Source organism: Pseudomonas sp. GD03842 (assembly GCF_029841165.1).
Classification (GTDB): Bacteria; Pseudomonadota; Gammaproteobacteria; order Pseudomonadales; family Pseudomonadaceae; genus Aquipseudomonas.
In genome coordinates this window covers 1-57671 of the sequence record NZ_JAOCEA010000016.1, presented here as the reverse complement: position 1 = coordinate 57671, position 57671 = coordinate 1, and the positions used below count along the sequence as shown (strand labels likewise).

Below are 57671 nucleotides of genomic sequence, written 5' to 3'. Positions count from 1 at the left end.
AGAGCGACTTGGGGTGCGCCAGTGGGTAGGTGTTGGCACGGCATTCACCGGAATCGCGATCACGTTTCTGGCGGGGAGCCATGAAAGTGCCGACGAGCCGGCACTGGCTCACCGACTGCTGGGGGATACGCTGGGATTGTGCGCGGGTGCCGCTTGGGGATTCACGACCGTGGCGGTGCGTTCAAGCAAGCTGAGCGATGCACCCGCCAGCCAGACGCTCTATTACCAGCTCATGGGGGCGGCGTGGGTCCTCTTACTCTTGGCTTTGCTCGCCGGGAAAACCCGACTGCCTGCATTCGACGCCATGGTTTGGGGGAGCTTGCTCTTTCAAACCCTGGCCGTCTCGTTCGCCAGCTACCTGATCTGGTTCTGGATGCTCAAACGCTACCTGGCGGCCCGGCTGAGCACCTTGGCCTTCATGACTCCGCTCTTTGGCGTACTGCTGGGCGTCTGGCTGCTGGACGAGACCGTCTCTAAAGGCTTCATCGCTGGCGCCCTTCTGTCTCTCGCCGGCCTGTTGATGGTGAACGTCCAGCGCAGAGCCGATCGCCCGCTGCCCACCCCCCAGTTGGCTGGCTCAGCGGAGAAATCACGATGATCAACGTTACGGGGGGAGCAAACCGTCCGGGGCGCGACGTCCCCCCAGAACGGCTTACTCATTCGATGTGAACGGCCTCTTGTACATCCCGGCAGTGGGTGCGAACGCTTCACGCCGAGAGCACGCTCGCATCGCTGCGACAACCTCAGCCTCCAGCCAGATCAAACGGTCAACTGGGCAGACCTGTAATCAGCACGTTCTTATCGGCCTCTTGGTACCGCCTTTCGATTTCGTGGGCCAGGCTGGACTTGGCTTGAGCCTCGCCGTGCACCAGACGGATCTCTTTCGGCCACTCTTTCATCCGTAAGACGAAATCGAGGAGATCGGCCTGATCGGCATGGGCCGAATAGCCGCCCACGCTTTCAATCCCCGCTTTGATGTCGATGCGCTCACCGTCGAGGACCACAAACCCGCCTTCCGGCCCATGGGTCTGGATGTCCCTGCCGGGGGTGCCTTTGCCCTGATAACCGACGAACACGACGTTGTGCCGGGCATCGCCCAATAACGCCTTGAGGTAATTGACGATACGGCCCCCCGAGCACATGCCATTGCCGGCGATCACGATGGCGGGTCGTGCGGTGTCATTCAGGTGTTCGACGATCCGCATGTGTTCGTCATGGCTGTCTACCGTGATCAATTGCTTGAAGGACAGCGGTTTGCGCCCTGCTTTGAGTCGCTCCAGCGCGTCCTCGTCCCAATACCCCTGCAGTGCCTTGTAGGTGTCGGTGAAGCGGCTGGCCAGCGGAGAATCGAGAATGATCGGCAGCTGCGGCCAATCCACATCCGGCCGATCATGGGCCGTTGACGTTGGCTCCTCGCGCTCTGGCGCCACCGCCCTTTGCATCTGCTCGTGGATGATGTCTTCCAGTTCGTACAGCAACTCCTGAGTGCGACCGATGCTGAACGATGGGATAAGCACAGCCCCGCCGTCCGCTAGCGCCCGCTCGATGGCCGCGCGCAAGCGTTCCTCACGGTGCGTTCGATCCTCGTGCAATCGATCACCGTACGTGCTTTCCAGGATCAACAGGTCGGCGCGTTCCGGCGGCACCAGATCGGGCAGAATCGGCGAATGCGCCGCACCCAGATCGCCGCTGAACACGATGCGCCTGCTTTCCAGGTTCGCCTGGCCCAGCTCCAATTCGACGTAGGCCGCCCCCAGCACATGCCCTGCCGATTGCAGGCGGACCTGACAGGTTGTAGCGCCGTCGTCGTGGAGGGTGAACCAGTGGTTGTACGGCAGCGCGATAAGCCGTTGCTCGACGATGGACAGATAGCGCTCCAACTCATGTGCGTCATCGCCTATCGCAAGGTGAAACGCGTCTTCGAGCACGATGGGCAACAGCTTCGCGGAGGGTTCACTGCACAGGATCGGCCCGTCGAACCCCGCCGCCAACAGGTTCGGAATGCGCCCGACATGGTCGATGTGCACGTGGGTGACCACCAGCGCTTTGATACCGGTGATCGAGAAGTCCAGCCCCAGGCGATCACCCACCTCATCGGCTTCCTGCCCTTGAAACTGGCCGCAATCGATCAACACACTCGTCTCGTCGTCCATCCAGAATTGGTGGCATGACCCCGTTACGCCCTGGCCCGCGCCATGATGGACGATTTTTGGAGGGTTCATCGGTGCTCCTTGGCCTGGGACACAGGCGTGAGTTCAGACTGGGCAGCGAAAGCGCGCTGCAGATGGCATCGTTAACGGATTCGGGGTCGGTTACGGACGCGAGGCGATTTCATCCAGATGATCGAGCAAATCCAACGCATCTTCGTACACCCTTAGTGCCCCTGCCCGCTCCAGCTCACTGATGTCATAGCCCCCCGACAGCAGGCCGACGCCGGTGGCCTTGCAGCGACGGGCCGCGAGCATGTCCCAGATGGCGTCGCCGATGACCAGGCACTCCTCGATCGGCACCTTCAGGCGCCGAGCGGCCGCGATGAACAGATCGGGATCGGGTTTGCCGTATTTGACGTCATCACGGTTGATCAGCAAGACATCTTCCAGCTTGAGCCCCAGCGCCTTGAGGTTGATGGTCGCGGTCTCGCTTCCGCCACTGGTTGCGATGCACCACTTTGTCCCATTTCGTGTGAGCGTTTCCAGCAACTCATTGGCACCCGGCAACGGTGTGATCTGGCCCTGAAGATCGCGGTACGCCTGAGCGTGAAGATCGCTCAGTCGCTCGGCCTGTTCGGCGGGAATCTCCAGGCCCGTTTCCCGCGCCAGCGACTTGAGCATCAACCCGCCGCTCATGCCGATCTTCCGGTGTATACGCCACATGGCGAGCGGGATGCCCTCGGCGTCCAGCGCTTGTTTCCACGCTGCAACGTTCTGGTAAACACTGTCGGTCAGCGTGCCATCCAGGTCGAATATGAAAGAAGTCGTCGGGCTCATGGTCTTGCTCCAGTACAGTGGCAGGCATACGCATTCGAGAACCGAAGTGGCGAAGCGTTCCGCGTTTCGCTCGGGAACGGTAGGCCTTCTGGAGACCCTGGTGAGATCAGGGAGCAACCGGCGCGGGAAACGTCGCCGCCGCCCAGCGCTAACGAGGCTGAAAAGGCCCGTGATCGATCGGTGAGGATGCACCGGTCATCTGTGCAGCGAGCAACTTGGCGCTGCCCAGTGCCAGCGTGAAACCCAGCGCCCCCTGCCCGACGTTCAACCAAAGATTGCCCATGCCCTGCGCGCGACCAATCAGGGGTTTGCTATGCGCCGTGCTGGGCCGCAAGCCCGCCCATGCCTGGGCCCGCCCAAGGTCCAGATCAGGGAAGGTTTCAGCCACCTGCTGTTTGAGCAGGCTGATGCGTGCAGGGTCGACATCGGCTCGGCTCACCCCCATGTCGACCATCGCGGCAATCCGCAACTGCCCACCCAAGGGCGCATAGACAATCTTGCGCGCGGCGTCGGTGATGCTCAGGTGCGGCACTTGGATGGCGGCATCCAGCGGCACGCTCAGGCTGTAGCCCCTGAGGCCATAAAGCGGCAACGTGATACCCAGGGGCTTAAGCAACGGCACGCTGAACATCCCTGCCGCCACCACCACCGCGTCAGCGGGCAGATCGCCTTGATCGGTTCGCACTGCGACCACTCGCTGCCGCTCACCTACCAGTGCGCGCACTTCCCGGCCCAGTGCCAAGGTGACGTTGGGCAGTTGCGTCAGCAACCTCTTCAACGCCTGACAGAACCGATAGCAATCCCCGGTCGCCTCCCCTGGCGTGTAGATTCCGCCCGCCAGCTGCCCAGCCACGGATTGCAGCGAAGGCTCCAAGTCGACGCAGGCAGGACCATCGAGCACGCGCTGGTCGGCGCCCAGTCCCCGCTGCCAGTCAACCAAGGGAACGGCTGAGGCCAGCGCGGCGGCGTCGCGGTACACCACCAGCTTGCCCGTGCGGATCAGGTCGAAGTCCAATGGATGGGCGGCCAGTAACTCATCGAGCGCATCGCGGCTGAGGTAGGACAGGCTGAGCATTTCACCGATGGTGCGGCGGACCTGCGCGTCGTTGCAGGCGCGCAGGAAGTGCAGGCACCAGCGCCATTGCAGCGGGTCGAGGCGCGGTCTGAAGCGCAGCGGAGAATCGGCACGCAAGAGCCATTGCGGGAGCTTGGCGATCACACCCGGATCGGCAAGCGGTGCCACATAGCTGTAGCTCAACTGGCCGCCGTTGGCAAAACTGGTTTCCTGGGCGACGTCGGTGTGACGGTCGACCAGGGTGACGTTCAAGCCTTTTTGCGCCAGATACCAGGCGCTGGTCAGCCCGACCACCCCTGCTCCTATCACCACTACCTGCACAGGTCATTCCTCATTCGTTACGTGTTGCGAAGGCGGCTAGAAATCATGCTGACGCTGCCCTCGACGCCTAATCCACGATAGGGGCACGCTGGCGCCTGAGCATGCGCCCGTGCCGCCGTTGCACCTTGCCGTCCTCGTAACTGACCACGCCATTGACCACCACCAGGTCAATGCCGGGTGCCTGTCGGCAAGGGTCGCTGTAAGTCGCCACGTCTTCGATACGCGCCATGTCCACTAGGGTGAGGTCGGCGAACGCGCCCTCGCGTACGACGCCGCGGTCCTGGAGGCGAAAACGCGCAGCCGAGAGGCCGGTCATCTTGCGAACCGCTTCAGCCAGGTCGAACAATTTCAGGTCTCGGCAGTAGTGCGCCAGCACCCGAGGAAAAGTGCCCCACAATCGCGGGTGCGGATTCGGGTCGTTGGGCAGGCCATCCGAGCCGACCATGGACAACGGATGCGCGAGGATCCGACGCACGTCGTCTTCACTCATCATGTGGTAGATCGCCCCGGCAGGCCTCAGCCGCTCGGTCGCTTCCACCTGCGACACGCCCCACTGCGCGGCGATGTCCTTGAGTGTCTGTTTCGCCATCTCCGGGTGCGGGTCCGACCAGGTGATGTAGATCTCCATCTGACCATCCACCCGCCAGGCATCCAGCGTGGTGGAGCTCGCCGAATAAGGGTAGCAATCGCAATGACAGGGCTGTTCGCTGGCGGCTTTTTCAAGGGCGGCGAGGGCCAGCGGTGCGCGCCCCCAGTTGCCCGCGCCGGCGCATTTGAGATGGGAGATCACTAGGTCTGCACCGGCATGACGCGCCGTGGCGAACGACTCCTGCAAGGAGTCCAGCAGACCGTCGTGTTCATTGCGCATGTGGGTGGTGTACAACGCGCCATGGGCCCCGACGATGTCCACGAGGCGCTGCACCTCGGCCATCGGCGCCTGTTTGGCATTGGTGTACGCGAGTCCCGAACTGAGCCCGATGGCGCCAGCGTGCAAGGCGTCGTCCAGTGTTTGGCACATCGCGTCCAGCTCGACCTCGAGGGCAGGACGATCGAACCGCGGCATGACATTCGCACGCAGCGCGGTATGGCCGACCAGCGCGGCCACATTGACGCTCGGCACCGCCTGCTCGACGGCCGCAGCGTAGGCGTCGAACGTCGGGTAGACGAAAGCCTCCTGCCTGCCCAGCAGGTTCATCGGGTCTGGAGGAGGGCCTGGGAGCGTGACGGGTGATGCACTGATGCCGCAGTTGCCGACGATGACCGTGGTCACGCCTTGAGCAATTTTCGCCAACATCTCAGGGGTGCGGATGACATGGGTGTCGTCGTGGGTATGCACATCGATGAAACCGGGCATCAGGCAGCGACCATTGCCCTCGATGACCCGCTGGGCCTGAGCGCCGACGAGATCGCCAATGGCGACGACCCTGTCGTCGCGGGTCGCCACATCGGCGAGGTACGGCTCGGCCCCCGTACCGTCTACCACCGTGACGCCTCGGAACAGCAAATCGAACGTCATGCCTGGCTCCTTTGCCCTGTCGCGAAATCCCAGCCCTTGCCCGACACCGCATCCATCAATTGCCGGGTATAGGGCTGTCGAGGGGCAGCCAGTACCTGGGCTGCCGGCCCGTATTCAATGACCTGGCCGCGCTGCATCACCAGCACGTCGTCGCACAATTGCGCGGCCACCCGCAGGTCATGGGTGATGAACAGAATCGCCACACCCATGCGCTGCTGAATGTCGTCGAGCAGTTGCAGTACCTGCGCTTGAATCGACACGTCGAGCGCCGAGACGGCCTCATCGGCGACGATCACATCCGGCTCCATCGCCAGCGCGCGGGCGATGGCGATGCGCTGTCGCTGCCCTCCGGAAAACTGATGGGGATAGCGCTCGATGGCATCGGCGGGCAGCCCGACCAGCTCCAGCAACTCTTGAGCCCGCGCCCATGCCTGGGCCAACGGCATGCCGTGGTTCATCGGCCCCTCGATCAGACTTCTGCCGATGCTGATGCGCGGATTGAGCGACCGGTTAGGGTCCTGGAAGATCATTTGAATGCGCTTGCGGTGAGGCTTGAGGCCCGCTGGCGAGAGCTCGGAGATGTCCTTGCCGGTGACCCTCACCGCCCCCTGGGTCGGCGCCAGCAAGCGCATCACACAGCGGGCCACCGTGGATTTGCCCGATCCACTCTCGCCGACGATGCCCAGCGTACGGCCGCGTCTGAGGGTGAAGGAAACCTCATCCACCGCCCGCGTGCCTTGACGGGCCTTGCCGAACCACCGCCAAGTGCCGCCCGCAGGTGGATACACCTTGACCAATTCACTGACATCAAGCACGACCTGGGCGCTCTTGGCCTCTGCGCGCGCAGCGCGGGGCTTGAGGCTCGGAACAGCCGCGAGCAGGGACTGGGTGTAATCCTCACGAGGCCGAGCCAATACCTCGTCTACCGCACCCGACTCGACCATCTGCCCCTGGCACATCACGCAGACCCGGTCGGCAATGTCCACCACCACACCCATGTCGTGGGTGATGAACAGCACTGCGGTTCCGTGCTTGCGTTGCAGCTCGCGGATCAGCTTGAGAATCTGCTGCTGCGTGGTCACATCGAGCGCGGTGGTCGGCTCGTCGGCGATCAGCAGCCGGGGTTCGAGCACCAGCGCCATGGCGATCATGATGCGCTGCCGCTGCCCTCCGCTCAGTTGATGGGGATAGGCGTGGTAGACCCGCTCGATGTCGGGAAGATGCACCTGCGCCAGCGCGTTCATGACCTGCTCACGACGTTGCGTCGCACCCATGGTGGTATGCGTCTGCAGCACTTCGTCAATCTGCCTGCCCACGGTGAGCACCGGGTTGAGCGCAGTCATCGGCTCCTGGAAGATCATCGCCATCCGACTGCCCCTCAGGGCCTTGCGCCGACTCTCGCTGACCTGGAGAACATCTTCCCCTTCCAGCAGGATTCGGCCGCTGGTCGCACTCAATACCCCTTTTGGCAGCAAACCGAGGGTGGCCAGCGAAGTCACCGATTTGCCGGAGCCGCTCTCCCCCACCAGGCACACGGTCTCGCCCGGGCGAATGTCGAAACTGATGTCCCGCAGGATCGGCTTGCCCTCTGCCGTGTTCACGCACAGGTGCTCGACCCGCAGAATGTCCTTTGGCTGCTCGTTCATGCCGCGTTCCTTTTGCTCATGCGCGGGTCCAGCGCGTCACGTACCGCGTCGCCCAGCAGGTTGATCGACAGGATGCACAGCGACAGCGCCAGGCCGGCCCATAGCACCAGCGAAGGCTTGAGTTGGAAATACACCCGGCCTTCGGAAATGATGTTGCCCCACGTCGGGATTTCGGTACCGATACCGGCCCCGAGGAAGGACAGAATCGCTTCGGTGAGGATCGCCGACGCGCAGATATAGGTGCCTTGTACGATCAGCGGGGCAAGGGTATTGGGCATCAGATGCCGGGTAAGGATTTTCAAGGTGGAAGTGCCCATCAGCACCGCCGCCTCGACGTAGGGTTCTTCACGTGTCGATAACACGCGTGAACGCACCAGGCGCACCACTTGGGGAATTTCCGGGACCATGATCGCAATCATCACGGTCCAGATGCCGGCGCTGCTCAGTGACACGATGGCGATGGCGAGCAAGATGCCGGGAATCGCCATCAGCCCATCCATCACCCGCATCAGCAAGGCGTCCAGGCCCCGGAAGTAGCCTGCCATCAGCCCCAAGGGCAGGCCGATCAGGATGCTCAACACCGTGACGCCGACGCCAACGGTGAGCGAGACGCGTGCGCCGTAGACGATGCGCGAAAACAGGTCGCGGCCGTAGGCGTCAGTGCCGAGCCAGAATTCGGCGCTCGGTGGCTTCAGGCGAAAAGCGGGCGCCAGCGCCACCGGATCGTGAGTGGCAATCCACGGAGCGAAGATCGCCATGCCGACGATCAATGCCAGCACCACCAGTGCCACCGCAGAGGTGAACGGCATCCGCGGCACACGGATGAATCGGCGGCGCGGCGCAGGCAGGCTCAGGGAAACGGGTTTGCTCATGGCCTTGCCCTCAGTAACGGATGCGTGGGTCGCTGATCGCGTACGACAAATCGATCAGCAGGTTGATGACGACGTACACACCGCTGGTCAGCAAGATCATGCCTTGAATCACCGGGTAGTCGCGGGCCAGTACCGCATCGACGATCAGCCGCCCGAGCCCCGGAATGTTGAACACGCTTTCGGTGACCACCACACCGGAAATCATCAACGCGAAGCCAGTACCGATGACGGTCAGGATCGGAATCATTGCGTTGCGCAGGGCGTGACGGAACAGCACCCGGATTTCGGCCACGCCTTTGGCCCGGGCGGTGCGGATGTAATCCTCGCCCAGTACGTCGAGCATGCTGGCGCGGGTCATGCGCGCCACCAGCGCCACATAGACCGAAGACAGCGTCAGCGCCGGCAGCACGATCCTTTGGGCGAACGGGCCGAGACCGTCGCTGATACTGCGAAAGCCCTGCACCGGCAACCACTTCAGTTCCAACGCGAATACCGTGATCAGTACGTAGCCGATCACGAACACCGGGATCGAAAAGCCCAGCACAGACGTCGCCATCACCAGGTTGTCGATCCAACTCCCGTGCTTCCATGCCGCCAGGACCCCCAACGGCACCGAGATCAGGATGGTGAACACGATGGCCACCAGCGCCAGACTCAGCGTCGGTTCCAGGCGCTGGCCGATCATGCTCAGCACCGGGGTATGGGCCATCAGCGAGGTGCTGAAGTCCCCCTGCAGCAGTTGCCAGATCCAGACGAAGAACTGGCGGTACAGCGGCTGGTTCAGGCCCAGGCTTTCACGAATCGCCGCCAGTTGTTCGGGGCTGGCCATGTCCCCGGCAATGATCGCCGCAGGATCGCCCGGTGACAGGCGCAGCAGCAGGAAGACGAACAGGGCGACCACCAGCATCACCGGAATCGCCGCCAGCACACGGCGCAGAAAATAACCCAACATCGAAGCCTCCGAGGGCAGGAATCATGGCGCCGCGATCAATCGGCTTTTTCGACATTCCAGAACACCGTGGACGGCCCCGTCATCAAGTGGCTGATGCGGCTGTTCCAGGCTGCGACGTCGAAGTACTGGCCCAGCGGGATGTAAGCGACCTGGTCCATGGCGCGCTTCTGGATTTCCACCGCAATTGCCTTCTGCTTTGCAGGTTCGGTGGCGGTGGCGAAATCCACTCGCAGCTGGTTCATCTGCGGATCGGTTGGCCAGCCGAACCAGGCACCTTTCTGCCCGCTGCCGTCGAGCATCGGATTGACCACCGGGTTCCAGATGGTTTCTGCGTTCCAGTAGGTGAAGAACAGGTTCCAGCCCCCTTGGGCGGGCGGATTCTGATTGGCCCGCCGTGAGACCAGGGTCTGCCAGTCCATGGGCTGCAGATCGACGTTGAAACCGGCCTTGCGCAGCGCTTGCGCGGCAACGACCGGTTGCGGTGCCTGGCTAGGGACGTCGGTCGGTTGCATGATCACCACCGGGGTGCCGTCATAGCCGGCCTTTTTCAGCAGCGCCCTGGCAGCCTCCAGATTACCGCCGCTGGTCAGGGACTCGCCGCCCGCCTCGGTCTCAAGGGTGGTGCCGCAGCCGAATACCGACGCACATTGCTTATAGAACTCAGGATTGCCCACCAGCGCTTCGAGCACATCTTTCTGGTTCATCGCCAGCAAGGCCGCACGACGGATGTCAGGGTTGTCGAACGGCGGATAAAGGAAGTTCATCCGCCCGCCGGTCATTGAACCGAGTTTGCTCAACACGCCCGACTTGAGGTGATCGTCGGCTTGCACCATGGGCAGCAAGTCGATGGGCAATTGCTCGATGAAATCGATATCGCCGGACGCCAGCGCGTTGATTGCCGTCATGCGGTCAGGCATGTTGATCCACTCGACGCGATCCACCTTGACCACCTTGCCCCCAGCGGTGCCGCTGGCCGGCTCCTTGCGCGGTACATACTGTTTGAATTTTTCGTAGACCACGCGGTTGCCAGGGTCGAATTCCTTGGCCACGAATACATAGGGACCGGACCCGGTGTAGTCGGTAATGGTCTTGCCGTCGGGAATGCTGGCGACCCGCTCAGGCATCATGAACGCCGCGACCGAAGACGGCTTGGCCAGCAGTTGCAGGACATACCCGAAGGGTTTGGCCAGCGTCAGAGTGATGGTCTTGTCGTCGCTGGCGACAATGCTGGCGGTGTATTTCATCATCAGTTGACCACCGACATCGAAGCGCGCCCAGCGCTTGAGCGAGGCCACGCAGTCGGTGGCGGTCACCGGTTTTCCATCGTGCCAGAGCAGGCCATCGCGCAGCGTGAAGGTGTAGGTCAGGCCGTCCGGCGACACGGTCCAGTCAGCCATTTGCGGCTGGGGCACGAAATGCTCGTCCATGCCGATCAAGGTGTCATAGATCATATACGCGTGATTGCGCGTGATCTGCGCCGTGGTGGCGATGGGATCGAGTACTCGCAACGACGAGGACATCACTGCGTGCAGCGTCTTTTCGGCGGCCTGGGCGTACGGTGCACTCAGCGCGGCAACCAGGCCGACAGGCAGCAACAGGCGGGCGATCAGGGCGCGGGATGGACGTAATTTCATGCTCAACATTCCTTACAGATGGCTACGTTCGGTGTCGGCAGTCTTCCTGTTGGGTGCTAAAGGCTGTGATAGACCCGGCGCGTCTGCGCACGCCTGGGCCGTGAGGTGCAGCGGCTAGACCAGCACCGCCAGGGCGTGGTCGATATACAGCTGGCGCAGGCGCTGGGTCAGCTTGCCGGGCTTGCCGTCGGCCACAGGCTGACCGTCGATGCTCACCACGGGGTAGATGAACGAGGTGGACGAGGTAATGAATGCTTCTGCCGCATTGGCCGCTTCTTCAAGTGTGTAGGCCCGTTCCTCGAACCGCAGGTCGTGCTCCTTGACGAGCTCGATCAAGGCGGCACGTGTAGTACCGGGCAATAGTGCGCGCGACAATTCGCGAGTCACCACCGCCCCGTCGCGGGTGATGATGAAGGCATTGTTCGAGGTGCCTTCGGTCACCCAGCCGTCCTTGACCAGCCACGCATCGTCGGCACCTTGGGCTCGGGCCTGCTCCTTGGCCATGCAGGCGTACAGCAATTGGGTCGTTTTGATATCGCTGCGTCCCCAACGCAGGTCGGGCAAACCGATGATGTGCATGCCACGTTTGGCCAGCGGGCTGTCCAGCACCGTTTTGGCCTGGGTATAGAGCACCACGGTCAACGGGCTTCCTGCGGGCGGATAGAAAAAATTGCGGTCTTCGACGCCCCGCGTCACCTGCATGTACACCAGCCCTTCGGTTAACTGGTTACGCTCAATCAGCTCACGATGAATCGCGAGCAACTGCGCAGCGTCCAAGGGCAATTCAAGGGACATTTCCCGCAACGACCGCGCCAGGCGCGCCGTATGCAAATCGAAGTCCACCAGCTTGCCCTGCAGCACGGCCGTCACTTCGTAAATGCCGTCGGCGAACATGAAACCGCGGTCGAAGATTGAAATGCTCGCCTCGTTTTCAGCCACGAAGGCGCCATTGAGGTAAACGCTGCGCATGGGTCGCTTCTCCCGTTCGAAGACAGATCAGGGGCGCTGGACGCCGGTCTGACGCGTAATGATGCCGTAGTGTTCGATGCGCCGATGACGGGCGAAATCAAAGATCGTGGTCTTGCCGAAATTGCACAGGTCCATGTCGCAGGCATGCACGATCAATTCGTCGCCCTGCCCTTCGGCCTTGGCCACCACGAACCCGTTGGGATCGACGATCACGCTGCCACCCATCAAGGGGAAACCATCCTCGATACCGGCCTTGGCCACACCCACGACCCACGTCGCGTTCTGGTAGGCACCGGCCTGCATGCACAACTGAGAATGAAACAAGCGATGCTCCTCGCCCTCACTCTGGCGCTGAGAGTTGATGGAGGGCGTGTTGTAGCCCAACAGCACCAGCTCGACGCCTTGCAGGCCCATCACGCGATAGGTCTCCGGCCAGCGACGGTCGTTGCAGATGCACATGCCCATGACGGTGTCCTGGGTCTCCCAGGTTGGAAAGCCCAGGTCGCCCGGTTCGAAATAGCGTTTTTCCAAATGCTGGAAATCACGTTCGGTGTCGAATTCGACATGGCCTGGCAAATGCACTTTGCGGTATTTGCCAATGATTTGGCCTTGGCGATCCGTGAGGATCGACGTGTTGTAGTGGTGACCTTCAGGTGTCAATTCGGCGTATCCGAATGAAATCGCGATGCCGTGTTCCCGGGAAAAATCGAACAGGGGGCGAGTGACATCACTGGGCATTTCACGTTCGAACCAGGTGTCGACCTCGTCTTGGTCCTCCATGTACCAGCGAGGGAAGAAGGTGGTCAGCGCCAGTTCCGGAAATACCACCAGTTCACAGCCCTGCTCCCGAGCCTGTTCCAGTAACGCCAGCATGCGCTGGACCACCTTGGCCCTGGACTCACTTTTCTGGATGGCCCCCAACTGGCCACCGCCGATGATGATTTCGCGCATGTCGCCATTCCTCCACGAGACCGGCTTGGTGCCGGCAGACCTGTTGCACTGCGTGGGGTCATTGTGTGGGCGCTGGAACGGGTTGTCGCATGCCAATACATCGACCGTCATTAACCGGTTGTTAATCCATGCCAAAGAGTTCGAAACCGCTCGATGAGAGCGTCTGGCGCAGGTGCTCGACGAAACTTTGAGCGAACTGCGCCAGCGGCTCACGGCGCAGGTGCACGAGACTGACCGTCAGGCGCTCGTCCGCCAGCAGCGGCAATACGGCCATTTGTTCGCTCCCTGACGCGCGCCAGGAAATCTCGTCGACGACGGAAAAACCGACCCCGTTTTTCACCAGGGCACACGCGTGGTGAGGCGAGTCGACATCGATATCCGGCCGGTAAGCCCAGCCCCTGCGCTCGAATGCCGGCTTCACGAAACTGAAAAACGGAGTATCGGCCGGATAGCCCACGAAGGCCGATTCGGACAGCGCGTGCGACAGCTCGGCGGCAGGCACACGGGTCAATTCGTGATCGGCCGGGCAAACCACCAGTACACGTACCTCGCTCAGAGGGACCGCACGCAGATTGGGGTGATCGATGGGAAACAATGAAATACCCAGATCGGCCTGTTGATCCAGCAGGCGGTCGCGCAACAAGACATGGCGCAGGCACTCCAGACTGACGCGGATATCGGTGCTGCCCCGCCTGAAGCTGGCGACCGCATCCGGCACGAGCTGATGACCCAGGCTTGGGCTGCTGGCAATCCGTAGCACGCCGTGACGTTGCTGGACCAGATCGTGCAGCGTCGTGTTGACCCTCTGTATGTCGCGGTAGACCGACTCGACGTCGGCAAACAGGCGGCGGGCCTCGGGCGACGGGTAGAGTCGACCCTTCACCCGCTCGAACAACTGAAAGCCGATGCGCGCCTCGGTGTGCGACAGCATGCGGCTGATCGCAGGCTGAGACACCAAGAGCAATTGCGCGGCACCGCTGATCGACCCGGTGATCATCACGGCGCGAAACACTTCGATCTGCCGCAGATTGAGCGACTGCATGTGGGCGCACTCCTCGCTGATGTGCAGAGATCCTGGGCGGGAAGTCCTTAACAGGACGTTATGGGGTATTAGCAATTAGTGTGCCAAAAATAAAATAACGTAGAGATTTTCGCTGACAAGCCGCGAAAGACTTGGCAATAATGCGCCCACTTCTTCAGAGACCTGCGCCGTGCCCGTCCCGCAAACGATCCTGCCTATCTTTTTATTGATCATTCTCGGCTACCTGTTGGGCCATCGCGGGGCACTGGATGCGCACACCAACAAAGCGTTGGGCGGCCTGGCGTTCAAGCTGTTCATGCCAATGGTGTTGTTCACGGGAATGGTCGACGCGCCGCTCCATGACGGGCTGAATGGGAAGGTCTTGCTGGCGTACTTCGTGCCAGCCCTCATCGTTTTCACGGTGGTCAACTTCATCGCTCATGCCTTCCTGAAACACCCTGCACCCTTTGGCTTGACGGCAGCGTTCGGCAACAATGCGTTGATCGGCATTCCCATGGTGGCCGGCCTGTTCGGCAGCAGCGGCCTGGTACTCGTCTTCACGGTGCTGGCGGTGCACAGCCTTCTGTTGTTCAGCTTCCAGAGCCTTTATGACAGCCTCGCCAGCAACGAGCCGTTCAAGACGGCAACGCTGATTGCAAGCCTGGCCAATCCCATGATCGTGGGCCTGATGTTGGGGGTAGCGGTCAATCTCTCAGGCCTCGCACTGCCGACTTGGAGCCTGCAACTGGCCCACTGGCTGGCGCATGCGGCGCTGCCATGCGCGTTGATCGTTCTAGGTGCAAACCTCTCGGGCTATCGCCTCCGCCCAGGGGCATATGCGATCGGGATCACCCTGGCCAAGCTGATCCTCTTGCCCCTATTGGTGCTGCTGGCCTGCATGGCGATGGGCATTGCAGGCACCCCCCGCGGCGTGCTGGTGCTGATGGCGGCCAATCCATGCGGGGTCAACGTGCTGGGTTTCGCACGCTCGCTGGAAGACAGCCAAAAAACCAGTTCGGCCATTTGCCTGTCGACCATTCTTTCGGCGCTGACCCTCCCCCTGTGGATGTGGATCAACAGCGAGCTGTGAGGGGATCGCAGGAACGCTCGCACGTGGAAACCTTCGCGACGCTGCCAAATCATCGCGGGATTCGACGGGTCAGCGATTTCCCTCGGTGACCTGCCTCTGAGCCTTCACGCTTATACTGCCGGACATCAATCCCCCATTTTTTCAGCCGAGACGCCAACGTCGTGGGCTTCAAACCCAGCAGTTCGGCAGCACCGCCCTCCCCTGACACCCTGCCTCCAGTGCGCATGACATGGCCGTTCTGTACTTTTTGATGACGGTCCGACCCGCCGTGTCAGGAAATGAGATGGGGAGCCATCAGCTCTTCGAACCACTCGGTAAAGGCAAGGAGTCGCTGCGTTCTCTGGCGGCGGTGAGGATAGAGCAAAGAGACCGGCATCGGCTCGGCAAGGAATTCAGGCATCACTTCGATCAGTTCTCCACTCTCCAGCAGGTGCTTCACGTCGAAGCGGGGTACCTGAATCATCCCAAGCCCGGCACGGCAGCAGGCGATGTAGCTCTCCGCATCATTGACGACCACCCGGCTCGGCACAGGCATCGTCTGCCGCCTGCCGTCAACCGAGCAGTATTCCCAAAGCAGCTCCCGTCCGGTGGTGGGCGAAGCGTAGCCAATCGCCCAATGTCCGGAGGCAAGGTCTTTCGGTTGCTGCGGTGTGCCGTGTTGATGCAGATAGGCTTTGCTGGCGCAATTGATCAACGTGATCGCCCCCAGAGGGCGCGCAGCCAGGCTGCTGTCCTGCAAGGCACCCACCCGTATCGCGCAGTCGACGCCTTCGCGCACCAGGTCGATTGCACGATCGTTGGAGCCGAGTATCAAATTCAGTTGCGGATGGCGCCGCAGCAAGCCAGGCAAGGCGGGCGCGATGAGACGCCGAGCGATCCGGCTCGGCGCATCGACCCGGAGTTGGCCTGCCACTTGGCGCTGGGGACAATGAAAGAGTTGCGCGACGGTCTCCGCATCCGCGAGCAGTGATCGCAAGCGTTCGAGCAATTGTGCGCCATCGGCTGTGAGATGGACCTGGCGTGTCGTGCGGTTCAACAGGCGCACGCCGACGTTCTCCTCCAGTTGCTGGACGGCCGCCGACACACTGGCGCGAGGCAGTGCCAATGCATGGGCAGCCTTGATGAAGCTGCCCATTTCGGCGACCCGTACGAATACGCGGTATTGATCGAGTTTATCCATACATGCACAGTCCGAGACGCTGATCACGGGGGTCCGGCACGGCGCGGCCTTGGCCAGAACCCCATTGCGCCGGACAATCTGTTGGCTCGGTTAGCTTACTTGGTCGTGTAGCCGCCGTTGATCAGAATGGTCTGGCCGGTGATCCACCAACCGTCGCTCACCAGGTGGCGAATGAAGGGCACCACATCCTCGATGTCCGTAAGGCCGGTTTTGCTCGACGGCGAAAGCGCAGCGGCGGTCTTGTGGTACGCCACGGCGTCGGGGCCTTCTGCCGGGTAGAAAAAAGGCGTATCCATTGGCCCGGGGCCGACGGCAGTCACCGAGATGCCGCGCGCGCCGAACTCCTTGGAGGCCGCGCGGGTGTAATGCTCAACGGGCGCTTTGGTTCCGGCATAAGCGGCGTAAAACGGGGTGAACGCACCGAGCAGTGACGTCACAACGGTGCAAATCTTGCCGTTGTCGTTCAGATGCTTGCCGGCTTCCTTCAGGAAAAAGAAGGCGGTTTTGGCGTTGACGGCGGTCATCTCATCGTATTCCGCCTCACTGACCTCGGCCATGGGCTTCTTGAGGACCTTGCCAACCGTGTTGATCGCAATGTCTGGCCTGCCTACCGCGGCGATAACATCGGCGAACAGCTTCTCGACAGCGCCCGCGGTCCTCAGATCAGCCTGAAACGACACGGCGTGCGCACCGCTGGCCTGTATGGCCGCCACGGTGGCCTCGGCGTCGGGCTTTGTCGACGCGCTGTTGTAATGAATTGCGATTGCCTTGGCCCCTTGCGCCGCCAGGTCCCGAGCGATCAGGCCGCCCAGGTTTTTGGCGCCGCCGGCGATGACGACGACCTTGCCTTTGATGGAGTGGTCTGCCATGGAAAATCTCCTGCACGGGTGTGAGAAGCCTGAGCATAGCTATCCCCATACGTTGGATAAATCGGGCTTCACTGGATGGATTATCCATAAAAGCCGTCCAATCCTGAGGCTTACTGGCGCTCGTCGGATTCCGCTTCTTCAGCACGGCGATGACCGATGGTCCGAATCTCGAGTTCCATGGCCAGATCATGCAGTGAACCACTGTTGCGCCGGAAACTTCCGCCGATAGACAGGTAAGCGTGTGCGATTCACGCCCGTACTCGAACCTGCTATGTGGACCTCCCCGGCAATGACCAGATCACTGAAATTCAGCCATAAGATTCTCCTCGCCGCCTCCCTCGTCGTTATTGCTGCTTTTACGCTGTTCACACTCTACAACGATTACCTGCAACGAAATGCCATCGCCAATCAGCTGAAGGAAAGCCTGGGTGAAACCAGCGCAGGCACGGCTGGCAACATCCAGAGCTGGCTGTCAGGGAGGATTTTGCTGGTGGAAAGCCTGGCCGAGAGTCTGGGCAGCGCCTCAACGGCGGATGCTCAAAATCTCGCGCTGAAACAGAAAACCTTGCTCGCCACCTTCATGAACGTCTATGAAGGCCAGGGAGACGGCGCGTTCATCATGCAGCCGCCGGATGAAATGCCTGCTGGCTACGATCCACGCACTCGGCCTTGGTACAAAGATGCCGTCAGCGCAGGGAAGACGACGCTGACCGAACCCTATCTGGACGCCGTCACCAAGGGCCTGATCATCACCATTGCCACGCCGGTCAAGACTGCCAGCGGCCAGCAAGGCGTGGCTGGCGGCGATCTGAGCCTGGAAACCCTGGTAAAGATGATCAGTTCGCTGCGTGTGCAAGGTGATGGCTACGCGTTTCTGGTGGATGCCACTGGACGCATCCTGGTGCACCCGGACACGTCCCTGGTCATGAAAACTCTGGCGGAGGTATACCCCACCGACACCCCGAAACTCTCATCGGAGATCAGCGAAAGCGTGCTGGCCGGCAAAACCCAGATTCTTTCGTTCGCACGGGTCAATGGCTTGCCTTCGGTCACTTGGTATGTCGGCGTAGCGGTCGACAAGACCCATGCGTACGGCATGCTCAAGGAGTTTCGCAACTCCGCTATCGTCGCCACCCTGATTGCCGTGCTGCTGATCATTTCGCTGCTCAGCATGCTCCTGAGCGTCCTCATGCGCCCTCTGAATCTGATGGGCAAGGCCATGCACGACATCGCCGCAGGAGAAGGCGACCTGACCAAGCGCCTGGAGGTTCAGAGCCAGGACGAATTCGGCTACCTGGGCAATGGCTTCAACCTCTTCGTCGAGCGCATCCATCAGTCGATGCGGGACGTGGCCGCTTCTACCGTGCAGCTCAATGAAGTCGCCCTCAGGGTGGTGAGCGCTTCGAACTCATCGATGGTCAACTCCGACCAACAGGCCAACCGGACCAACAGCGTGGCCGCAGCGATCAATCAGTTGGGCGCCGCAGCCCAGGAAATTGCTCAGAACGCTGCACGGGCATCGGGCCATTCCAGCGACGCGCGGAACCTTGCCCGCGATGGTCAGGAAGTGGTGGGTCAGAACATCCAGGCGATGAATCGTCTGTCGACACGGATCAGCGGCGCTAGCGAGCAGATCGAACAGCTGAACACCAAAACGGCCAACATCGGCCAGATTCTCGAAGTCATCACCGGCATTTCTCAACAAACCAACCTGCTGGCCCTGAACGCTGCGATCGAAGCCGCACGGGCGGGTGAAGCCGGGCGGGGTTTTGCCGTGGTGGCCGATGAAGTGCGCAGCCTGGCTCATCGCACGCAGGAGTCGTCGAGCCAGGTTCAACGCATGATCGAGGAGCTGCAGTTGGGCGCCCGTGAAGCCGTAGAGATCATGAACGAGAGTCAGCGGGAAAGCCGCGAAAGCGTGAGCATCGCCAACAGCGCTGGCGGCAGCCTGGAGAGTGTCACTGTGCGGATCAGCGAAATCGACGGTATGAACCAGTCAGTCGCTACGGCGACCGAGGAGCAGACCGCGGTGGTCGAGGCCATCAACGTCGATATCACGGAGATCAACACGCTCAACCAAGAGGGCGTGGAAAACCTCCAGGCGACGCTGCGCGCCTGTACCGACCTGGAGCAGCAGTCGGCACGTCTGAAACAGCTTGTAGGAAGTTTCCGCATCTAAGCCTTGAAAAGCCCCCTGAAAGAGGTCGCCAAGTGCGGCCTCTTTTCTTAGCTCCGTTACCGCCTGGACCGGGCATCTCCAGGGGTGCGCTACCCAGCCCCTCCCCTCGCCCCGCCGGTGTTGACTGCCCGCAGGCCATTCCAATCGAGGTCAGGGTTCATAGGGTGATCTCCAGGCTGGCAACCAGATCGAGCTCCAGGCCCAACAGGAAGTTGAAATCGATCGAGCCACCAGCACGGGCCACTGCCGTCGAAGCAGCGGCCACCACTGAAGGTCTTGGGCCTATCGCCATCGACTAAGGCTTTGGCAGGACGCCTTTCTCTGCAAGACGCTTCAGCGCATTCACCATGATTTCTTCGTTATTCACGACCTCCGTGAAACCAGCGCGGCGGATTTTGTTCATGTCCGAGATCATGTCGAATTCAGTGTTGAAGACGAAATCTCCGAACGGCCACCCCACCAGGTTTTCATAGGGCAGCGTGCTCAGCTCATGCTCGGATGCCAGTCGCTCCCAGTCCTTCGCTTTGCCGGGCATGTGCCTGGCGAGGGAAAACGGCTGGGGCCCAGCGACTTGCATGTCGAGCGCTTCGGCGACCTTGGCCCAGAGACGCTCCCAGCGAAACGGCTCGCCGACCAGGTTGAAGGCCTCATTGCGCGCACTGGGGGCCAAAGCTGCCCACATGCTCGCACGGGCCAGCCAATGGGCGTCGGTCACTTGGGCGACGACCTCCCGATACGTGCGCATGGAGCCGGGGAACCGCAGGGGCAAACCCGCCTGCTTGCTCAGCGCTGCAAACACGCCTATCACCATCGCGATGTTCATCGGGTTGCCAGCGATATCCCCTACCACCACATCAGGCCTGAGAATGGTCCAGTCCAGGCCGTCGCTCACCTGCCTCTCTTTGAGAAGATCCTCTTGGGCGTAATAGAAGTTGGCAGCCAGATGACGTGGGTCATCTTCGTAGAACGGTGCAACGCTGGCTCCCAAGTGAACGCCGTAGACCTTGGCCCCCTGATAATGCACAACCCGCTGCAGCGCAGCCCCGTTGGCCTTCAGACCGTCAAGCACGTTTTCAAGCATCACGGCGTTGATTTCGGATTCGCGCGCCAGATCAGCGTCGGCTCGAAGCGCCGCGTAGAACAGGTGTGTGGTGTCCGATGCGGCCTCCAGCGCCTTGCGGGTCGCTGCAGCATCGGTCAGGTCGCAATCGATGGCCTGCACATCCGGCACGCTCGTCTTGCGCAGGGCCCGTACATGCCATTCAGGCGCACCGGCGAGCGTTTCGACCAGCGCGCTGCCGATGATCCCGCTGGAGCCCACGACTAGTGCTACATGTTGATCTCTCATTGCAAAATCCTCGGTCATGTCGAAAGACTGGTATCTCGCTGTACGACCATTACCCTCGGCAGGGCGCACAATGGTTTTTTCGCACGGCCGATGAAACAACTCACTCGATAGGGGAAGCAGGATGTCAGCACAAGATGAGCCGTTGCCGATCCTGGCGTCAGACGCGCCTTTCAGGAACAGGCCGAGCAATTACCCTGAACCCTTCGCTTCTATGATGAAGAGCCGATCGAAGCAGCCGCTGGGCGATGTCTTCGGGCTGAGGAATTTCGGCGTCAACCTTATTCGCCTCGCACCCGGCGGGATATCCGCCCTGCACCACCGTCACACTCGACAGGATGAGTTCACCTATGTTCTCGAAGGCACTCCCACGCTGCACCGAGGCGATAAGACGCACGCGCTTGGGCCCGGAATGATAGTCGGGTTTCCCAGCGCAGGCTTGGCTCATCACCTGGAAAACCGCTCGAACACCGACTGCGTGGTCCTTGAAGTGGGTGATCGCAGCGCGGGCGACAGCGTCGAGTACCCTCATGATGACCTGAAAGCAGGGACCGGGCCGGAGGGCAACTGGCTGTTCGTGCACAAGGATGGCACTCCCTATCAATGAGCGCGCCGATGATTTTTCGACACACCCATGGATAATGAACGCCAGTCGGATGAACGTCAGAACCAGATAGGACGTGATCGTCAGCCGCAATCCGGCTGCGCGCGTGGCCAAGGCGAGCACCAGGGCCCTTATGGAGCTGATCTTGTCGATCCAACGCCCGGCGAACGGCGCGCGGCCGTGGGCAACGATTATGCGCAACGCTTCCAATCCTACCTGAAGAAGCGCCAGGCCCTGGTGGTGTCAGCCTGAGCCAAACTTGGACGGTAACCATCCGGGTCCAGGACGTTGGCAAAAGCGCATCCGTTTCTGCTCGAAAGCTGCCCGTTTCTGCTTTTTGCTTGCCGAGCGGATCCTCTGGCGTCAGCATGCTCGACATGAACGCTCAACTGAACGAACTCAGATTGCTCGCCGCCAAGGCTGAAAATCGGCGGACCGAAACCGGCATTCCTCGCGTAGCCATGGTCAAGGGCAGCATCCCTGAGCACCTGCTCTCGGCGGTCTACGACCCGATGATCAATGTGATCCTGCAAGGCAGCAAAAGCATGACGGTGGGCGATCGCACGTTACGGTACGACCCCGCGACCTACTTCGTGATGTCCATCGACTTGCCCGCCCTAGGCTCGGTGCACCCTGCCGAATCCGGAGAGCCTTACCTTGCCGTCAGCTTGACGCTCGATCCAATCGTGCTATCGACGCTGTTCGCCGACCTGCCCAAACCTGCGCGCCGAGACGAAACCCCACCCGGGTTTTCCGTTGCCTCGATGACCGACGATTTGATGGACGCCTGGGTCCGAATGCTCAGGCTCATGGGAGACCCGGCTGGCATCGCGGCGCTGGCACCGGTCTACGAGCGAGAGATCATTTTCCGTGTCCTTCAGGGGCCACTTGGCTGGATGCTGCGCGAGATCGCAGCACCTGACAGCGCGATGGCCCGGGTCAGCCTGGCAGTGCAGTGGATCCGCCGCGACTTCGCCCAACCCATCGGCGTCGAACGCCTGGCCGAGCGGGCGTCGATGAGCGTCTCGGCGTTCCATCGCCACTTCAAGGCCGTCACCAACCTCAGCCCGTTGCAGTACCAGAAGCGGGTGCGTCTGCTTCAGGCCAGAACGCTGATGACGGCAAATGCAAAGAGCGTCATGGCGGCGGCGTTCGAGGTCGGCTACGAAAGCGCAACTCAGTTCAGCCGGGACTATGCGAAAGCCTTTGGCCTTCCTCCCTCCAAGGATGCGAGCAGACTGATAGGCCAGGCCAAGGCAATGGCAGGCGATGGAATGTGAAGCGAGCCGCTGCTGGCGAGGACGTCTCGCACGAGAGGTCGTTTTCGGCCCATCGAAACAGAGCCTGAACACACAGGCCAACAGATCCAGGAATAAAGAGGTGATGCGTTGAGTACCGAACCCCAATCGCGGCTCTTTTTCGCTATCGGTTGCTCCACGCCGTTGAAAAAGGAGATTTCGAGGTGGCGCACCTCGCTTTCATTGCGCGTTGGCCGACCAGTGCCCACGGCCAACTTTCACCTGACGCTGCTATTTTTGGGGAGTGTCGATAAGGCCAAGATCGCGGACCTCTGTACAGCGGCGTCCAACGTCAAGGTGCCGGAAAGAAAGCTCACTGTACTTCTGAATCGCCTTGAGGTTTGGCGCAAATCGGGCGCTTTGGTGCTGACGCCCGAAAACCCTCCGCAAGAGGTCATGCGGCTGGCGTATGCGTTGGAACAATCCATGCTGCCATTCGGCAACGACCAAGAGCAGAAAGAATTCCGACCTCACCTGACCCTGGCGAGGGACTATCGCCTCCCCGTTCCCGAGGCACCCGATGAGCCGGCATTCATGCTTCGCGCCGACCGCTTCGGGCTGTATCAATCCAGCAAAGGGGAATACCGGCTCATTGCAGAATGGCCCCTTGTTTCAACTGGTGGAGAGGCGTGAAGACAATTGTCGAGAGAGCTGAGCGTGGCAGTGTGCGCAAAACCAGCGGAAAGCAATCATGAACCCTACCACCCCTGATGGCCGGTATGTGGTCGTCAAAGGACGGCTGTGGCGTTGCTCGAATCCTGCGCTCGACGAGCGTGAGCGACAGCTTCTGGTGGATGAGCTGATGAACGCCAGACGGGCAGTGAAAGCCGCGAAGGCGTCGGGTGATCCGAGCGAGATGCGCGCTGCGCGTAACCGCGTTCAGGCTGCCAAAGTGAAACTCGGGGAACGCGGCCCTGTCTGGTGGGATGACGGAGCGCCAGACCTGAATCGGCGTATGGCTAAAAACACGCACTACGCCGATTGGTATCAATCGTTGACTGTCGAACGCTCGGAGTAGTCAGAACGGACTTTTCTGTCGCGCGGGCATCCAACGCTCAGAAGGCCTGACGGCCCTACCCTACCCACGCCCGCAGAGGACAGTAAATGACGTTCTATATCTTTCTCATCGCGTGCTGCGCTGCGGCCAGCACCGGCATCCTCTTCAAACCGGGAAGCTGGTATGCAGCCCTTCAAAAACCAGGCTTCACCCCACCGAATTGGGTTTTTCCCATCGCGTGGACAACGATTTACCTCCTCATCGCTTGGGCGGGGTATCGGCTCACCCTGCTGCCAGGCAGCGAGGTGGCGCTGGCGCTGTGGGCCGCCCAGATCGCGTTGAACACCTTGTGGACGCCGGTCTTCTTTGGGGCGAACCGTATCGTCGCAGGCATGGTCATCCTTACGGCCCTTTGGCTGGTGGTCGCGGCCATGACGCTGCTCGCGTTGCAGCTGGACGTCATCACCGGCCTGATCTTGTTCCCTTATCTGGGCTGGCTTTCAGTCGCCGCGGCACTGAATTTTTCGATCCTGCGGCTCAACCGATAATGATGAGTCGCTGCATTGCTCTAACCTTGCCGGCGAAGTGCCCACTCGGGTCAGGACGCCTGCGATGCGACGCGCTCCCTATCTTTGAGTGGCTTCACTCGCGCCGCTTGGTGATCGCATCAGCAGCGACGGTGCTGTTTGTGGTGCCGAAACGTTGGAGGATATAGGTGCTCACCGCAGCCAGTTCCTCGTCGTTGTAGGCCTTGGCGAACGCGGGCATTCGTTGCTCGACCCGGGTCGCAGGATGCCCCTGCAGGATCACGCCTATGAGGTTGTGAGCCCCAGGGTCGTTCACCGTTTTCAGCCCCAAGAGCGTGGCCACAGGCGTCTGATTACCGTGCCCGTCCGGCCGATGACAGGCCGCGCAGGCATCGGCGAACACTTTCTGGCCCAGGGAGGGTTGGACGCTGGGCTCAACCCGCACTGCGGGGTCAGGCCTGGTCACACCCTCATCGCGGGCGGGTGACGATTTCAAATAGACGGCGATGGCCTTGAGGTCCTCTGTGCTCAGGTATTGCAGGCTGTTTTCAACCACTTCTGCCATCGGCCCGCTCGCGACCCCGAAACCTGGGGCCGAGCCTGTGCGCATGAAGTTCACCAAGGCCTGTTCGTCCCAGGCGCCGATGCCGTGCTTGACGTCGGAGCTGATGTTGTAAGCGTTCCAGCCTTCGATGACGTTACCCGCCAAGCTGTGACCGCTGTCGAGTGCTTGCATCAGGTTGCGCGGTGTATGGCATTCGCCGCAGTGACCCGGGCCTTCCACCAGAAAGGCACCTCGGTTCCATTCAGGAGACCGTTTCGGGTCCGCAGTAAAGCGCTCGTCGTCATGAAAGAGCACGTTCCAGATCGCCATGCCCCATCGCTGGTTGAAGGGGAATGTCAGCGTGTCCGGCTTGTTGGGTTGCTTCACCGCAGGCTGACTGAAGAGATAGGCCTTGATGGCGAGTATCTCGTCGCGGGACATTTTCGTGTAGGCCGTATACGGAAACGCCGGGTAGTAGTGCTTGCCGTCTTTACCCACCCCCTTCTGCAACGCGCCTACGAAGTCGTCGTCGGTCCAGGTGCCGATTCCCGTTTGCGTATCAGGGGTAATGTTGGGGGCATACAACGAGCCGAAGGGAAGCTTGAATTCCAGGCCACCGGCGAAAGGCTTTCCGCCTTGGACCGTGTGGCAGGCGACGCAATCGGCCGCACGCGCGAGGTATTCCCCGCGCTGTAGTTGAGCGTCGTCAGCGAGAGCAGGAAGGCTCGCGCCTACCAGCAGTGCCAGTCCCAGCTGTCTGCTTACCGTGATCATCAGCCTCTCCTCAAACCGTGTAGTAACCGAAGCGTGCCAGCGGCAGCCGACGGATCCGGATTCCGCTGGCATCGTGGAGGGCGTTGACGAGGGCGGGCGCAATCAATGCTGTCCCTGCCTCTCCCACACCCCCGGGCGCCTCTACGCTGGGAATGAGGTGGACTTCAACCGGTGGCGCGTCGCTCATGCGCAGCACCCGGTACTGGTGGAAGTTGGTCTGCTGGACCTGGCCTTTGTCGATGAGAATTTCGTTGAACAGGGCCGCCGACAAACCAAACAATGTTCCGCCTTCAATCTGAGCGATCACCGAGGTCGGGTTGTGGACGAACCCGCAGTCCACCACGCTCACGAGACGCTTGATGCGAATACCCTTTTCACCCTGCAGGTGCAGTTCCACCAAGGTCCCCACGTAGCCACCGAAGACATGGCTGACGGCGACTCCTCGGCCTGTGCCGGCAGGCAGCGGCGTGCTCCAGTCCGATTGTTCAGCCAGCACCCGAAGCACATTCTGCGCCCTGGGGTGTTTGCTCATTAATGCGTGCCGGTACTGCAGCGGATCAGCCTTGGCGTTGCGTGCCAGTTCATCGATAAAGCATTCGTGGACGTAGGTTCCCCGCAGTTGACCGACGCCGCGCCACCAAGACACCGGGATCGCCTTGGGCTCCTCACGCACGTAATGCACTTGCAGGCCGGAAAGGTCGTAGAGGGGCTCGACCGAGACGTCGACCGCATCGAAGTCGATGCCGTCAGGCGGCAATCCTCCCATGTAGCGGGCCACAACCGACGCCCCTGCGATCCGGTGTTGCCAGGCCACGGGGGATTTATTCGCATCCAGCGCCGCTTCGATCCGGTCCACGTAATGCGGCCGGTACATGTCATGCGTCATGTCCTGTTCGCGACTCCAGATCATCTTGATCGGATAAGGCACCTGTTTGGCGATCTTCACGGCTTGTGTGATGAAATCAAAATCCAGCCTGCGGCCGAACGCACCCCCTATCAGCTGATTATGTATCTGGATCTGCTCGGGTTTCAGGCCCGTTACAGCCGCTGCCGTCATCTGGGCCAGCCCCGGGACTTGTGTGCCGACCCAGAGGTCGCAGTGGTCAGCCGTGACGTGAGCGGCACAGCTCATCGGCTCCAGAGGAGAGTGAGAAAGAAAGGGTTGTTCGTAAACCGCCTCGAACCGGCTGACCGCATGACCCAGTGCAGTGCCGACGTCGCCCTCTTTCTTGGCGATGACCCCCTGCGCACTGCTGGCGGCTTGCAGAGCGGCATCCAGTTGGTCTGAAGTGACACCCACGTTCTCGCCATAATCCCATTCGACTTTCAATGCGTTCAGTGCCTGCTGGCAGGCCCAGAAGTTCTCGGCGGTCACGGCCACCGCGTCATCCAGGCGCACGATGTCGCGTACACCCCAGACCTTGCGTGCTGCGCTGTCGTCCAAGGACCGCAGTGTGCCGCCGAGCACCGGGCACGTTAAGGTCGAGGCAATCAGTGCACCAGGAATTTGCAGATCAATCGTGAAGCGGGTTTTACCGTTGACTTTGTCCGGCGTGTCGATCCGAGGCGTAGGCTTACCCAGCAGCTTGAAGGCCTCGACGGGCTTGAGGGCAACGTCAGTGGGCACCGGCAGCTTGGCCGCTTCCTCGACAAGCTCCCCATAACCGGCCGAGCGCCCGTCCGGACCGATGATCCGGCCCTGTTCCGCGTGGCATTGGGAGGGCGCAACGCCCCACCGTTGCGCCGCTGCTTGAATCAGAAGCACGCGCGCCATCGCACCCGCGCGGCGCAAGGGTTCCCAGGTATAGCGCGTCGATGTCGAGCCGCCTGTGGCCTGGAAGGTAAGCAGCGGGTCGGTGTAAAGCTTGGCGTCTGGCGGGGCCTCCTCCAGATCAACCACGTCCAGGCCCACTTCCAGTTCCTCGGCGACCATCATCGCAATGCCGGTGTGGATGCCCTGCCCCATCTCGATCTTCGGTGAGATGACCGTCACGCGGCCGTCGGCCCCGACGCGCACGAACGCGCCAAACCCTTGGTTGATGTCACCCAATCGCGGTGCGGTGATGGCTTTCGCTGCGCCCTGGGCCTGCATTGACGGTAGCCAGGTGGCCAACACCAGCCCACCCAGCGCGAGACCGCTGCCTTGCAATAGCTGCCGACGGGACAGACCTGCCGTTGGCAGTGGAGTGTCAGAGTGACTCATAGGGTCACCGCTTTGATGGCGGCGCGTATGCGCGTGTAGGTCGCACAACGACAGAGGTTGCCCGACATGGCGGAATCGATGGCCTGATCATCGGGTCGGGGGGTGTGTTGCAGCAACGCACTGGCCGCCATGATCTGGCCGGACTGACAGTAGCCACACTGCACCACCTCATGGGCCAGCCATGCCGCCTGCACTGAGCGGCCCACGGGCGTTTCACCGACGCCCTCGATCGTAGTGATCGCATGGCCTACGGCTGCGCTCACCGGCAGCACGCATGACCGAACAGCCATTCCGTCCATGTGAACGGTGCAGGCACCGCATTGCGCAATGCCACAGCCATATTTGGTTCCAGTCAAACCCAAGACATCACGCAAGACCCAGAGTAAGGGCATCTGGTCCGGCACATCCAGTTGATGGCTCTGGCCATTGATATTCAAGGACTGCATCACGGTTTCCCCTATCGTCTAGCGCACTGATGTTTTTCTCATGGGTACGTGCGTGGTTGGGTATGCCCATCAGGTTTCCGAAGCCGGACCTGCGGGATACCGGGATTCTATTCGCCCGGCAACGGGGCGCAATTGATACCGCGGTATAGTTGCGAGGTGTTGGTAATCGGCGTATGTCGCCTCGACTTGCCTGGTCAGCACGCGTTTGTTTCAGGCCAGCGGACGACCACCTATCCCACCGTATGAGTTGATCCGGGCAGCGGTATCGACCACATTCCACTTTAACGCTGAAGTGTGCAGTCCACGCACAGGGGTATTACCGGGTGAGCATTGGCTGCGGTTTTTTCAACGAGCGATGCGTATGACACTGGCCCGCTGCCTCACTTCTCGGCATCGGCCAGATGAACCCACTCAGGAATCGCGATGAGTCATGATCGGCAATCGAATGGTGCGCTGCGTATCCTAAGTGTTGCGTACTTTGTCCAGGCAACCGGTGCGCTTTCTGTCATCGGAAGCCTGGAACCCATCGGGCAGGAATGGCATCTTGGCCACGCTGAAACGGCCTATCTGATGACGGCTTTCGGCGTCACGTTTGCGGTGGCTGCCCCCCTGCTCCAAGTGCTGTCAGGTCATATACCCAGGCTACGTCAGGTGTTGCTCGGCCTCCTTGGCTTCGGCCTCGGCGCCTTGTTGTTCGCGGCAGCACCCAATTACACGGTCCTCATCCTCTCCCGAATGATCATGGGCTTAGGGGCTGCTTTCATCGGGCCGGTGCTCGCGGCGCTAGGCTCGAGCCTGGTGACCAGCGAACGGCAGGCCAGCGCCATCGCGATCGTCCTGCTCGGGTTGAGTGTGGCGGGGCTGGTCGGCATCCCATTGTCGAGTTGGGTGGCTTATCAGGTGGGGGTTCGCAGCCTCTTCCTCGCGATCAGTGCAGCTGCACTGATCACCGCGCTGTTGGTGGCCTGGCAGGTTCCGAATCGCAGTCCGGGTCAACGGGTTGCCTTTCGAACACTCATCCTCATGTTGACTCGGCGTCACTCGTTGAGCGTTTTCGGCGTGGCGTTTTTCGTCACTGCAGCGGTCTACACCACGTATTCGTTCATCGGCCCTGTTGTGCACGATGTCTACAATGGCAGCGCGCACGACGTTTCCGTAGCGCTGTTGGTGTTGGGTGTGGCTGGCGTGATCGGCAATCTCCTCGTCACTCGCCTCTCGCTGCGTTACACCGCCGACCGTCTGCTGATCACCAGCATGCTCGTACTGGCGCTGTTAATGCTGCTGCTCGGCGCAGGCCCTCACCGGCTTGGCTGGTTATTCGCCATGCTGGTGATGTGGGCCATCGCCACAGACGTCGTCTGGCCCTCACAACAGCGCAGAGTCATTGAGCACCTGGCCGAGTACCGCGGGGTCGCGCTGGCCCTGACAGCCGCGTTCGTATTCTGCGGTATCGGCGCCGGCGCAGCGTTGGCTGGCTGGGTCTACCCGGTGGGGGGACTCGCAGGTTTGATGATCACGAGCACGCTCCTACTGATGCTGGCCTGCGCCTGCGTGCTTATCTCCGCACGTCTCAAACCGCTTTCCCCCTGATCAGCCCGGCGGTAGTCGATGTTTGATTGACGTCTGCCGGGACGTTTCCTGAATGATGCAAAGAGGCTAGTCGCCCCAGCACGCTGCCCTTAACGATCTGCGAGGGGTGGCTACGGGCATCGCCCCGGCTTTTGCGCACTGAGCCGAGAACAATCCGACCGCCAGCGTCGGAATCGAACTCACGAACATCCCACTACCCTCCAAGCGCATAACGCCTACAGTGCTCCAGGTACCCTTGTTCATGACTCCCCACCAGCTGAACGACGTTGGTCCATAGCCAAGAGGGCGCGTCCAGGATCTGTGAGCGATTCAATTGCAGCTCTCTCATCCAGGACGCGCGAGTCGCAAGATCCATCTGCCTTGCATGGGCGTGACCGACAACCCTGGAGAGGTACCCAGCGGCCTGGATCGCCTCTGTCTCGCTGATCTGATCCAGCTCGAGCTTCATGTCCTGGGGGAGCAATTCGCGCACGAAAAAGCCGTTCTCGCCCAAGCGGGTAGCGACCATGCGATTGCCCAGCCCTGGCGACAGATGCCGAGCGCCTTCGACCACGCGTTTGGCATTATCACGCGGCATCGAGGTGCGTGGCGCACGAGGCGCCGCGGCGGCAACTGCCTGCTTGATGTCCAACAAGCAGTATTCGAGATCGTCCCCTTCGCCAATCCCCATCAGCACCGCATACCTCAGCAACCCTAGCGAGCTGCAGCCTTTCACCCAATAGGCGGAGTCCAACATCTCGATCTTATCGTGGTGAGAACGCCCCTTGAGCGACGTCACCAACGCATGGATATCCTGGGCCTTGCAGAGCTCACGAAGTGCCGAGCGCTCGTCTCGGGACAGTGGCCAGAAGTGCTTGCCCAGCGGAAAGGTCGGCTTGGTGTTTTCAATCCGTTCCTGGGCCAGGTGTTTCCAGGTACGCCGCACGGCAGTGCGCATGCCAGCCTTGACCTGCGCCGGCCGTGGTGGCTCCTCATCGACGCTTTCCTCGAAGGCGACCTCGTACCCCCGCATCATTTCTTCGAGCATTCGCGCTGTGGTCACGCCGGGCAGATCCGAGCCCCTGGCAGCCGTGGCCAATGACAATCCCAGCCTCACCAGATCATGAGCCGGATTGCCGACAACCGTCTGATCCAGATCGCGGATGTGGATATCGATGGCGCCCTTCAGATCACCCGTGGGGCCGAGATTCCCTGCATGACAATCTCCGCAGATCCAAACCGGCGGACCACTGGGCAAACGTCGCCCCGATTGGCTGTGAAGCCATTCGTAGAACTGCACTGTGCTGCCTCTGACGTAAGCATGCGCCGATCTGGCCATTTTGAGGTTTCGAAGCTCATTGAGACGTTTCAAGCGGGCGGAAGGCCGGGGTGGTTTTTTCATAAGAGGTCATCAGTGGGAGATACCCCTACGACTTCAGTGGTGCATGAATGTTGCGAAATGTTTCTGCGTTTCGCGGATGACTTTGACCATCGCCCTCCCCCGCCTTTCCAGCGAGGGTCGCCCCGTTCCCGGTGAGCGCTCACGAAATGATCAATCGCGGTCGGTCGTCCAGAGTCAGGGTCATATCCGACTTCAATGATCAGTGAGCGACTGGCCGCTCCTTACTTGTCGCCTCGTAGAAAAGTTGCGATTAATACATCAATCAATTCACTTTACCCTTAACCCTCGCCCCATTAGTTTTCACATCGCGCCTACATGTTCACTCGCCCGATTATCGACGGCGACAGACAGTTGAACGCTCTCACCTAGACGACTGATCGGACTCACACCGGTCCAGTACTACTTCAACGAAGAGAGGTGTCTGGGAGATGTAGGCTCTGCTGACTGGCACAGTTACGGCCACCGCAAATAACGCCATTCGATGTACACCGAGGCGACTTCAGAACGATGGTGCCGTTGTCCCAGACGTATTCTCAGCAATCGCCGCAGGGCAAGGATTTATCTGCTCTTGAGACTCAATGGAGGCGGCGTACGGCAGTGTGGTCCCGGGGATAATGCCCGCGACGAGCTTGGACTTGTCGCTTTTCTTGGATGATTTACCCGCAACGCCAATCAACAGGGGTTTGCGGGCACCAAGCATTACGTCGATTATCTGCGCGTGCATTGGACCATTCCAATGTCCGTTTCCATCGAGTGGAAGCAGCACAGCGGCATACTCTGTCGTGTACATGTTCACTGGCTCACCCTTTTCACGTGACGTGACCGTTGAACCACAAAGCACATTCTCAGGTTTCAGTGTGAGAGCGGGTCGGTAGTGACCAAAGCTGTACACAGTTAGGATAAGTGCCTTACTTGTCAGCACGCCTAGGCCTGCCTCTGCGTGACACACAGCTTCACTGCCGTAGCTAAGCGCACAGAAGTTGGTTTCGGAGATGTTGATGATATCGCCAGCGTTGACACCTAGCTCCTGGCTGATCTGATGCTTTGCTTCAGGCGACTGGTAGGGAACTGCGCATCCGGATAAAGCGATGCAAAAAACAAGGGGGAGCATTCGTAAGGTACGCATGAAAGATCCTGGTAAATTCTACGAGGCTACCCTCGCATTTGCCTCCCGACAACGGTCGGCGAAAGGCAGACTCAATGAGTGTCCCGACTCACATCCGTGCACCGACGTATCAGCGAAAGAGTGCTGCTCGGTATGCTGGTATGTATACAAATGCAGCGTCAACGTCTGTTAGCTTCGGCGACCGCTTCGGGTCGAGACCGGCCACTTAGATGAATGACCCAATTGGCTGACTTGCCTGGCACATACTGATTGAGACAAGCCGTCGCGATATCAGCAGGAGGGGAACGACTGCCCCCCCCCCCTCAATTCAGCGTGGCGACTACCCGGCAGCCTTACCTCCCTATGAAATGGACTCGTCATCGCCAGCAGCACGACGTGCATCAAACAAGCGATTAAGTTCACCCAGGCTGATGGCGCGAAACCGCTCCACCAGCACCGACTCCGCTTCCCGTAATGCGTCGTCGACCGCAAGATTGACCACCTGCTCGATCATGCAGTCGGGGTTGGAACGCTCGTTGCCGATGGCAAACAGCGAAGGTTGCCCCACCGCTTTATAGACGTCCAGTAGCGTGACTTGCTCAAGGTCACAGGTGATCACCCAGCCTCCACCATGCCCTTTCTCCGAATGAACGTAACCCGCGTCCCGCAAACCAGACATCGTTCTGCGAACCACCACCGGGTTCGTTCCAAGCATCTCGGCAATCCGGTCCGACGTGACGGGCCCGTCGTGCCGCACCATGTGCACCAGGATGTGTAGCATTCGCGAAAGACGGCTGTCGTTGCGCATTGTGTGCTCCTGTGTTTCCAACTTGGCAAAAAGCTTAGACTCATGATACTTATAAAGTTACATGAACTTCGAGGACCCCGCGATGCGTGAATTTGAGAATCCCGATCATTGGGACGTCGCTGCAAAGCACTACCAGCAAACGGCGCATCCCTTCACTGCACAGTTCGCAGAAGCGGCACTGGCACGGATCTCGCTAACTCCGGAAAGCAAAGTGTTGGATGTTGCCACTGGCACCGGAGCCCTGGCATTGGCAGCCGCACGAACCGGCGCACAGGTACTGGCAACGGACTTTTCCCCCGCCATGGTGGCATGTGTGAAGAACGCAGGACTGCCCAATGTCGAGGTCCGGGTCATGGACGGCCAATCGCTCGGTCTGCCAGATGCAAGCTTCGACGCGACGTTCTCGATCTTCGGTGTGATCATGTTTCCTGACTGGCGCAAGGGCCTGGCCGAAATGCACCGCGTCACCGCCATTGGGGGATATGGCATTGTCGCAACGTGGCAAGAAATGGGTGCGGCGACGTTTCTTTTATTAGGAAATGTCAGGCGAAAGCTTTTCCCGGATCGCGAGGGCATGGTGATGCCCGAGGCGGTAAAAGCGTTGGGCAACACACTGGATTTCGCCCGCGAATTAATCGCCGCCGGGTTTCGGGATCCTGTCATCGAGCGCGTGACACATGACTATCAGCTGGATGTGAAGTCGCTCGATAACCCTGACACGCTGTTTGGAATGTCACCCGACTGGACGAGCCTGACCAATACGGAAAAGGCAACAGTAATTGCGTACGTCAGGGAAATGGCTGGCGATAATCCTGTCTTGCCCATTCCATCTACCGCATTGATCGCGGTTGCGCAGCGGTAACTAACGATCCAACGGCAAGTGCTCAGTGGCGTATCGCGAAGCGCTCACCGCTGCGGCCGCCAGCCCTGCGGCGATCCATGCGGGCTTCAGACGAAACCCGCCTGACGCTGACGCAGCACCGCCAGCTCCTGCTCGGCGCGGGCCACATTCAAGTAACTCTCTATCACGCCCATGAGTTGGTCATCGCGCAGCGTTTTTCCGTTGACCCGGTAGCCCACGGACATGATACGTACCTTGGGCGTACCACCCGTGCGCGTCAACAGGGCTTTGGAAAACTGGAAGCTGACCTTGCGTTGGTGCGCGTTCTCGCCGGAGTCAGGGCCGAGTTCGAGCATCAACGATTCCACCCAGCCGCCGTTTTTGTAGCTCACATGCCCCACCTGCAGCAGATCGATCGGCCGCTTCAGGTTGTGCACACGTAGCTGACGGTGATCAAGGGTCATGAACACAAACTTGCCTGAGTGGCGGTTGGCCCAGCTGGCAGCAACCAGTACGGCAACCCCGACCAGGCAGAAAATCAAGCCAGTCACGCTTCCCTTGTCACCCGGACGGTGCTCCCCGCCCATGTCACGCAGCACCACCCAGGCCAGGAGTGCCATCACCAGCGCGGCAATGGGCAGGACGTATTTCACGCTGGGCGAAGAGGTGAACTCAGTCTTGTCGGGCACCGACTCGATGAAGCTTTGCAAGGTGCCAGCGGCGTCCTCAACTTCCGTGCGCATGGCCTGGTTGTATTCGTCGGTCAGCGACGCAGCAAGATCGGTAGCGCTGCCAGGTTGGTAGGGTTGATTCATGGGTCGAGTCTCCGTGCCGCTCACGCGGCGTGTGTCGTTTCGGTGAGCAATTGATTGAACCACTGGCTGTCGGCGTCGCTGGCTGGTCGGGACGCCTGACGCAGTAAGTCGTCGTCCAGTGCCACCTTGAGGTTGTGTACGCGCTGCAAGGTGGGTGGATGGGTGTCGAACGGGTGCTCGACACGGTGTTCGAGGGTGTGGGAGCTGAGCGGCAACGCGTGCTGCCCCAAGTGACTGTTGAGCGCTTGCACAATGTTGCCGGTCTGCGGGCTGGCCAGCAGCAGGTCGATCAGCTCGGACAACGCACACACTCGCAGCAAGGCAATGGCGAACATACGGGCGCCGGCCACGCTTGCCCCCACTTCGTCTGCGGCCAGCTCCTGCCGCCGGCTCCAGTGATGGAAGGCATGATCGAATTGCTCAAGAAAGTACAGCGATACCCAGATGCCCGGCCCGACCAGCAGGGTGTCGCTGTCATTGTCTTCGAGCAGGGTGTGGATGCGTGACCGCACGCTGTGGAACAGTGACGACAGCTGCGAGCCCTTCTTCGTGTCGCCGGACGCGAAGTGCCCCAGTTCGTGCCCCATCACCGCAGCCGCTTCGTCCTGGCTCATGGCCGAGGCGTAAGTGAGCGGGATGTACAGTGTGTGCCCAAGCAACGGCGCCTGCGCCGACTGCAAAAACACTGGGCTGCTGGTCACGAACCAGGAGCGATCGACACCCACCACGATATGGTCTGGCGAGGGCACATTGGCTTTGCGGGCAATGCCATCTACCCAGCGCCACAGACCCGGTGCGTGCTCGCGTGGCAACTCACGACCCAACAGCCCAATTGCAGGTACCTCCAGCGGTGTGAGCCGCTTACGGATGCTGCGCAGCGCCAGCACGCCACCGGTCAATACCCCCCACAGCGGCAGAGTGAACAGCAGCGCCATCGCCCCACCCCGGTCCCAGTGGCTGTAGGCCCAGGCCATTTCGTAGAGCAGACACAGGCTGATACCCGCTACCAACAACGCCACATCAAGGAAGATCAGTTGGGTGACCCGCCGCCAGGCCTTCGTCAAGTGCTGCAGCATGTAGTCCTGTGAACGCATTGAGCGCAGGGCGTCGTACTTGAGCTTGGTCAACAGCACCACACCGGTCAGGGCGGCTGCCAGCGCACAGAGCTCAGCCAGGTGCGCGAGGCCCCCACGCAGCGTCAGCCACCCGTGGTCCTGCACGATACGGGCAATCTCCTTTTGCATGTACGGCACGATGGACTCGGCCCCTACATGGCCTCCGGTCAAGCGGTGGTGAATGGGCAACAGATGTGCGGGGTCTTTCACGGCGGCCACGATCCAGTCGCGCATTTGCTGCTCGTCGCTCAATGCCCAATGCACACGACCGTCTTGCAGCAGTGCATAGAGCATCAGCCCCAGCGGGACCAGAAACAGAAACGCCAGCAGCCGCAGCCTGCGTGATGGGGTGGACATGATCACTTCTGGTTCAGGTAGTCGGTGAGGAACGCCTGGGCGTCGCCCTGTGACGACAGCCCTTCACTGTAGCCCACGTTCAATTCCTGACTTTCACCAGGCAGATACAGCTCGCCATAGCCGTCCTGAAGGATCAGCGCCACGAACTTCTGGCCGTTGGCCTCGGTGCTGTAGCGCGTGCCCTTGGCGGTCTTTTCCACGTTCATTTTCTGGATGCGCAGGTTCCAGTCATGGTCCACCCCTTCCACCTGCACCAATGCCTCGTTGGCACCGCGGGCACCGATGCGCAGCGTCCATACCTTCACGCCTTGCTCGCCCTGATAAGCCATGACCTTGTCGGCCACTTCCGGTCGGGCGTCATCGGCCAGGGTGATAGCGGAAGTCAGCAACAGCGCGCCAAGGGTAAGTACGCGTACGCAGGTGCTCAGGAACATGCCAGTGTCCTCGGTAACAGAGTGAGGAGACCTGATAAGCCAGAGTCACCGAATCGGCAAGATGGCTGACCGCGTCACACAAGTGAATGGCCACCGGTCACAGGTATTGATTAAAAAAGCGTCACCCGCACTATACTGCGGCCCCGTTGTCGGATTGACGTCAAATAGCCGTTAGCCAGTATTGAACGCCATGCAGAGCTGGACCCCTTACCACGACACCGAAGTGTTCTTCGATGGCCCACAACCTCTGAGCCGGTCGAACATCCTCGACGCGTCCGCGCGGGAGATCATCGGCAGTGCCAGCGGCCACTATCAAGCGCGAACCGTGCGCCCGTCGATGCAGTATTTCGACTGCGACCTACGCTTTACCGAGCCTCTGCGCATCCACAAGGTGCTGCCCGACAGCCTGTGCATCGTGCAGGTGCTCGAAGGGGGATGGAGCCACAGTATCGATCGCCGCACGCCCAATCACTATACGCCGCAAGCCACGGTCAGCCTGGGCCTGAGCGAGCCGATGGAAGCGGTCGACATCCTGCCGGCCGGCAGCCACGCACGGCTGGCGGGGCTGCGCATTGCTGGCTCGTTCATTCATGAACAGGCCGAGGAAGGTGACACCACACTGTTGCCCCTGCTGCGTCTGCAACAGGACGGGGTACGTTTCACGCCACTGCCCCGCTGCATGGCGCTACGCTCGCTGTTCGAGCGTTTGTACCAGACGCCCTACCACGGCGCACTGGGCAGACTGCATCAGGAAAGCCTGACCCTGGCGGTACTGGTGGAACTGGCCGTGCACCTGGGCGGCCCGCAAAGCCGCCTCCAAGGCCAGACCCGGGCCCAGCGCGAGCTGGCACACGAAGCCCGGCAACGGCTCGAAGACAACCTTGCCCATCCACCGGCCAGTCAAGAGTTGGCACGCATGCTGGGTGTAGGGGAAACCACACTGCGCCGCGCCTTCAAGCAGGCGTTTGGCAGGTCGATGCTGCACTACCTGCGCGACCGTCGCCTGGAAGTGGCTCGCCAGTTGTTGCGCGAACGCAAATGGCAAGTGGCGCAGGTCGCGTACCGTGTCGGCTACGCAGACCCGGCCAATTTTACCCATGCCTACAAAGCACGGTTCGGTTATCCGCCGAGGCTGGAGTGAGCGGCGCATTGCAGGTAGACGCCAAGGTCTCGATTAACCGAAACACCCTCGGAATCACCCCTTTCGCGTGTAAGCGTCGAACCACACCGTCTTGGATTACCTGCCCCGTACACCCAAGCCCATCCGCGAGCTTCAAGTTAAGCTGGGCAGGAAGACACCCCAGTTCGTAATGCCGAGAATGCACACGGACATCAAGTGCGCGTTGGCTCAGGTGATTCGCCCAGTGCTTGTCGCAAAAACTCGACCAGCGCTCGCTGCAAGCCGGTCAACGCGCCTTCGCGGCTGATCAGCGCCAGCTCGGTCGGCGGCAATTCGGGGAGGTCGGTGCACAGCGCGAACGCAACCCGCCATGGCCGCTGCGCACATTCGTGTCGAGACCCTTCTGCTCTGCGACTTCCATGGCCAGGTGCTCGCTGGCCAAGCCAATACTCCACGACATCGCGCAGCGCGCGTACGGGCAAATGCGCCATGGCGATCCTGAAAGCGCCCGGGCGCATTTGGCGAGCGCAATGCAACGCTTGGCGTAAGCGAATCGTGCCGTTCGGCTTCACAGCCAATCGGAAACACATGAAGCCAGCGCAGGCCTTCGCTCAAGGATGCAACGGCAATCCTTTGATCGCTTTGTCGATCGCTTTCCTGGGGCCTCTGAGCGCCAAGCCCACCAGTTGAAGGTTATCGGGATCTTCCTCCAGAAATACCGCTCGGTTGGCTTCGTCATGGCCGGTGGAAAACATCGCGAACACGTACGGCAGCATCGTCAGCGCTCGCTCCAGGCCTATGCGATGAGCCTTTTGCAGGCCGTCCAGCCCGGCTTCGAAAACAAGCATGGGTTGGATCGACATGCTCCCGTATTCGTGTCCGCGCGCATCCACATACGGTTCGCCCAGGATCTCGGGCGCTGCGGAGGCGATGCCGGTTGCGAGAAAGGCCACGACATTCATCCTTTGCCAGTGGGCAAGGTCGTTGCGGACGATGAAAGCGATTTTGGTATCAAACATGGGCAACTCCTCAAGGCTGGCTGGCGATGATGGAATGGGCTGCCCCGTCAGTCTGTAACGTTCGTGCAAGCACGCTTCGGGAATTGGGGGCGGCACCGCAGAGCCCGCAACGCGAGTTTGCGTTGAGTAATACACCCCACTTGGTGTCTACCCGGTAACGCGCACTCATCCTGACGCTATGATTGAATTGCCCAGGGAGGTTTCGATGCCAGGACGCAAGGAAAAGCACTTCGCCGCAGGAACCGCCGCAGAGGAAGGCTTGATGCCGAGCGGACGCCGCGCATCGGCCGTATTCCGCATGACGTTGACCTTCATGCTCCTGATGGTCGCGAGTTTTCTGGCAGTGGAAGGTTGGCGGTCATGGCGCGACTATCGCCATGCGTATGTCACCGCTGAGGACTCTGCGAAAAACCTCGCCCGCGCGACAGCACAACATGCCGAGGATGCTATTCGGCAGGTGGATGTGCTGACGGCTGAACTGCGCGAACGGGTGGAGGGCGACGGGCTGCAAAACATCGACATCCCCCGCATACGGGCATTGCTCGATCAACAAACCAGGATCATGCCCCAATTGCAGGGCCTGTTCATCTATGCGCCCAATGGGGACTGGATCGTCACTAATCAGTACATCACGCCCGAAACGGCGAACAATTCCGACCGCGCGTATTTCAACTACCACCGCACTCATCTCGGGAGGGACATACGGATCGGCGAAGTGGTCAGAAGCCGATCCTCCCGTGAGCTGGTCATTCCCGTGTCTCGCCGCCTCGATAGACCCGACGGTTCGTTCGGGGGCGTTCTGCTGGGCACCCTCAAGGTGAGCTATTTCCTGGATTTCTACGGTGATTTCAAGATTGACGACAAGGGCGCCCTGGTATTGGCGTTACGCAGCGGTGAAGTGCTCGTGCGTCGGCCTTTCATCTCCCCTGCAACGGAGCAAAGCCTGGCCCGGAGCGAGATTTTTACACGTTATCTGCCCCAATCCAGCGAGGGGGTCGCGGAAGTCAGGGCCGTCATCGACAACACGCGAAGGCTGTACGCGTACCGCGCGCTGACCTCCTATCCCCTGGTCGTGGAGGCCGGGCTGTCCCGCGAATCGTTCATCGGTCCATGGCGCCATGACCTGTTCAAGACCGCGATGGTGCTGCTGGTGCTGATGGGCTTTCTCGCGAGTTTTGGCGCGATCGTGCTGGCGCAACTGCGAGCCAGATTCCGACTGGAGCGGGAAATCAGGGTGGCCCACCAGACGCTTCAGGACATGGCGCTGACGGATAGCCTGACAGGATTGGGTAACCGTCGAAAACTGGACATGGTCCTGGAGCAGGAGATCGAGCGGGCCAGGCGCCAGGGAGAGCCTTTGGCGCTGATCATGCTGGATGTCGACTATTTCAAACGCTTCAATGATCGGTACGGCCATCCTGCCGGAGACACGTGCCTGCAGCAGGTGGCGCAGGCCATCCGAGGCACGCTCAAACGGCCGGCCGATCTTGCGGTTCGCTACGGGGGCGAAGAGTTCACCGTGCTGCTGCCGGGAACGGATGCCACGGGAGCGGGCCAAGTGGCGGAGGACATGATCCAGCGTGTTCGCGCCTTGAACATCGATCATGCCGACCACCCGCTCGGCATTGTGACAGCGAGCGCTGGCGTCGCGGCGGTGACGCCTGCGAAGGAGCCCACCAATGCCGCAGGCATGATCAAGTCAGCCGACGCTTTTCTGTACATGGCCAAGCACTCCGGCAGGAATCGCTGGTGTTCGGACGAAACTCTTCATAAGGGAAACGCCGAAACGCCCCTCCCCGCCAAGGCGAAACTTGCCAGTGAGCCCGATTGAAGCAGCGTCCCCGTCACACCCCCGTCGAATCTATTGAAAGGCTCGCAGGTGCCTGGCCGCGCCTGCTGTCCTTGACGCCGATCCCGACCTGTCGTGCCGGACTTCCAAGCGCACAGCGGGGCATCGTCAGATGCCATCCGCGTGCGGCTCGCGTTCCACGTCATGAGGTTTTGCCTGCCCAAAGGTCCACGGGCCCCAGCCGGTCGGCCATCTGGGTGTCGAGCATCCAGCCGGGGTATTCAGGCGGCAGTTCACTGACGGCGTCGAGTTTGGCGATCTCATCCTGGCTCAGCTCAATGTCGATGGCTGCGAGGTTGTCTTCCAATTGGTCGAGGCGCTTGGCGCCCACCACGATGGACGTCACGACCGGCTTGGCCAGCAGCCACGCCAAGGCGATGCGCGCTGGGCTGCAACCACGCGCTTCGGCCAGCGGTTTGAGCACATCGATGACGTCCCAGGCGCGTGCCTTGTCGACGATGGGAAAATCGAAGGTCGAGCGGCGGGAGCCTTCCGGCGTTTGCTGGTCGCGGCTGAACTTCCCGGAAAGCAGACCTCCGGCAAGCGGGCTCCAGACCATCAGTCCCATTTTCTCGGCGTCGAGCAACGGTTTGAGCTCTCTTTCGAGATCCCGGCCCACCACGGAATAGTAGGCTTGGAGAGTGTTGAAGCGTTCCAGATTCAGCCGCGCGGAAACGCCCAAGGCTGTCGCGATCCGCCATGCCTGCCAGTTCGACACGCCCAGGTAGCGCACCTTGCCCTGCCGTACCAAGTCGTCCAATGCGCGAAGGGTTTCGTCGAGGGGCGTCAGCGTATCGGTGGCGTGGATCTGGTACAGGTCGATGTAATCCGTGCCGAGCCGTTTCAGGCTTGCGTCGACCGCATCCATGATGTGCCCACGCGACGCGCCCACGTCGTTGCGGCCCGGCCCCATGCGGCTATAGACCTTGGTCGCCAGCACCACTCCGTGGCGGGCGATGCCCAGATTCTTGAAGGACTGGCCAAGGGTGCGCTCGCTTGCCCCAGCCGAGTAGACGTCCGCCGTGTCGAAAAAATTGATCCCCGCCTCGACGCTGGCTTTGACCAACGCATCGGCACCAGCCTGGTCCACATTGCCAATGTGTTCGTATACACCGGTCCCGTCGCTGAACGTCATCGTGCCCAGGCACAGTTGTGAAACCAGCAGGCCGGTATTGCCCAATGTCTTGTATTTCATCTGATTTTCCTCCCAGGACGATGCTTGTCTTCATTCGAAAAAACGTGGCGTGTCTGACGGGCGGGGCGCGCCAGACGCGACTCAGGTGTTCGGCTCGGAAACGGCCATGCAGTAGTGATTGCCCGACTTCCGCAGCCGGGCCACGTCCCGTCCCGGGGGTGCGCCGAACATCCGGCAATAGTCGCGGTTGAATTGCGAGGGACTGTTGTAGCCGACCCGGGCCCCGGCACTGGCGGCGTCGAGACCTTCGGCCAGCATCAACCTGCGCGCCTCTTGCATGCGCAACTGCAGACGAAACGCGAGGGGACTGAGCGAGGTCACCGCACGGAAATGCAGATGAAAGTTCGACCGGCTCATGGCCGCCACTTCAGCGGCGTCCTCGATTCGGCAAGCCGTGTGGAAATGGCGTCGTATCCAGGAAATGGCCCGACTGATCTGCTGGAACTGACTCTGGCTGTGGACCATGTGCCGCAGCAGGCTGCCGCTGGGTCCGGTCAACAGCCGGTAGTAGATTTCCCGCAAGATAAGCGGCGCCAGCGCCGGGACATCCTGTGGCGCATCGAACAATGCCAACAAGCGGATGGCGGCATCGGTCAATGCTGGCAGCGCGTCGTAGATCGCCAACCCCAGCGGGGGCGAATCAGGGTTCAAAGACGAGGGATGGAGCGCGGCCAGTTCCGCGATCTCTTTTTTGTCGAGATTGATCTGCAAGCACAGATAAGGCTTTTCTGCACTGGCCTCGACGACCGACCCCATCACCGGTTGAGCGATTGAGGCAATCAGGTAGCGGGTACAGTCGTAGGTCAAGGTGGTGGTCCCCACGCTCGCCTGTTTGCGGCCTTGCGCGACGAAGCAGACGGTCGGCTCGTAGATGACGGGCATCGGCTCGCTGGGCGTCGACCAGCGAATCAACTTCACCGCTGACACGGGCGTGTCGAATGTGCCGTCCACGATGGTCTGACGTGAGATGAGGTTCGCCAAGCGTGCCTGCGGCGACATACCGTGCCCTCCTGTGATGACGTCCAGCGTTGTCTCACGCTTTCGGCACATAGGACAGGCATTGGTTCGCCTCGGTGGAGGATCGTGCAATCATCCCGGACAACCGTGCTACTGGCTCATCGATAGGGCATCGTGTCGTGCACGTGATGGGGCCGCGCTTTGCGATGACCTGCCCCACTGGCCGGTCCAAAGTCGCAGTGGGCATCACGTCATTTGTGCAGGATTGCCTGATGAATCGCGTCCAGCGGCAGAATGCGCTGCGCGGCGTTGAGTTTGATGGCTTCCTTGGGCATACCGAACACCACACAGCTGGCTTCGTCCTGCGCCACGGTGGAGGCACCGGCGTCGAGCATTTCTTTCAGCCCTCGCGCGCCGTCGTCGCCCATGCCCGTCATGATGATGCCGGTGGCATTCTTACCGGCCGATTTGGCCACCGAGCGAAACAGCACGTCCACCGAAGGCCGGTGACGATTGACCAGCGGACCGTCGATCACCTGCGCGTGATAGAAGGCTCCGCTGCGGGTGACCATTAGGTGCTTGCCGCCTGGCGCGATCAGGGCCAGCCCCGGATGGATGCGGTCGTTGTTCCGCGCTTCGCGGACTTCCAACTGGCAGATGCTGTTGAGACGGTCGGCAAACGAGGCGGTGAATTTCTCGGGCATGTGCTGCACGATGACGATCCCGGGGCAGACCCGCGGCAATGCGGTCAGCACGGCCTCCAGTGCCTGAGTGCCGCCGGTCGAGGTGCCGATGGCGACGAGGCGTTCGGTGGTCTGCGCCATGGCCTGGCCATTGGCGGCCGGCAGGATCGCATCGGCCGTGAGCTTCCCGGCCGGCACCACCGGTGACGCGGCACGGACACTGCGCCTGCCCAGGTTCCTGACGTTGGAAAGCGCTGCGGCGCGAATCGCCGCGACCAATTCGCTCGCCGACTCGAGGAGGAAATGCTTCAACCCTGTTTCCGGTTTGGCGATCACTTCCACCGCTCCGGCCGCAAGCGCTTGCAGGGAGGTTTCCGCCCCCTTCTGCGTCAGCGACGAGCAGATCAGCACCGGGGTGGGCCGCTCGCTCATGATTTTCTTCAGGAAGGTGATGCCGTCCATGCGCGGCATTTCCACATCGAGCACGATCACATCCGGCCATTCCCGCGCCAGTTTGTCCATGGCGAAAATCGGGTCGGAGGCGGCCCCCATCACATGGATATCCGGCGTGTCATTGAGAATCGCCAGCATCACCTGACGGACCACGGCTGAGTCATCGACCAATAGCACGCTGATTTTTCTGTTAGGCATTGTCTCGAAGTATTCCCATTGGTTTGTGCCGCACCCAGACGTTGCCGTTCCACAGGTCGAACATGATCGTGCGGTAGCCCGTACTGCCCAGGTCCTGGGCGATGAGCTTCAAATGATGGTGCTCGGCAAGGGCCAGCGCCGCCCGCACATTCTGACGGGCGACATCCTGCATGGGGAGCGTGGGTGGCTGCCCGGGAAACATTTCGCCGCCGCCGAACAGCTTGACCTGATAATCCTCAGCCCGCGTACCGTTGGCGCGGGCATGACGCAACAAGACTTCAAGCGCTTCGTCGGCATACCGGCCATCGAGGGGTTGAGCATGGCGCGCACGCGCCGGGAGCATGAAGTGACACATGCCACCGATGTGCCGCTGCGGGTGCCAAAAGGTGATGGCCACACATGAGCCTAGCAAGGTACGCAGGCGAGTTGGCTGGGTGGCGAAGCTCACGTCGCCAGGTGCCAGGATCACTTCGGCCGCGCCGACGGGCTTTCTCATGGCTTGCGGTAGATGGACGGCGCCACCAGCTTCAACGTGTCGTTCACGCCGTTGAGGCTTTCGGAGTGGCTGATGATCAAATAGCCGCCTGCTTTAAGCAGCGGCAGCAGGCGTGCGACGACCTGACTTTTGGTGTGGGGGTCGAAATAGATCATCACGTTGCGCAGGAAGATCACGTCGAACTCGCCCAGATTGGGCAACGCCTCGTTGAGGTTGACCTGAATGAAATTCACGCGGTTACGCAGGCTGCGTTCAATCAGGAACGTGCCCTCCTGGCGGCCAATCCCCTTCAGGCAATATCGGGTCAACAGCGACTGTGGCAGGTTGCCGATTCGCTCCATGCGGTAGTGCCCGGTGCGTGCCTTTGCCAGCACTTGGGTGCTAATGTCCGAGCCGATCACTTCCCATGGCGTGGTGCCCAGCGCCTCGGCCAGGGTCATCGCCAGGCTGTAGGGTTCCTCGCCCGACGAACTGGCCGCACTCCAGATGCGGAACACTTTGCCGGGGGCCGCACCGGGCAGTACGTGCAGGCGCAGAAACTCGAAATGCTTCGGCTCACGGAAGAAATAAGTTTCGTTGGTCGTCAGCAGATCGAGCGCCACCTGCAACTCGTCCTTGCGCTGATCGGTCATGATCAGCTTGAAATAGTCGCCATAACTTTTCAGTTCATAGTGTTTGAGGCGCTTGAACAACCGGCCGGCGACCAGCGCTTTTTTGGCCGGCGACAGGTTGATCCCCGCAGCCCGGTGCAACCAGGCCTGGAACTGGCTGAATTCACGGTCATCGAGCGATGCGTTGTGTGGCATGGCTCGACCCTAGCGTGGATTGAAATCGAGAGCAGGCGTTTGAGCGGCCTCCGCAAGACTGGACATCTCGTCGAGGGAGAGCACCTTGTCCACCTCCAGCACGATCACGAACTTGCCATCGACCTTCGCCATCCCACCAATGAAATCGGCACGAATACGTGCGCCGAAGTTGGGCGGCGGCTCGATCTGCGCGTCCGGAATCTCTTGCACCGCCGAGACGGTGTCGACCAGCAACCCGACATCCTGCGCCTGACCCGTTCCGGAGCCCGCCTCGAGAATGATCACGCAGGAGCGTCGAGTGATCGCTGAGTTCGCCCGGCCAAAGCGGGCCGACAGATCGATCACCGGCACCACCGCACCGCGCAGATTGATCACGCCGCGCACGAAGTCCGGCATCATCGGCACCACGGTCAGGCTGCCATACTCGATAATTTCCTTGATCCCGAGAATGCCGAGGGCGAACATTTCCCCCCCCAGCATGAAGGTCAGGTACTGCGCGCCTTCGTCTTCGCCAACCGCTGCATCACGCGTCGTCATCACTGCGCCCATTTCGTTCTCCTTGTGACCCGCTCGCGTCTGCGATCAGAAACGGGTGAATTCCGACTCGTCCAATGTACTTTCCATGGCGTACGCCACGGCCTTGCGCGGCGGCTGCACCTTGCGCACGGGCTGACGCGGCACGCTTGCGGCACCGTCCTGCGGGCCGGCCGGCGCGGCGGCGCGAGGGCTGGAATCCAGGACGAAGAAGCTCATGGCCTGCTGCAATTGTTCCGCCTGACTGTTCATCTCTTCGGCCGTGGCCGCCAGTTCCTCGCTGCTGGACGCGTTTTGCTGGGTGACCTGATTGAGCTGGGTCATGGCGGTGTTGATCTGAGCGACGCCCGCGGCCTGCTCTTCCGAAGCCGCACTGATCTCCTGCACCAGGTCGGACGTCTTGTTGATGGACGGGACCATTTCCCCCAGCAACTGACCGGCTTTTTCCGCCATGTCGACACTGCTGGACGACAGCTCGCCAATTTCCTGGGCCGCGACCTGGCTGCGCTCGGCCAGCTTGCGCACCTCAGCGGCAACAACGGCGAACCCTTTACCGTGCTCCCCGGCCCGAGCGGCTTCGATCGCCGCGTTCAGCGCCAACAGGTTGGTCTGGTAGGCAATGTCGTCAATGATGCTGATGCGCTGGGCGATTTTCTTCATCGCCACCACGGTCTGTTGAACCGACTCGCCGCCCTCGGTGGCTTCCTTGGCCGCCTTGCTGGCCATGCCATCGGTCACCTTCGCGTTCTCGGTGTTCTGATTGATGCTGGCGCTCATCTGCTCGATCGACGCACTCGTCTCCTCGACGCTGGCGGCCTGTTCACTGGTGGCTTGGCTCATCGATTGGGCCGTGGCGCTGACTTGCTCCGACGCGCTGGCCAGATTGTCGGCCGCATTGCGGACTTCTCCGATGATATGCGTCAGCTTGCCGACCATGTTGCGCATGGCGTTAAGTACCATGCCGGTTTCATCTTTCGCACCCGGCTCGATGTGGGCGTTCAGGTTGCCTTCGGCCAGTTGTTCGGCCGCCCTCGCGGCTTGGCGCAGCGGACGAGAAACGATCCGTGCGATCAGCAGCGCCAGTGTCAGGCTGATCAGCAGCGCCACTACCAGCGCCACAACGATCGATAGCCGTGAGTTTTCGTACAGCGCGGTGCCTTTGTCGCCGGCTGCGGTGCCGCCTGCGGCATTGAGTTCGACCATTTTCTGCAGACGGCTCGTCAGTTCGTCGTAGTGAGTCTTGGATTCCCCACTGAAGACCGTTCGCGCCTGATCTGTCTGGTTCTGCCGGGACAGCTCGAACAACCGCTTGCTGGTGGCCTGGTAGGCACTCCATGCGCTGGTGACACTCGCCAGCAACTGACGGTCTTCGTCATTCGAGAGCAGTTGCTGGTAGGTGTTGACGCGGGTTTCGAACTGCTGCGCCGCGTCTGCCGCTTCGCGCTCGGCCTGGACCTTTTCATCGCTGCTGTCGGTGCCCAGATGCCGGTACTCTTGCAAGCGGTAGCTGGCGATGAAGAAACGCATGCCCGAGGCGGCACGCATCGACGGCATCCAGTTGCCCCTGATGTCCTGGGCAGCCTGATTGACGGCACCCAGTTGGAGGATGGCGTATCCGCCCATGGCGGCGGTCAGCACCAAGACCACCAGGAACGAGCCAACCAACTTGGTTGAAATCTTAAGATCGTAAAACCATTTCATCGAAAATCTCCTTGTAGTGCACACACGTCAGCGGGCAACGACCGATGCCGGTAAAGGCGACGGGCTGGTGCGGGCTTCAAGTTGTACGATTTGATTGAGCAGCGCGGGTACATCGAGGATCAGCGCTACCGCTCCGCTGCCCAATATGGTCGAGCCACTGATGCCGCGCAGTGCACCGAACAGCTTGCCGAGGGGTTTGATCACGGTCTGGAATTCGCCCAGCAGGTCATCGACGACCAGCCCGGCCTTGTGCTCGGCATAGCGCACCACCACCACGTTCTGGCGACGGGCCGGAGGGCCTTCGTGGCTGAAATGAGCGCGCAGGTCTACCAGCGGCAACACTTCGCCACGCAAGTCCAGGTAACCCTGCTGGCGACCGGATTCACGCTGGTGTTCATCCAGTTCAATGCATTCCTGGACCATGTCCAGCGGAATGACGTAGGTCGAGCGGTCGATACCGACCAAAAAGCCGTTGATGATTGCCAGCGTCAGCGGCAGCCGGATGCGCACCAACGTGCCCTGGCCCGGTTGGCTGTCGAGTTCGACATTGCCGCGCAACAGGGTGATGTTGCGCTTGACCACGTCCATGCCAACACCGCGGCCGGACAGGTTGGTCACGGCTTCGGCGGTGGAAAACCCCGGCTCGAAAATCAGGTTGTAAATCTCCTGATCGGTGAGGACTGCACCGCTGGCCACCAGCCCTCGCGCCTGGGCTTTTTCCAGGATGCGGTCGCGGTTGAGACCTGCGCCGTCATCGGCGATTTCGATGACGATGCTGCCGGAGTCATGGTAGGCGTTGAGGCTGAGATGGCCCTTGCTCGACTTGCCCGCAGCACGCCGTGCATCGGCACTTTCGATACCGTGGTCCATGGCGTTGCGCAGCAGATGCATCAACGGGTCGCCGATCTTTTCGACGACCGTCTTGTCCAGTTCGGTTTCCGCTCCGCTGATGCTCAGCTCGATGTCCTTGCCCAATTCCTGGCTGACATCGCGCACCACGCGTCGGAAACGGTTGAAGGTGTCGCCGATCGGGATCATGCGCAGGTGCAGAGCACCGTCGAGTATTTCTTCGACGAGGGTCGAGACCGTCGACGTCGCCTCTTGCAACGGCGCGTGATGACACGACCGCGCCAGCAGGTTGGCGCCGGCACTGGCAATGACCAGTTCACCGACCAGGTTGATCAGTTCGTCCAGCGTGTCGGCGTTGACCCGCACGAAATTGCCATCTCGGCTGCTCGCGTCGCGGGTGGTCGGCGAGCGTTGCGCGAGCGCTGCGGAGGGACTTTCCTCGACCGGTGCAATCAGGGGGTGGTCGGCGCAGACGGTATCGGCCACAGCGTCCTCGATGGCCACGATGCTGACCTCGCAGTCGTCCCGCACGAAGTCGAAGACCTCGTTGAGGCTGGCGTGGCTGGCTGCCGACCGCAGATCGATCTCGAAGCCCAGGTAGCAGCTTTCCGGGTCCCAGCTTTCCAGCGCGGGCAGGGTTTCGGTGAGGGTCGTCACCTGAATCATCTCCCCCAGGGTGCCCAGGTAGCGCAAGAACGACAGCGGGTCCATGCCGTTACGGAAAACGTCCACCCCAAAGCGTAACGACAGGTGCCACAGCCGCGCTTCGCTGCTCGGCTCACTCGCAACGGCCAGTACCTCTCGATTGGCCTCGTGGGTGGCCTGGTAGGCAAGCAGCGCCTGCCGCAGCGCCCCCTCGCGCTCAAGGGCCGCGGGCGTGAGCGTCTCACCTTTGGCGGCGACGGTATCGATCAATTCCAGCATGTGATCGCCGGACCTGAGCAGCACCGCGATCAGCGTGTCGTCCACCTCGACGCTACCATCGCGCAGGCGGTCGAGCACGTCCTCGACGATGTGCGTGAAACTGACCACAGGTTCCAGGCCGAAGAGGCCGGCGGAGCCCTTGATGGTGTGTGCGGCGCGGAAAATCGCGCCGATGCTGTCCTGATCGTCCGGCTCGCTTTCCAATTGCAGCAGGGATTGCTCCATGACTTGCAACTGTTCGCGTGCTTCGACGATGAACGTCTGCAGTGCCTGATCGAGATTGATGCTCACCTGGACTTCCTTTGTCTGTCTCTGGTCGGTGGTCAAGCTGCTACAGCGCAGCACGGCCACACAGTTGCAGCGCCTGAGCGACTGCCTGGCTTTGCCCGGTCAGGCGCAGCGCGGTGCCCTCGTGGACGCTTTCACGGTGGATCACGGCCAGCCATTGCACACCCGCTCCATCGATTTCCGTGACCTGAGACAGGTCCAGCGCCAGGCTCGGGGCCGAACCAACGTGGGGCAAGAGCGCTTCGGTGAGTTCGGCGACGGTGTAAATCGTCAACTCGCCTTCGATGGCCACCTGGATCGTGTCATCGACCAATTCGTGAGTGATCGGCATGGCTGCCTCCCTGGCGCAACGTGTTAGGGCAGAATGAGTTTGGAGACCGCCGCCAGCATCTGCGCCGGCTGAAAAGGCTTGACGACCCAGGCTTTGGCGCCGGCCGCCTGGCCTTCGGCCTTCTTCGACTCCTGCGATTCGGTGGTCAGCATGATGATGGGCGTGAACTTGTAGCTGGCCAGCTTCTTGACCTCCTTGACGAAGGTAATGCCGTCCATGTTCGGCATGTTCACGTCGCTGATGATCAGGTGCACCTTCTGACCGGTGAGTTTGCTCAGGGCATCCCGACCGTCACAGGCCTCGATCACGTCGTAACCCGCGCTTTTCAAGGCAATACCGACCACTTGCCGAACGCTGCTGGAGTCGTCGACCACTAATACATTCTTCGCCATGGTGTGTTCCTAAAAGAAGGTGATGTCTTGAGTACTGGATTGCGTCGCGGCCTCACCGTGATGAGTGCGTCGCTGTTCGTCGGTGGCGTAGGTGGCCTCCATTCGGGCGAGCCACTGGCGCGCATCGATGGCCACGGCCTGATCGGGCAACTGACTGGCCTGCACCAGATGCTCGTGCAGCGCGTGCATGTTGTCGCGCACGTGGCTGAGGATCTGGCTGACCCGGTCCTGGAATTGAAGGTTGACCAGCACCTCGGTCATTTCATCGCGAATGCCGTAGCTCTCCTGTTTGAGCAGATCGGAGGATTCAGCCAGGCTGGCGGTGATGGTCTGAAAGCGTTCGAGCACCGATTGAATGCTTTTCTCGGACGAGGCCACTGAGTGGCTGTCCTGGTCGGCGCTGCTGGAAGCGGCGTGGACCAATTGTGTGATCGCGGTATTGATGATGTCGACTTTGGCGGACATCTGCTGGCCGGTCTCGCTGGACTTGCTCGACAGGCTGCGCACCGCATCGGCGACGACCGCGAACCCTCGACCGGCCTCGCCCGCGCGCGCCGCTTCGATGGCCGCATTCAGGGCCAGCAGGTTGGTTTGCGCGGCAATGGCCGCGACGTCGGCGGCCATCGTCCGCAGCTCGCCCGTATAGGCTGTGAGGCCGCGGACTTGCGCCAGGGTCTGGTCACGGCTGGTCTGGCTGGCCTTGAGGGAATCGATCACCTGGCTCAGTTCGGTGTCGCTGGTGGCGAGCACCTTGAGCGCCCCTTCGGAGCCCTGCCCGTCCAGCTCACCGGCGGCTTGCTGCGAAGCCTGAACGGTGTCCTGCAAGCGCTCGGCGATGCCGGTGAACCGGCTGGTCAGGCTGACGATCGCTTCTTCGGTCTGCTGGCGCGAACTTTCTACCTGCCGCGACCAGATGGGCATCGCGCCCAGCAATACCTCATCCAGCTGGGTGCGTGAGGCCGAGCCACTGTGCTGTGCATGCGAACCGGCCTGAGTCTGTCGCGCCTGTTCCATCGACTGGAGCACGGCTTTGTGCCTCGATGCGCTCAAGGCACAGGCGATCAGGCCGATGGCGATCAGAGCGGCTGACGCGATCCAGTTGGCGAGGGAAGTGGACTGCGCGAGGATCCACGCCACGGCGGGAACGACCGGAATGAATGCGACCCCGCTGAAGAAGCGCGGGTGATCGGAAAAGGCTGGACGGTCGTGTCGAGACGAGGTCATGGAGTTCGTTCCTTGAACGTTGTTGCAGACATAAAAGTGACATACAGGTTATCTGCCCACTGTGTCGCAACTTGAGACTCGTCTGTGTACCTTCCGTCCGGTTCATGACCTGTCGAGGCGTGAGTGATCGCTCACGCCGCGGCCTGGTCCCTCATGTCGGTGTCCAGTTCTCACCCTTCTCGGCCATGACCCTGGCCGACGTGTCAGCGCTGCGCGCGCGTTCGCCTTTGAGCTTGAAGGACTTGGGTTCGAGCTGATCTTTGCCGTACTCGAAATTCACCTCGCCTTGCAGACGCTCCACACTCAACGAGCTACTGCTGCTGTAATTCACCCAAGGGGTGGGAAGCACGAAAGAGTCCTCCTTGGTGGCTGCCTTGAACACAGCGATGCTGCTGATGCGCAAGTTATTGCGGTCGGTGACCAGCCGCTTCAGTTGCTCATCGTCCAGGGTGCCATTGGCGGCGGCGGTTTCGATCTGTTCCTTGATGTCGTCTCGCAATTCCAGGATCACTTCAGCCCGGGTACCACTGCCCTTCTGCAAGGTGTCGAGCAGCGACTTGAGATGCGGATCCTTGGCCATCAGGCCCTGGATGATTTCCGCATTGCCTTGATGCCCCTCTCTGAAATACTGCGTCGCCCAGTCGACAGCGCGCTTGGTGTTGCTGGCCGAGCCGACGCGTCGAATGTTGTTGTGGGTGATCGTCATGTCCATCATGGTCATCAGCACGCCACCCTGTTCTGCCGCGGTGACCTGGCGCTGCATCTGGCGCAAGCTTTTCAGCGCCGCGTACTGACTGTCGTCCACCGTCGCGGCCTGCCCTCCATAGGCGGTGCTCAATGCAGTGAAGCGCGCCAGAGGGTCCGGTTTGCTGGCCTCGTCGGCCTTGGGAAGGGGCTCGATGTCGGCAAACGCTTCCTTGAGGCTTTTTTCCAGCGCATCCACTTCACTCTGCTGCGGCGGCAAGGCGGCCTTGAACCTGGAGTCGAAGGACTTCCCGGTCTTGGAATTGAGCACCAGACTCGCACTGATGCCCATGGGAATACCGCCTGAAATGAACGCGCCGTCGGGCTGGGCGACAAACGCCGTGTCGAACAGCCGCGCGTAACCATTGAGTTTGGTCTGCTCGAAGAAACGCGGGCGGTTATCGCTGCTGATGCGCGTGTTCAGGCCATCGTCGCCACGACCGGCGGTGCGTTGACGCTCGACGCCAAGCAGGCTTTGAGTGGCGACCAGACCGGCACCGAAACGCATGAAGCCCGAGACCGGCTTGGCTTTGGTCTGCCCGACGCTGACGCGAAACTCTGCAGCGGCGGTGGTTTCGACGTCGAGGTTGTATTTCTGCCCGGTGCGCACTTCGTGCTCGACGCCGCGGTCGATCAGCGCCATGGGCCGCAGCCCTTCCTGGGTCGGGTTCTTGCTGCTGTTCAATGGCGCGGAGGTGAGGTCGTGAATGAACGCGTCCAACTCGTCCTCGCGCACGAAAAAACTGAGCGCCTGGGTTTGAGTGAATTTGTTCTTGACGTCCAGCGAGCCACCGAAACGGCCACCCACTGTCGTGTGCCGTTCATGATCACTGCCAGAGCTGGACGTGTGCACTTCCGTGCTCCCCGGGACGTTGCCCGCGTTGCCAGCGTCCTTGCCGGTCACCACGCCGCCCGCGATCATAGACGTCCCCACGGTGAGCGCTCCGTCACGACCGATCGACACCTTCAGGCCTCGGTCAAAGCGTGTAAGGGTCAACGCGTAGGTGCGCTCGGGATCGACGCTCACCCGAGGCCCCAACACCGCAATACCCGCGTCGAACCCCAGGGTCGCCGCGCCACCGCCGCTGTAGACGCGGTTGATCTTGATGTTCTCTCTTGGCTCCAGCTCGCGGATGGCCGTCAGCAATTTTTCACCGATGCGCGCCTGATCGGTTTCCAGCCCCTGGCGCAGGTTCATCGACACCGGGTGATGTTCTTTGCGCAGGTACTTGAGGATGCTCTTGAGTGCGTCGTAGTCGGCTTCCAGTTGGGTATGGTTGTTGAATCCGGCGTCCGTCAGTTGCTTGAGCTGATTATTGCCCCACTGCCGGTTGTGCAGGTCCGCCAGATTGGCGGCGACCGTCTGCACGGGATCCGGCTGCGCATTGGCAGCGGCGCCGGCCTGCGCGGTGGGTTGCGCTGCGGCCAATGCCGTTTCCAGAGCGGTCAGTTGCGCCTCGATGTCATTAAACAGCACCGCGTTGTGCGCCAGCCGCGCTTTGACCAGCGACATGTCGTCGTGACCATCACGGCGACTGCCTGGCAATTTGCTGGATGAGCGTTCGATCACGACATGGTTCGACCTCATCTGGTCGAGCAGTTGGCGGGCGGGGTTGTCACGCGGCAACCCTGCCTCCTGAAGCACACCGTGCAGTTGTTCGACGAAGTTGTCCTGCGCGCGGGTCGACGGCCGATAGCCAGGGTTGGGGCCACTGTTGAGGTTCAACGGATTGCGAGTACTCAGGCCGATGCCAGGTGAATGCTCACCCAAGGTGCGTAGCTGCAAATGGAGACTATCGGTGACCTCTTTGCTCAACCACTCGAACAGTTGCAGAAGCTCCTGAGTGGCCGGGTCCTCATGTTGGGTCTTGAGCGCCCGGAGGCGATCGCCGATAGGTGGCGTCGGCAAACGGGTGAGGTTGCCCGAGTCGCGCTGCTCCGTCCGGAGTTGATCGAAGGCCTGCAGGGCGCCCTCTTGCGCCTGGTAGACCTCACTCAGCCCGGCGCGGCCTCGGTATTTATGCTCGACGTAATCTTCCGCCACCTTGAGCATGGCCGGGGTTTTCAAGAGTCGGCTGGGTAACAGGTGCGCCTTCAGAAACCCTAGCTGGGTGGGCGCCAGCTCCTTGGCGTGCAATTGCTGAGCGTTGCCACGACCAAACACCGTGGTGTCGAACTTGGCCGTCGGGTCGAGTTTAGGCAGGTGCCCTACGGTGGGTACGCCAAACAACGCTTCACGATCCTTCAGCGCGCCGAAGCTCCCATGATTGGATGGGGCATTGGCTGTGCTCGCCTTATCGCGGCTCCAGGCGTTGCCGTCCAGCGCGAACTCGCCGTCGGCGGTTCTGGCCAAGAGCTGCCCTTCGCTGCCGGTGCGCATCTGAAGGATGGCGCCGCCTGTCAGGCCTGTAGTGGGGACTGCCTGCCAAGCGTCCCCTCGACGTGGAGTGATGTCGTTCGACGCCCAGGTGGCGCCGTCCATTCGATGGATGCTGCCGCCACTGAGGGCGAACAAGTCCTTGCCACCGGTGGCAAGGGCGGTGACCTTCCCGCCTCCCGGCGTCGCGGGCAATTGATGCCGGGGACGCTTCTGATCGTGCACCCGCAGCTTGCCTTCGCTCAGGGTGACGAAGCGCTGATCGTTGAGCACCGCAATCTTTTCGGCCTTGATGCCTCCAAGCCCCGGCATGACCGAACCGGCCTTGACCTCGGTGGTGCGTCCCGGCAGGTTCAGATCCGGGCCGTCATTGAATTGATGGCTGGCCGATTGCTGATTGACCGCCAACGGCTTGACCTCGCCCTCCTTGGTCACAATGTAAGCGTTCTTGTCTTGACCGATCTGCACGTCTTGCAGGTCTTTTTCCTTGGCCTTTTTCCACAGGCCCGTTCGGGCATCCAGCAGCATCAACTGCTTGTCGTGTGCGGCAATGCTGCCGTAGGGCAAGTGCAACTGCTCATGGGTCGGCGGCTTGACGTCGGGCAGCCCCCGTCGGCTGTCCAGTGTCAGGGCCTGTGTCATGTTCCAGCCAGGCTGGAAAGCAGGACGGGGGCTGCCTTCCTGCATCGGACACGCGTGTTCCTGACCGTTGGCACCCTTGACCTTGGCATGCAGGGTACCGTCGCTGTCGGTGAACAGCCCGGTGAAACGATGGGCCCCGAGCGACGCCGCCAGCAAAGGTTGCTCACGAACCTGGCTGAACGACAATGGCAACTGGTTGATATCGGCGCTCAGCAATTTGCCATTGGCGGTGGCGACAAACACGGCGTTGCCGGCGACGGCCAACGCTTTGGGTTCATCGCCGCTGCCGAGCGGGCCAGTGCGCCCGGCAATGGCAAAGGGCTGAACCTGGCTGGCCGCATCGCCCCGCAGCAACTCGATGTTGAATGTTTCGTTCTCCTTGGTAATCGCCAGGTGATCGCCGCTTGCCGTTCTGGCGACGTCGCTGGCCTTGTGCACGAAGGCCAGAGGTCGTTGGGGGTCTTGCAGGGCGCGCACCTTGCCGTCGTCATCAATGCCGTACACCGCATCGCGCCCCAGGCTGTGCAGGCTGCTGTAATCGCGGGCCGCGTCTTGCGCTTCCCAACCCGACGCCGTGAGCTGGTAAAGCTTTTTATCCTCCGTGCGCCAGTGTTTGCCATGCCCCTGATGCACGCCGTTGATCTGCGCCAGCAGCCCTGACTCTGGCAGCTTCAGGCCGGTGCCCGTGGCCGTCGCTGCGGTCTGACCAACCTGAATGCCGTGGTTGCCGACGCTCAGGTGACCGTTGTCCGGTGGCAGTCGACTGCTCAGTGCAACGCTGCCCTTGAGCAGGGTGATCGCACCGGGACCGGCGTGGGCATGCACCAGCCGGTTGTCTGTGTCGAGCAGCAGGTGATGCTGTGCGTCAAGCAACTGGAAGCGATTTTCCGGTTTGCCGAGCACCGCCTGGACCAAGTGGTCCAGCGGTTCGGCACCCATCTGCAGTTGGTGATCGTGCAAGGCCATGGTCATGGTCGGCCCGGCCAGCGGCGCGTTCGCTGCCGCCGTCGCAGCCGGATTGGGCACAGGCGGCGGAGGCGTGGGAGGCGTTGGCTGCCGTCCGAGTTGTGCCAACTGCTGACGCAGCGAACTGGGTGGCGGACGCGAGGGCAGGCGACCAGGCGTTAACGAAGCCATCGCCTGATGGATAGAGAGTCCGTGAGCGGGTTCTTCGATACGGTCGGACAACTCACTTAGCCGGGCGCGGGTGGCGGCAGCGTCCAGCGCTTGCTGACGCAACGGGCTGTTGGCCGCATGAGATGGCAACCGACCGGGCGCCGGCGAATCCATCGTCTGCCCTATCGAAGGGCCCTGGTCCGGGGCTTCCATGCGGTCGGACAACTCACCCAGCCGAGTGCGGGTGGCCGCAGCGTCCAGCACTTGCTGGCGCAGCGGACTGTTGGGCGCATGGGATGGCAACCGACCGGGCGCCGGCGAATCCATCGTCTGCCCTACCGAAGGGCCCTGGTCCGGAACCTCCATGCGGTCTGACAACTCACTTAGCCGAGTGCGGGTGGCGGCAGCGTCCAGCACTTGCTGGCGCAGCGGGCTGTTGGGCGCATGGGATGGCAACCGACCGGGCGCCGGCGAATCCATCACCTGCCCTATCGAAGGGCCCTGGTCCGGAACCTCCATGCGGTCGGGCAACTCACCCAGCCGAGTGCGGGTGGCGGCAGCGTCCAGCACTTGCTGGCGCAACGGGCTGTTGGGCGCATGGGATGGCAACCTACCGGGCGCCTGCGAATCCATCAATTGCCCTATGGAAGTGCCCTGCTCCGGAGCCTCCATGCGGTCGGTGAGCAACCCCAGTGCGCTGTCCGGCACGCTCCCCGACGAGCGACCAAGATGGGGCGCCGACGCGCTCGACCTCACCGAGCGTGGCACATCTCGAGCGTCCTGGCCGCGACGTTGACGGGAAGACGGCAAATCCAGACTGGCACTGCGTCCCATCGTCGCCAGTGACGTGCTGCCCGGTGCGATGCGTGGGCTGACGCCGGAACGCTGTGCCACGGAGCGGGTGCCACCGTCCATTGAGGGGGTGGTACTGGTGATGGCAGCGGTTACAGGTCGCGTGACGGGGGGCAACATCGGGAACCACCTATTCCATGTATTCGGTCCCCTTGAGTGGCCCAGGGTCGACGACGGTTCCACGAAGCGGTTCGTGAGTCGGCGTCATGCTTGCCAATGGATCGGCCCTCGGTGTCGGGACCTGTATGGCCCAGTGATGGGTGCCGTTGAGATTGGGGGCAGATCCGTTTGCGCGTGGGCTGGGAGCTGGGGTTTCGCTCTTTGCGGGCGACTCTATTTTGTTCTTGCCAAAAATGGGGCCGCTGTAAAAGCGGAACGGTGAATCGGAGTCACCCTCGCCGATGGATCAGCCCTCGGTTTCGGGACCCGTATGGCCTGGTTAAGGGCGCCGCTAAGATCGGGGGCAGATCCGTTG

50 protein-coding genes and 1 pseudogene (1 of these 51 running past the window's edge) are annotated in these 57671 nt (G+C 61.3%); 13 read left to right on the top strand and 38 right to left on the bottom strand.

Going from position 1 to position 57671, the window contains the following annotated elements; genetic code table 11:
• Positions 1–598 carry the 3' portion of a DMT family transporter gene (locus N5D61_RS21075; protein WP_279894099.1) on the top strand. Its footprint begins 362 nt before the window's first position, so 598 of the gene's 960 nt are visible here — the last part of the coding sequence; its start codon lies beyond the left edge, outside the window; its stop codon occupies positions 596–598.
• 169 nt (positions 599–767) lie between these two features.
• On the opposite strand, the gene N5D61_RS21070 is transcribed toward N5D61_RS21075, so the two are convergent.
• The 11 genes from N5D61_RS21070 to N5D61_RS21020 all read right to left on the bottom strand — a co-directional run bounded on the left by N5D61_RS21070 (position 768) and on the right by N5D61_RS21020 (position 13965).
• Positions 768–2222: an MBL fold metallo-hydrolase gene (locus N5D61_RS21070; protein WP_279894097.1), complete on the bottom strand. Its 1455-nt coding sequence runs from the start codon at positions 2220–2222 to the stop codon at positions 768–770.
• A gap of 90 nt (positions 2223–2312) precedes the next feature.
• Positions 2313–2987, bottom strand: coding sequence for an HAD family hydrolase (locus N5D61_RS21065; protein WP_108238854.1), 675 nt, complete (start codon positions 2985–2987; stop codon positions 2313–2315).
• Positions 2988–3135: 148 nt separating this feature from the next.
• Positions 3136–4383, bottom strand: coding sequence for a D-amino acid dehydrogenase (locus N5D61_RS21060; RefSeq protein ID WP_279894096.1), 1248 nt, complete (start codon positions 4381–4383; stop codon positions 3136–3138).
• Between the two features lie 67 nt (positions 4384–4450).
• The gene (locus N5D61_RS21055) at positions 4451–5899 is read right to left on the bottom strand and encodes a D-aminoacylase (protein WP_279894095.1); all 1449 of its coding nucleotides are present in this window, start codon (positions 5897–5899) and stop codon (positions 4451–4453) included.
• A complete protein-coding gene (locus tag N5D61_RS21050; RefSeq protein ID WP_279894094.1) occupies positions 5896–7545 on the bottom strand; it encodes an ABC transporter ATP-binding protein in 1650 nt (549 codons plus the stop codon). The genes N5D61_RS21055 and N5D61_RS21050 overlap by 4 nt, the downstream gene beginning before the upstream one ends.
• The gene (locus tag N5D61_RS21045) at positions 7542–8417 is read right to left on the bottom strand and encodes an ABC transporter permease (protein ID WP_108238858.1); all 876 of its coding nucleotides are present in this window, start codon (positions 8415–8417) and stop codon (positions 7542–7544) included. The genes N5D61_RS21050 and N5D61_RS21045 overlap by 4 nt, the downstream gene beginning before the upstream one ends.
• A 10-nt stretch (positions 8418–8427) precedes the next feature.
• Positions 8428–9369 carry an ABC transporter permease gene (locus N5D61_RS21040; RefSeq protein ID WP_108238859.1) on the bottom strand — a complete coding sequence of 314 codons (942 nt, stop codon included), beginning with the start codon at positions 9367–9369 and terminating at the stop codon, positions 8428–8430.
• Positions 9370–9404: 35 nt separating this feature from the next.
• Positions 9405–11003 carry an ABC transporter substrate-binding protein gene (locus N5D61_RS21035; RefSeq protein ID WP_279894093.1) on the bottom strand — a complete coding sequence of 533 codons (1599 nt, stop codon included), beginning with the start codon at positions 11001–11003 and terminating at the stop codon, positions 9405–9407.
• A gap of 114 nt (positions 11004–11117) precedes the next feature.
• Positions 11118–11972 (bottom strand): D-amino-acid transaminase, encoded by an 855-nt coding sequence (locus N5D61_RS21030; RefSeq protein ID WP_279894092.1) that lies wholly within the window; start codon positions 11970–11972, stop codon positions 11118–11120.
• 27 nt (positions 11973–11999) lie between these two features.
• Complete coding sequence (locus N5D61_RS21025) at positions 12000–12923, bottom strand: N-carbamoyl-D-amino-acid hydrolase (protein ID WP_279894091.1); 924 nt, start codon at positions 12921–12923, stop codon at positions 12000–12002.
• A gap of 121 nt (positions 12924–13044) precedes the next feature.
• On the bottom strand, positions 13045–13965 hold the full coding sequence (locus N5D61_RS21020) for a LysR substrate-binding domain-containing protein (RefSeq protein WP_108238863.1): 921 nt from the start codon (positions 13963–13965) through the stop codon (positions 13045–13047).
• A gap of 169 nt (positions 13966–14134) precedes the next feature.
• Here N5D61_RS21020 and N5D61_RS21015 point away from each other — a divergent pair, with 169 nt between their 5' ends.
• Entirely contained in the window at positions 14135–15034 is a 900-nt protein-coding gene (locus N5D61_RS21015) for an AEC family transporter (RefSeq protein ID WP_279894090.1), read from the top strand.
• Positions 15035–15083: 49 nt separating this feature from the next.
• Here the strand turns inward: N5D61_RS21015 and N5D61_RS26485 are convergent.
• The 3 genes and pseudogenes from N5D61_RS26485 to N5D61_RS21005 form a co-directional block, all read right to left on the bottom strand.
• Positions 15084–15263: pseudogene (locus N5D61_RS26485) on the bottom strand (hypothetical protein); the annotation flags it as partial.
• Positions 15264–15305: 42 nt separating this feature from the next.
• Positions 15306–16214: a LysR family transcriptional regulator gene (locus N5D61_RS21010; protein ID WP_279894089.1), complete on the bottom strand. Its 909-nt coding sequence runs from the start codon at positions 16212–16214 to the stop codon at positions 15306–15308.
• Positions 16215–16309: 95 nt separating this feature from the next.
• The gene (locus N5D61_RS21005) at positions 16310–17083 is read right to left on the bottom strand and encodes an SDR family oxidoreductase (protein ID WP_279894088.1); all 774 of its coding nucleotides are present in this window, start codon (positions 17081–17083) and stop codon (positions 16310–16312) included.
• Positions 17084–17372: 289 nt separating this feature from the next.
• Here N5D61_RS21005 and N5D61_RS21000 point away from each other — a divergent pair, with 289 nt between their 5' ends.
• Positions 17373–19262 carry a methyl-accepting chemotaxis protein gene (locus N5D61_RS21000; RefSeq protein ID WP_279894087.1) on the top strand — a complete coding sequence of 630 codons (1890 nt, stop codon included), beginning with the start codon at positions 17373–17375 and terminating at the stop codon, positions 19260–19262.
• A gap of 295 nt (positions 19263–19557) precedes the next feature.
• Here N5D61_RS21000 and N5D61_RS20995 read toward each other — a convergent pair whose 3' ends face one another.
• Positions 19558–20610, bottom strand: a complete 1053-nt coding sequence (locus tag N5D61_RS20995) for an SDR family oxidoreductase (RefSeq protein WP_279894086.1) — start codon at positions 20608–20610, stop codon at positions 19558–19560.
• Between the two features lie 121 nt (positions 20611–20731).
• Between N5D61_RS20995 and N5D61_RS20990 the strand changes: the two genes are divergently transcribed.
• The 6 genes from N5D61_RS20990 (at position 20732) to N5D61_RS20965 (ending at position 24054) form a co-directional block, all read left to right on the top strand.
• The gene (locus N5D61_RS20990; protein ID WP_279894085.1) at positions 20732–21214 is read left to right on the top strand and encodes a cupin domain-containing protein; all 483 of its coding nucleotides are present in this window, start codon (positions 20732–20734) and stop codon (positions 21212–21214) included.
• A gap of 27 nt (positions 21215–21241) precedes the next feature.
• Positions 21242–21463, top strand: coding sequence for a hypothetical protein (locus tag N5D61_RS20985; RefSeq protein ID WP_108238870.1), 222 nt, complete (start codon positions 21242–21244; stop codon positions 21461–21463).
• A gap of 125 nt (positions 21464–21588) precedes the next feature.
• Positions 21589–22491: an AraC family transcriptional regulator gene (locus N5D61_RS20980; protein WP_108238905.1), complete on the top strand. Its 903-nt coding sequence runs from the start codon at positions 21589–21591 to the stop codon at positions 22489–22491.
• Between the two features lie 108 nt (positions 22492–22599).
• Entirely contained in the window at positions 22600–23142 is a 543-nt protein-coding gene (thpR, locus tag N5D61_RS20975; RefSeq protein ID WP_279894084.1) for an RNA 2',3'-cyclic phosphodiesterase, read from the top strand.
• A 58-nt stretch (positions 23143–23200) separates the two neighbouring features.
• Positions 23201–23527, top strand: coding sequence for a hypothetical protein (locus N5D61_RS20970; protein WP_279894083.1), 327 nt, complete (start codon positions 23201–23203; stop codon positions 23525–23527).
• Positions 23528–23613: 86 nt separating this feature from the next.
• On the top strand, positions 23614–24054 hold the full coding sequence (locus N5D61_RS20965; RefSeq protein WP_108238873.1) for a TspO/MBR family protein: 441 nt from the start codon (positions 23614–23616) through the stop codon (positions 24052–24054).
• Between the two features lie 94 nt (positions 24055–24148).
• On the opposite strand, the gene N5D61_RS20960 is transcribed toward N5D61_RS20965, so the two are convergent.
• From N5D61_RS20960 to N5D61_RS20950, 3 genes are read right to left on the bottom strand one after another with little or no spacing between them, the layout of a single operon-like run.
• On the bottom strand, positions 24149–25351 hold the full coding sequence (locus tag N5D61_RS20960; protein WP_279894082.1) for a cytochrome c: 1203 nt from the start codon (positions 25349–25351) through the stop codon (positions 24149–24151).
• 10 nt (positions 25352–25361) lie between these two features.
• A complete protein-coding gene (locus tag N5D61_RS20955; RefSeq protein ID WP_279894081.1) occupies positions 25362–27554 on the bottom strand; it encodes a molybdopterin cofactor-binding domain-containing protein in 2193 nt (730 codons plus the stop codon).
• Positions 27551–28000 (bottom strand): 2Fe-2S iron-sulfur cluster-binding protein, encoded by a 450-nt coding sequence (locus tag N5D61_RS20950; RefSeq protein ID WP_279894080.1) that lies wholly within the window; start codon positions 27998–28000, stop codon positions 27551–27553. Before N5D61_RS20950 ends, N5D61_RS20955 begins: the two co-directional genes overlap by 4 nt.
• A gap of 423 nt (positions 28001–28423) precedes the next feature.
• Between N5D61_RS20950 and N5D61_RS20945 the strand changes: the two genes are divergently transcribed.
• Entirely contained in the window at positions 28424–29590 is a 1167-nt protein-coding gene (locus N5D61_RS20945) for an MFS transporter (protein WP_279894079.1), read from the top strand.
• A 193-nt stretch (positions 29591–29783) separates the two neighbouring features.
• Here N5D61_RS20945 and N5D61_RS20940 read toward each other — a convergent pair whose 3' ends face one another.
• The 3 genes from N5D61_RS20940 to N5D61_RS20930 all read right to left on the bottom strand — a co-directional run bounded on the left by N5D61_RS20940 (position 29784) and on the right by N5D61_RS20930 (position 32884).
• On the bottom strand, positions 29784–30971 hold the full coding sequence (locus N5D61_RS20940) for a DUF2252 family protein (protein ID WP_279894078.1): 1188 nt from the start codon (positions 30969–30971) through the stop codon (positions 29784–29786).
• Between the two features lie 499 nt (positions 30972–31470).
• Entirely contained in the window at positions 31471–32097 is a 627-nt protein-coding gene (locus N5D61_RS20935; protein ID WP_279894077.1) for a hypothetical protein, read from the bottom strand.
• 340 nt (positions 32098–32437) lie between these two features.
• Entirely contained in the window at positions 32438–32884 is a 447-nt protein-coding gene (locus tag N5D61_RS20930) for an Rrf2 family transcriptional regulator (protein ID WP_279894076.1), read from the bottom strand.
• Between the two features lie 82 nt (positions 32885–32966).
• Here N5D61_RS20930 and N5D61_RS20925 point away from each other — a divergent pair, with 82 nt between their 5' ends.
• On the top strand, positions 32967–33746 hold the full coding sequence (locus N5D61_RS20925) for a class I SAM-dependent methyltransferase (protein WP_279894075.1): 780 nt from the start codon (positions 32967–32969) through the stop codon (positions 33744–33746).
• Between the two features lie 86 nt (positions 33747–33832).
• Here N5D61_RS20925 and N5D61_RS20920 read toward each other — a convergent pair whose 3' ends face one another.
• The 3 genes from N5D61_RS20920 to N5D61_RS20910 are packed head-to-tail and all read right to left on the bottom strand — an operon-like array spanning position 33833 to position 36446.
• Entirely contained in the window at positions 33833–34540 is a 708-nt protein-coding gene (locus N5D61_RS20920; RefSeq protein ID WP_279894073.1) for a hypothetical protein, read from the bottom strand.
• 20 nt (positions 34541–34560) lie between these two features.
• Positions 34561–36012 carry a M48 family metallopeptidase gene (locus tag N5D61_RS20915; protein WP_279894072.1) on the bottom strand — a complete coding sequence of 484 codons (1452 nt, stop codon included), beginning with the start codon at positions 36010–36012 and terminating at the stop codon, positions 34561–34563.
• Positions 36013–36014: 2 nt separating this feature from the next.
• A complete protein-coding gene (locus N5D61_RS20910; protein WP_279894071.1) occupies positions 36015–36446 on the bottom strand; it encodes a hypothetical protein in 432 nt (143 codons plus the stop codon).
• A 190-nt stretch (positions 36447–36636) separates the two neighbouring features.
• Between N5D61_RS20910 and N5D61_RS20905 the strand changes: the two genes are divergently transcribed.
• The gene (locus tag N5D61_RS20905) at positions 36637–37587 is read left to right on the top strand and encodes an AraC family transcriptional regulator (protein ID WP_108238883.1); all 951 of its coding nucleotides are present in this window, start codon (positions 36637–36639) and stop codon (positions 37585–37587) included.
• Between the two features lie 191 nt (positions 37588–37778).
• Here the strand turns inward: N5D61_RS20905 and N5D61_RS20900 are convergent, their stop codons facing one another.
• Positions 37779–38057: a hypothetical protein gene (locus N5D61_RS20900; protein WP_279894172.1), complete on the bottom strand. Its 279-nt coding sequence runs from the start codon at positions 38055–38057 to the stop codon at positions 37779–37781.
• 120 nt (positions 38058–38177) lie between these two features.
• Entirely contained in the window at positions 38178–38585 is a 408-nt protein-coding gene (locus tag N5D61_RS20895) for a DUF2000 family protein (protein WP_279894070.1), read from the bottom strand.
• A 262-nt stretch (positions 38586–38847) separates the two neighbouring features.
• Between N5D61_RS20895 and N5D61_RS20890 the strand changes: the two genes are divergently transcribed.
• Complete coding sequence (locus tag N5D61_RS20890) at positions 38848–40416, top strand: sensor domain-containing diguanylate cyclase (RefSeq protein WP_279894169.1); 1569 nt, start codon at positions 38848–38850, stop codon at positions 40414–40416.
• Between the two features lie 160 nt (positions 40417–40576).
• Here the strand turns inward: N5D61_RS20890 and N5D61_RS20885 are convergent, their stop codons facing one another.
• From N5D61_RS20885 to N5D61_RS20830, 12 genes are all read right to left on the bottom strand, one after another.
• Positions 40577–41629 (bottom strand): aldo/keto reductase, encoded by a 1053-nt coding sequence (locus tag N5D61_RS20885; protein ID WP_279894069.1) that lies wholly within the window; start codon positions 41627–41629, stop codon positions 40577–40579.
• A gap of 81 nt (positions 41630–41710) precedes the next feature.
• Positions 41711–42628 carry an AraC family transcriptional regulator gene (locus N5D61_RS20880; RefSeq protein ID WP_279894068.1) on the bottom strand — a complete coding sequence of 306 codons (918 nt, stop codon included), beginning with the start codon at positions 42626–42628 and terminating at the stop codon, positions 41711–41713.
• 209 nt (positions 42629–42837) lie between these two features.
• Positions 42838–43920, bottom strand: coding sequence for a chemotaxis response regulator protein-glutamate methylesterase (locus tag N5D61_RS20875; RefSeq protein WP_279894067.1), 1083 nt, complete (start codon positions 43918–43920; stop codon positions 42838–42840).
• Entirely contained in the window at positions 43913–44416 is a 504-nt protein-coding gene (gene cheD / locus N5D61_RS20870; RefSeq protein WP_108238889.1) for a chemoreceptor glutamine deamidase CheD, read from the bottom strand. Before cheD ends, N5D61_RS20875 begins: the two co-directional genes overlap by 8 nt.
• Positions 44413–45222, bottom strand: coding sequence for a CheR family methyltransferase (locus N5D61_RS20865; protein WP_279894066.1), 810 nt, complete (start codon positions 45220–45222; stop codon positions 44413–44415). The genes cheD and N5D61_RS20865 overlap by 4 nt, the downstream gene beginning before the upstream one ends.
• A 9-nt stretch (positions 45223–45231) precedes the next feature.
• The gene (locus N5D61_RS20860; protein WP_108238891.1) at positions 45232–45771 is read right to left on the bottom strand and encodes a chemotaxis protein CheW; all 540 of its coding nucleotides are present in this window, start codon (positions 45769–45771) and stop codon (positions 45232–45234) included.
• A 33-nt stretch (positions 45772–45804) separates the two neighbouring features.
• Complete coding sequence (locus N5D61_RS20855; RefSeq protein ID WP_279894065.1) at positions 45805–47457, bottom strand: methyl-accepting chemotaxis protein; 1653 nt, start codon at positions 47455–47457, stop codon at positions 45805–45807.
• Between the two features lie 27 nt (positions 47458–47484).
• Positions 47485–49521 (bottom strand): chemotaxis protein CheA, encoded by a 2037-nt coding sequence (locus tag N5D61_RS20850; RefSeq protein WP_279894063.1) that lies wholly within the window; start codon positions 49519–49521, stop codon positions 47485–47487.
• A gap of 40 nt (positions 49522–49561) precedes the next feature.
• Entirely contained in the window at positions 49562–49849 is a 288-nt protein-coding gene (locus N5D61_RS20845) for an STAS domain-containing protein (protein WP_279894062.1), read from the bottom strand.
• A 23-nt stretch (positions 49850–49872) separates the two neighbouring features.
• Positions 49873–50241: a response regulator gene (locus N5D61_RS20840; RefSeq protein WP_108238895.1), complete on the bottom strand. Its 369-nt coding sequence runs from the start codon at positions 50239–50241 to the stop codon at positions 49873–49875.
• 9 nt (positions 50242–50250) lie between these two features.
• Positions 50251–51465 carry a methyl-accepting chemotaxis protein gene (locus N5D61_RS20835; protein ID WP_279894061.1) on the bottom strand — a complete coding sequence of 405 codons (1215 nt, stop codon included), beginning with the start codon at positions 51463–51465 and terminating at the stop codon, positions 50251–50253.
• A gap of 151 nt (positions 51466–51616) precedes the next feature.
• Positions 51617–57316, bottom strand: a complete 5700-nt coding sequence (locus N5D61_RS20830; protein WP_279894060.1) for an AvrE-family type 3 secretion system effector — start codon at positions 57314–57316, stop codon at positions 51617–51619.
• Between the last annotated feature and the right edge of the window lie 355 nt (positions 57317–57671).

What these genes read in the sequence shown, in the direction of transcription:
- N5D61_RS20940 (WP_279894078.1), bottom strand. Translation starts at nt 30,971, where the DNA reads ATGAAAAAACCACCCCGGCCTTCCGCCCGCTTGAAACGTCTCAATGAG.
- N5D61_RS20995 (WP_279894086.1), bottom strand. Translation starts at nt 20,610, where the DNA reads ATGAGAGATCAACATGTAGCACTAGTCGTGGGCTCCAGCGGGATCATC.
- N5D61_RS21025 (WP_279894091.1), bottom strand. Translation starts at nt 12,923, where the DNA reads ATGCGCGAAATCATCATCGGCGGTGGCCAGTTGGGGGCCATCCAGAAA.
- N5D61_RS21050 (WP_279894094.1), bottom strand. Translation starts at nt 7,545, where the DNA reads ATGAACGAGCAGCCAAAGGACATTCTGCGGGTCGAGCACCTGTGCGTG.
- N5D61_RS20920 (WP_279894073.1), bottom strand. Translation starts at nt 34,540, where the DNA reads ATGAATCAACCCTACCAACCTGGCAGCGCTACCGATCTTGCTGCGTCG.
- N5D61_RS21030 (WP_279894092.1), bottom strand. Translation starts at nt 11,972, where the DNA reads ATGCGCAGCGTTTACCTCAATGGCGCCTTCGTGGCTGAAAACGAGGCG.
- N5D61_RS20865 (WP_279894066.1), bottom strand. Translation starts at nt 45,222, where the DNA reads ATGCCACACAACGCATCGCTCGATGACCGTGAATTCAGCCAGTTCCAG.
- N5D61_RS21035 (WP_279894093.1), bottom strand. Translation starts at nt 11,003, where the DNA reads ATGAAATTACGTCCATCCCGCGCCCTGATCGCCCGCCTGTTGCTGCCT.
- N5D61_RS20935 (WP_279894077.1), bottom strand. Translation starts at nt 32,097, where the DNA reads ATGCGTACCTTACGAATGCTCCCCCTTGTTTTTTGCATCGCTTTATCC.
- N5D61_RS20830 (WP_279894060.1), bottom strand. Translation starts at nt 57,316, where the DNA reads ATGTTGCCCCCCGTCACGCGACCTGTAACCGCTGCCATCACCAGTACC.
- N5D61_RS20915 (WP_279894072.1), bottom strand. Translation starts at nt 36,012, where the DNA reads ATGTCCACCCCATCACGCAGGCTGCGGCTGCTGGCGTTTCTGTTTCTG.
- N5D61_RS20885 (WP_279894069.1), bottom strand. Translation starts at nt 41,629, where the DNA reads ATGAAATACAAGACATTGGGCAATACCGGCCTGCTGGTTTCACAACTG.
- cheD (WP_108238889.1), bottom strand. Translation starts at nt 44,416, where the DNA reads ATGAGAAAGCCCGTCGGCGCGGCCGAAGTGATCCTGGCACCTGGCGAC.
- N5D61_RS21020 (WP_108238863.1), bottom strand. Translation starts at nt 13,965, where the DNA reads ATGCAGTCGCTCAATCTGCGGCAGATCGAAGTGTTTCGCGCCGTGATG.
- N5D61_RS20965 (WP_108238873.1), top strand. Translation starts at nt 23,614, where the DNA reads ATGACGTTCTATATCTTTCTCATCGCGTGCTGCGCTGCGGCCAGCACC.
- N5D61_RS21010 (WP_279894089.1), bottom strand. Translation starts at nt 16,214, where the DNA reads ATGGATAAACTCGATCAATACCGCGTATTCGTACGGGTCGCCGAAATG.
- N5D61_RS20880 (WP_279894068.1), bottom strand. Translation starts at nt 42,628, where the DNA reads ATGTCGCCGCAGGCACGCTTGGCGAACCTCATCTCACGTCAGACCATC.
- N5D61_RS21070 (WP_279894097.1), bottom strand. Translation starts at nt 2,222, where the DNA reads ATGAACCCTCCAAAAATCGTCCATCATGGCGCGGGCCAGGGCGTAACG.
- N5D61_RS20925 (WP_279894075.1), top strand. Translation starts at nt 32,967, where the DNA reads ATGCGTGAATTTGAGAATCCCGATCATTGGGACGTCGCTGCAAAGCAC.
- N5D61_RS20955 (WP_279894081.1), bottom strand. Translation starts at nt 27,554, where the DNA reads ATGAGTCACTCTGACACTCCACTGCCAACGGCAGGTCTGTCCCGTCGG.
- N5D61_RS21005 (WP_279894088.1), bottom strand. Translation starts at nt 17,083, where the DNA reads ATGGCAGACCACTCCATCAAAGGCAAGGTCGTCGTCATCGCCGGCGGC.
- N5D61_RS20860 (WP_108238891.1), bottom strand. Translation starts at nt 45,771, where the DNA reads ATGGGCGCAGTGATGACGACGCGTGATGCAGCGGTTGGCGAAGACGAA.
- N5D61_RS20950 (WP_279894080.1), bottom strand. Translation starts at nt 28,000, where the DNA reads ATGCAGTCCTTGAATATCAATGGCCAGAGCCATCAACTGGATGTGCCG.
- N5D61_RS20855 (WP_279894065.1), bottom strand. Translation starts at nt 47,457, where the DNA reads ATGAAATGGTTTTACGATCTTAAGATTTCAACCAAGTTGGTTGGCTCG.
- N5D61_RS20890 (WP_279894169.1), top strand. Translation starts at nt 38,848, where the DNA reads ATGCCGAGCGGACGCCGCGCATCGGCCGTATTCCGCATGACGTTGACC.
- N5D61_RS20875 (WP_279894067.1), bottom strand. Translation starts at nt 43,920, where the DNA reads ATGCCTAACAGAAAAATCAGCGTGCTATTGGTCGATGACTCAGCCGTG.
- N5D61_RS20840 (WP_108238895.1), bottom strand. Translation starts at nt 50,241, where the DNA reads ATGGCGAAGAATGTATTAGTGGTCGACGACTCCAGCAGCGTTCGGCAA.
- N5D61_RS21055 (WP_279894095.1), bottom strand. Translation starts at nt 5,899, where the DNA reads ATGACGTTCGATTTGCTGTTCCGAGGCGTCACGGTGGTAGACGGTACG.
- N5D61_RS20970 (WP_279894083.1), top strand. Translation starts at nt 23,201, where the DNA reads ATGAACCCTACCACCCCTGATGGCCGGTATGTGGTCGTCAAAGGACGG.
- N5D61_RS20985 (WP_108238870.1), top strand. Translation starts at nt 21,242, where the DNA reads ATGGATAATGAACGCCAGTCGGATGAACGTCAGAACCAGATAGGACGT.
- N5D61_RS20905 (WP_108238883.1), top strand. Translation starts at nt 36,637, where the DNA reads ATGCAGAGCTGGACCCCTTACCACGACACCGAAGTGTTCTTCGATGGC.
- N5D61_RS20945 (WP_279894079.1), top strand. Translation starts at nt 28,424, where the DNA reads ATGAGTCATGATCGGCAATCGAATGGTGCGCTGCGTATCCTAAGTGTT.
- N5D61_RS20845 (WP_279894062.1), bottom strand. Translation starts at nt 49,849, where the DNA reads ATGCCGATCACTCACGAATTGGTCGATGACACGATCCAGGTGGCCATC.
- N5D61_RS20910 (WP_279894071.1), bottom strand. Translation starts at nt 36,446, where the DNA reads ATGTTCCTGAGCACCTGCGTACGCGTACTTACCCTTGGCGCGCTGTTG.
- N5D61_RS20900 (WP_279894172.1), bottom strand. Translation starts at nt 38,057, where the DNA reads ATGGCGCATTTGCCCGTACGCGCGCTGCGCGATGTCGTGGAGTATTGG.
- N5D61_RS21045 (WP_108238858.1), bottom strand. Translation starts at nt 8,417, where the DNA reads ATGAGCAAACCCGTTTCCCTGAGCCTGCCTGCGCCGCGCCGCCGATTC.
- N5D61_RS20990 (WP_279894085.1), top strand. Translation starts at nt 20,732, where the DNA reads ATGTCAGCACAAGATGAGCCGTTGCCGATCCTGGCGTCAGACGCGCCT.
- N5D61_RS20930 (WP_279894076.1), bottom strand. Translation starts at nt 32,884, where the DNA reads ATGCGCAACGACAGCCGTCTTTCGCGAATGCTACACATCCTGGTGCAC.
- N5D61_RS20895 (WP_279894070.1), bottom strand. Translation starts at nt 38,585, where the DNA reads ATGTTTGATACCAAAATCGCTTTCATCGTCCGCAACGACCTTGCCCAC.
- N5D61_RS20835 (WP_279894061.1), bottom strand. Translation starts at nt 51,465, where the DNA reads ATGACCTCGTCTCGACACGACCGTCCAGCCTTTTCCGATCACCCGCGC.
- N5D61_RS20980 (WP_108238905.1), top strand. Translation starts at nt 21,589, where the DNA reads ATGAACGCTCAACTGAACGAACTCAGATTGCTCGCCGCCAAGGCTGAA.
- N5D61_RS20960 (WP_279894082.1), bottom strand. Translation starts at nt 25,351, where the DNA reads ATGATCACGGTAAGCAGACAGCTGGGACTGGCACTGCTGGTAGGCGCG.
- N5D61_RS21040 (WP_108238859.1), bottom strand. Translation starts at nt 9,369, where the DNA reads ATGTTGGGTTATTTTCTGCGCCGTGTGCTGGCGGCGATTCCGGTGATG.
- N5D61_RS21000 (WP_279894087.1), top strand. Translation starts at nt 17,373, where the DNA reads ATGACCAGATCACTGAAATTCAGCCATAAGATTCTCCTCGCCGCCTCC.
- N5D61_RS21065 (WP_108238854.1), bottom strand. Translation starts at nt 2,987, where the DNA reads ATGAGCCCGACGACTTCTTTCATATTCGACCTGGATGGCACGCTGACC.